General features: G+C 35.3%; 38 protein-coding genes and 1 pseudogene (1 of these 39 running past the window's edge). 23 read left to right on the forward strand and 16 right to left on the reverse strand.

Translation table 11 applies throughout. The annotated features are described in order from the left end of the window. The 3 genes from C6H17_RS01915 to C6H17_RS01925 form a co-directional block, all read right to left on the reverse strand. Window positions 1–547, reverse strand: partial view of a hypothetical protein gene (locus C6H17_RS01915; protein WP_005219283.1) — the 5' end (the start) only. The gene continues 740 nt to the left of window position 1, outside the view; the window shows 547 of its 1,287 coding nt (coding positions 1–547); the start codon lies at window positions 545–547; its stop codon lies off the left edge, out of view. Between the two features lie 9 nt (window positions 548–556). Then, on the reverse strand, window positions 557–1,612 hold the full coding sequence (pyrC, locus tag C6H17_RS01920; RefSeq protein WP_005219281.1) for a dihydroorotase: 1,056 nt from the start codon (window positions 1,610–1,612) through the stop codon (window positions 557–559). A gap of 383 nt (window positions 1,613–1,995) precedes the next feature. Then, window positions 1,996–2,562: a flagellar FLiS export co-chaperone gene (locus tag C6H17_RS01925; protein WP_005219280.1), complete on the reverse strand. Its 567-nt coding sequence runs from the start codon at window positions 2,560–2,562 to the stop codon at window positions 1,996–1,998. 353 nt (window positions 2,563–2,915) lie between these two features. Here C6H17_RS01925 and C6H17_RS01930 point away from each other — a divergent pair, with 353 nt between their 5' ends. Genes C6H17_RS01930 through C6H17_RS01945 form a run of 4 tightly spaced genes read left to right on the forward strand, consistent with a single transcriptional unit; the run spans window position 2,916 to window position 6,509 of the window. Continuing rightward, entirely contained in the window at window positions 2,916–3,827 is a 912-nt protein-coding gene (locus tag C6H17_RS01930) for a hypothetical protein (RefSeq protein ID WP_005219278.1), read from the forward strand. Between the two features lie 34 nt (window positions 3,828–3,861). Beyond that, window positions 3,862–5,106 carry a hypothetical protein gene (locus C6H17_RS01935; RefSeq protein ID WP_020995538.1) on the forward strand — a complete coding sequence of 415 codons (1,245 nt, stop codon included), beginning with the start codon at window positions 3,862–3,864 and terminating at the stop codon, window positions 5,104–5,106. A gap of 16 nt (window positions 5,107–5,122) precedes the next feature. Continuing rightward, on the forward strand, window positions 5,123–5,908 hold the full coding sequence (locus C6H17_RS01940; protein WP_004083922.1) for a threonine/serine ThrE exporter family protein: 786 nt from the start codon (window positions 5,123–5,125) through the stop codon (window positions 5,906–5,908). Further along, window positions 5,901–6,509, forward strand: coding sequence for a threonine/serine exporter family protein (locus tag C6H17_RS01945; RefSeq protein WP_005219275.1), 609 nt, complete (start codon window positions 5,901–5,903; stop codon window positions 6,507–6,509). The genes C6H17_RS01940 and C6H17_RS01945 overlap by 8 nt, the downstream gene beginning before the upstream one ends. 42 nt (window positions 6,510–6,551) lie before the next feature. On the opposite strand, the gene C6H17_RS01950 is transcribed toward C6H17_RS01945, so the two are convergent. The 5 genes from C6H17_RS01950 to recA form a co-directional block, all read right to left on the reverse strand. Further along, the gene (locus C6H17_RS01950; protein ID WP_005219272.1) at window positions 6,552–8,567 is read right to left on the reverse strand and encodes a pseudouridine synthase; all 2,016 of its coding nucleotides are present in this window, start codon (window positions 8,565–8,567) and stop codon (window positions 6,552–6,554) included. A 5-nt stretch (window positions 8,568–8,572) separates the two neighbouring features. Then, complete coding sequence (locus tag C6H17_RS01955) at window positions 8,573–10,324, reverse strand: single-stranded-DNA-specific exonuclease RecJ (RefSeq protein WP_005219270.1); 1,752 nt, start codon at window positions 10,322–10,324, stop codon at window positions 8,573–8,575. A gap of 8 nt (window positions 10,325–10,332) precedes the next feature. Beyond that, on the reverse strand, window positions 10,333–11,943 hold the full coding sequence (pyrG, locus tag C6H17_RS01960) for a glutamine hydrolyzing CTP synthase (protein WP_005219269.1): 1,611 nt from the start codon (window positions 11,941–11,943) through the stop codon (window positions 10,333–10,335). 190 nt (window positions 11,944–12,133) lie between these two features. After that, entirely contained in the window at window positions 12,134–12,613 is a 480-nt protein-coding gene (locus C6H17_RS01965; RefSeq protein ID WP_005219267.1) for a hypothetical protein, read from the reverse strand. 240 nt (window positions 12,614–12,853) lie between these two features. Beyond that, window positions 12,854–13,894: a recombinase RecA gene (recA, locus tag C6H17_RS01970; RefSeq protein ID WP_005219265.1), complete on the reverse strand. Its 1,041-nt coding sequence runs from the start codon at window positions 13,892–13,894 to the stop codon at window positions 12,854–12,856. Between the two features lie 346 nt (window positions 13,895–14,240). On the opposite strand from recA, the gene hisS reads away from it, so the two are divergent. The 5 genes from hisS (at window position 14,241) to C6H17_RS01995 (ending at window position 19,616) form a co-directional block, all read left to right on the forward strand. After that, a complete protein-coding gene (hisS, locus tag C6H17_RS01975; protein ID WP_040462836.1) occupies window positions 14,241–15,557 on the forward strand; it encodes a histidine--tRNA ligase in 1,317 nt (438 codons plus the stop codon). Between the two features lie 342 nt (window positions 15,558–15,899). Further along, on the forward strand, window positions 15,900–16,835 hold the full coding sequence (locus C6H17_RS01980; RefSeq protein ID WP_005219261.1) for a D-2-hydroxyacid dehydrogenase: 936 nt from the start codon (window positions 15,900–15,902) through the stop codon (window positions 16,833–16,835). 176 nt (window positions 16,836–17,011) lie between these two features. Then, window positions 17,012–18,157 carry a class I SAM-dependent methyltransferase gene (locus tag C6H17_RS01985; RefSeq protein ID WP_104731318.1) on the forward strand — a complete coding sequence of 382 codons (1,146 nt, stop codon included), beginning with the start codon at window positions 17,012–17,014 and terminating at the stop codon, window positions 18,155–18,157. A gap of 20 nt (window positions 18,158–18,177) precedes the next feature. After that, window positions 18,178–18,555 carry a hypothetical protein gene (locus C6H17_RS01990; protein WP_104731319.1) on the forward strand — a complete coding sequence of 126 codons (378 nt, stop codon included), beginning with the start codon at window positions 18,178–18,180 and terminating at the stop codon, window positions 18,553–18,555. Window positions 18,556–18,884: 329 nt separating this feature from the next. Next, on the forward strand, window positions 18,885–19,616 hold the full coding sequence (locus C6H17_RS01995; protein WP_005219256.1) for a (Fe-S)-binding protein: 732 nt from the start codon (window positions 18,885–18,887) through the stop codon (window positions 19,614–19,616). A gap of 427 nt (window positions 19,617–20,043) precedes the next feature. On the opposite strand, the gene pseH is transcribed toward C6H17_RS01995, so the two are convergent. From pseH to C6H17_RS02020, 5 genes are all read right to left on the reverse strand, one after another. Further along, window positions 20,044–21,663, reverse strand: a complete 1,620-nt coding sequence (pseH, locus tag C6H17_RS02000) for a UDP-4-amino-4,6-dideoxy-N-acetyl-beta-L-altrosamine N-acetyltransferase (RefSeq protein ID WP_020995537.1) — start codon at window positions 21,661–21,663, stop codon at window positions 20,044–20,046. Continuing rightward, entirely contained in the window at window positions 21,660–22,805 is a 1,146-nt protein-coding gene (locus tag C6H17_RS02005) for a cytidylyltransferase domain-containing protein (RefSeq protein WP_005219253.1), read from the reverse strand. The genes pseH and C6H17_RS02005 overlap by 4 nt, the downstream gene beginning before the upstream one ends. Before the next feature lie 133 nt (window positions 22,806–22,938). After that, window positions 22,939–23,721 carry a hypothetical protein gene (locus C6H17_RS02010; RefSeq protein WP_005219251.1) on the reverse strand — a complete coding sequence of 261 codons (783 nt, stop codon included), beginning with the start codon at window positions 23,719–23,721 and terminating at the stop codon, window positions 22,939–22,941. Between the two features lie 58 nt (window positions 23,722–23,779). Beyond that, a complete protein-coding gene (locus C6H17_RS02015; RefSeq protein WP_005219249.1) occupies window positions 23,780–25,156 on the reverse strand; it encodes an arsenic transporter in 1,377 nt (458 codons plus the stop codon). A gap of 287 nt (window positions 25,157–25,443) precedes the next feature. Next, entirely contained in the window at window positions 25,444–26,685 is a 1,242-nt protein-coding gene (locus tag C6H17_RS02020) for a hypothetical protein (RefSeq protein WP_020995536.1), read from the reverse strand. 93 nt (window positions 26,686–26,778) lie between these two features. Here C6H17_RS02020 and C6H17_RS02025 point away from each other — a divergent pair, with 93 nt between their 5' ends. Next, complete coding sequence (locus tag C6H17_RS02025; protein WP_223808331.1) at window positions 26,779–27,711, forward strand: UvrD-helicase domain-containing protein; 933 nt, start codon at window positions 26,779–26,781, stop codon at window positions 27,709–27,711. After that, a complete protein-coding gene (locus C6H17_RS02030; RefSeq protein WP_396279279.1) occupies window positions 27,677–29,266 on the forward strand; it encodes a transcriptional regulator in 1,590 nt (529 codons plus the stop codon). Before C6H17_RS02025 ends, C6H17_RS02030 begins: the two co-directional genes overlap by 35 nt. Window positions 29,267–29,526: 260 nt before the next feature. On the opposite strand, the gene C6H17_RS02035 is transcribed toward C6H17_RS02030, so the two are convergent. After that, a complete protein-coding gene (locus tag C6H17_RS02035; protein WP_020995534.1) occupies window positions 29,527–30,591 on the reverse strand; it encodes a glycosyltransferase family 2 protein in 1,065 nt (354 codons plus the stop codon). Between the two features lie 214 nt (window positions 30,592–30,805). On the opposite strand from C6H17_RS02035, the gene mraY reads away from it, so the two are divergent. After that, complete coding sequence (gene mraY / locus C6H17_RS02040) at window positions 30,806–31,864, forward strand: phospho-N-acetylmuramoyl-pentapeptide-transferase (protein WP_005219240.1); 1,059 nt, start codon at window positions 30,806–30,808, stop codon at window positions 31,862–31,864. A gap of 153 nt (window positions 31,865–32,017) precedes the next feature. On the opposite strand, the gene C6H17_RS02045 is transcribed toward mraY, so the two are convergent. Together C6H17_RS02045 and uvrB are read right to left on the reverse strand one after the other, a co-directional pair. Further along, window positions 32,018–33,088 (reverse strand): LptF/LptG family permease, encoded by a 1,071-nt coding sequence (locus C6H17_RS02045; protein ID WP_005219238.1) that lies wholly within the window; start codon window positions 33,086–33,088, stop codon window positions 32,018–32,020. Window positions 33,089–33,367: 279 nt separating this feature from the next. Beyond that, window positions 33,368–35,350 carry an excinuclease ABC subunit UvrB gene (gene uvrB, locus C6H17_RS02050; RefSeq protein ID WP_005219236.1) on the reverse strand — a complete coding sequence of 661 codons (1,983 nt, stop codon included), beginning with the start codon at window positions 35,348–35,350 and terminating at the stop codon, window positions 33,368–33,370. A gap of 57 nt (window positions 35,351–35,407) precedes the next feature. Between uvrB and C6H17_RS02055 the strand changes: the two genes are divergently transcribed. The 11 genes and pseudogenes from C6H17_RS02055 to C6H17_RS02110 all read left to right on the forward strand — a co-directional run bounded on the left by C6H17_RS02055 (window position 35,408) and on the right by C6H17_RS02110 (window position 45,520). After that, a complete protein-coding gene (locus C6H17_RS02055; protein ID WP_004083875.1) occupies window positions 35,408–35,746 on the forward strand; it encodes a hypothetical protein in 339 nt (112 codons plus the stop codon). Between the two features lie 297 nt (window positions 35,747–36,043). Further along, window positions 36,044–37,174, forward strand: a complete 1,131-nt coding sequence (gene queA / locus C6H17_RS02060; RefSeq protein ID WP_005219234.1) for a tRNA preQ1(34) S-adenosylmethionine ribosyltransferase-isomerase QueA — start codon at window positions 36,044–36,046, stop codon at window positions 37,172–37,174. Between the two features lie 53 nt (window positions 37,175–37,227). Next, window positions 37,228–37,827, forward strand: a complete 600-nt coding sequence (locus C6H17_RS02065; protein WP_020995533.1) for a hypothetical protein — start codon at window positions 37,228–37,230, stop codon at window positions 37,825–37,827. A 9-nt stretch (window positions 37,828–37,836) separates the two neighbouring features. Beyond that, window positions 37,837–38,310, forward strand: coding sequence for a lipopolysaccharide transport periplasmic protein LptA (gene lptA / locus C6H17_RS02070; protein WP_005219230.1), 474 nt, complete (start codon window positions 37,837–37,839; stop codon window positions 38,308–38,310). 21 nt (window positions 38,311–38,331) lie between these two features. Beyond that, complete coding sequence (locus C6H17_RS02075; protein ID WP_020995532.1) at window positions 38,332–39,918, forward strand: methyl-accepting chemotaxis protein; 1,587 nt, start codon at window positions 38,332–38,334, stop codon at window positions 39,916–39,918. 18 nt (window positions 39,919–39,936) lie between these two features. Further along, a pseudogene (locus tag C6H17_RS02080) lies at window positions 39,937–40,551 on the forward strand (trimeric intracellular cation channel family protein); the annotation flags it as partial. 316 nt (window positions 40,552–40,867) lie between these two features. Beyond that, window positions 40,868–41,314 (forward strand): hypothetical protein, encoded by a 447-nt coding sequence (locus C6H17_RS02085; RefSeq protein WP_005219223.1) that lies wholly within the window; start codon window positions 40,868–40,870, stop codon window positions 41,312–41,314. Between the two features lie 307 nt (window positions 41,315–41,621). Next, a complete protein-coding gene (gene typA / locus C6H17_RS02090) occupies window positions 41,622–43,424 on the forward strand; it encodes a translational GTPase TypA (RefSeq protein ID WP_005219221.1) in 1,803 nt (600 codons plus the stop codon). A gap of 208 nt (window positions 43,425–43,632) precedes the next feature. Continuing rightward, complete coding sequence (locus C6H17_RS12410) at window positions 43,633–44,868, forward strand: hypothetical protein (protein WP_005219219.1); 1,236 nt, start codon at window positions 43,633–43,635, stop codon at window positions 44,866–44,868. A gap of 14 nt (window positions 44,869–44,882) precedes the next feature. After that, window positions 44,883–45,020: a hypothetical protein gene (locus C6H17_RS12070; protein ID WP_020995531.1), complete on the forward strand. Its 138-nt coding sequence runs from the start codon at window positions 44,883–44,885 to the stop codon at window positions 45,018–45,020. Window positions 45,021–45,217: 197 nt separating this feature from the next. Beyond that, window positions 45,218–45,520, forward strand: a complete 303-nt coding sequence (locus C6H17_RS02110) for a hypothetical protein (protein ID WP_020995565.1) — start codon at window positions 45,218–45,220, stop codon at window positions 45,518–45,520. The last annotated feature ends 96 nt before the right edge of the window (window positions 45,521–45,616 follow it).

Below are 45,616 nucleotides of genomic sequence, written 5' to 3' on the forward strand. Positions count from 1 at the left end.
TATTAGATTCAATAGCTTTTGCAATATTTTCTAAGTTTGCTTGAAAGATATATGTCCTTGTGGTAAGTGGCTTTTGCAATAGGGTAGCATTAAGAAATAAATAAAGATTAGAATCAATATTTTGAATCAAGGCACTATGCAAGGAATGTATGTGTTGCTTTGTTTGTGTGTTAAGAGTTTTTGTGTCAAAGAGTAGTATTTCTTGGCTATGTGTTTTTGTGTTTGTGGCAATATTTTGCCATATTCCTTTTTGGGTTAGTATGCTGTATTTGCTTGGGTAAAAAATCATGCCATATAGATTTGTATTATTATCTTTATCCTTGCTTATGTAGCTAATGAGATATTTATCAGGGTTTATTTGTGTTATATCCATTGAGACTAGATTTATAGAATCTAGCTGCCATTGCTCTTTCTCATATACTTCATATCGTGTTGATTCAAAAGTAGGCAGAAAAAAATACATATCAACGCTGCGATTAAAGCTAAATAATCCAATACTTGCTACTATACATAACGCTATGTAAAAGAGATAATCAAGTATTTTCATATATTTAACCTATAGAATCTCTATCTTATCTACTTTGTAGTTAAGTGTAGAATCTCCCATAAATACAGAGATATTACCTAACTTAGATTCTATGCTTTCTCCAAATGTAAAAGGGCTTCTTTTAAGAGTGATTTGCTTGGTGAAAGGCAGCTTTATATCATATATCTTTTGTGCGTTAAGGCTTAGAAAATGTGAGAGATTCTCTAGCTTATTATGCTTTGCAAAAAGCGTACATAAGGCTTCAAGTAGAATTGGCGCACTAAAGATTCCAGCCGCTCCATCTAGCTTTGCTTGTATCGTATGTGGCGCACTATCAGATCCAAAGCTAATTTTAGAATCTCCACTCAATGCCGCCTCTAGTATCGCATCTCTATCTTTGGGTGTCTTTACCACAGGTTTGCAAAACATAAAAGGATTAAGCTTACCGCCTATAATATCATCAAGCGTTAAAAGCATGTGATGAAGTGTAATCGTGCCATAAAGATTGCTAAACTTATGGATACACTCAAGTGAATGCCTATCGCTTAAATGCTCGATGATTATCTTTAGTTGCGGAAAAGTCCTTGCTAACTCGCTAAAGATTTCTAAAAATTCCCTTTCTCTATCCATGCTAAAACCCGCACTCTCACCATGTATGCTTAGAATCATATCTAGATTCTGTGCTTCTTCAAGCAGGGCTAATAAATGCTTATTTAGCACTTCACTCACGCCATTTTCAGCATTTGTAGTAGCCCCCCTTGGATAAAGTTTTAGAATCTTAACTCCAGCTAAATGTGCTTCCTTTAGCATATCAAGCGTGAGATTATCATGGATATATAAGGCAATAATGGGGATAAAATGCTCTCCATTTAATCCACAATTTTGTGAATCTTTTTTAACTAATCGCATAATCTCTTGTCTGTAAGCAAGTATAGATTCCGCATCCATTAGTGGTGGATTTAGATTTGGCATAGCAAGCAACGTGCTAAAATGCCGCACACTATAAGGTAGCACTGCTTCTAGCATAGAATCTTGTCGTAAATGTATGTGCATATCCATTGGATTTTGCAAGATGATGGTATCCATGTTTAACCCCATGAAAATAATAAAAATCGAAGGCAATCGCACTGAATAAGCTGGAGCGAACTCTCTATTAGAATAAAGGCAAAATTATAACACAAGAATAGAGTATATGTTGTTTAGAAAATAGTAAATTATTGTCTTAGCTTATAGGCACGACCAGCCGCTTAGAATCTTAACTTTAAAGCATATAATTTCAATGTGAATAAGATTCTATAATATTCTAAGCCTTATTTTTTTATTTTTTTGGATCGAGTATATCAATGTGATTAATCCTACACAATTGCTTACATATAGCAATTGATTTATCTTATTGTTTTGGGAGTATCTTATGCGTAGATTCTAATAAACTTTTTGTGGTTTAATAGAATCTAGAAGTAAAGCGTAATCTAAAATCCGCTATTTCTTAACGCTTCGCCGATAGTTTTTCCACGCAGATTAGTCATAGAAACATCGCTTGTTGCTACATTTACTTCACTTAATGCACGGATTGCCTCCATACATGCCATAATCTCTTCTTTCTTAGCGTCTATGTATTGATGCAATGACTGAAAATCTTTAGCATTTAAAAGTGGCATGGGACTCGCCATCTCAAAAGATACGCTATGTGTCCCCATTGATGCACTAAGCTCTGTATCAAACAAATCTCTGTCGATAAAACGCGTGTTTGCTACCAAATCTCTAGCCTGTGAGAGAAGGATCTCACTCATATTCACATTTGCTGGATTTGTAGGATCTTCTTCTAGGCTAAACTCTATCTTTGAGACGATAGTTTGTAGTTTATTTAGTTTTGCACTTAACACTTGCAGACAGCCTACAAGCTCATTAGCAGCCTTTATTCCCTCACCAAAACGATGTGTTTGCATTTTGCTTTGTGGCACTGCATTCATCATAATATCTTCGATATTATCTAAACCACCTAAATGCTTCTTAAAAGTTTGCAACATCTTGTCCATAACGCATCCTTGTATTAAAATTTCCTTAAAACTAAGCAAATAGTATGCCAACCTTGTAAATTTCTAGAATCTAAAACAACTTAGCATGTTGGGCATGCAAAAACATTCAGCCTAAGATTCTAAAAATCTTTTGTTTAACACTCAAAATAAGAAAGTAATATAGAACTTAAATCCTTATATAATTCTTAATGTTAGTTAAAGATTCCATTAAACTCTGAAAGTCGCAACCACGATAGGACACATATCGGCAATTATTTATATCGAATGAAATATATTTATTAAAACAGCATATATTTTTATTAGAATCTTCTCTCAAAGTTGTGTGTAAAATTTATTAAAATTTGGATTGTGTTATGCAAGATGATATGGCGATTTTATATAAGCATGTGAAGGCATTAGATATGTTGTATAGACACGCAATGCTTGGCGATAGTTTTGTGGATTTAGCAAAACAAGATTCTAATACACACAAGCAAAAAATCACTCTTGCCACACAAGCAAATCAGCAATATAATAGCTATGAAGCAACTACTTCAAATCATATAAACACACAGCAAAACATGCAACAAATCGCACAAAAAGTTATACATTGCAATCTTTGCACTCTCTCTAAATCTGTAAAAGATTCTGAACGATTATGTGCTATTTTACCTACAAATAAAGCTTATCCCACCGATACGCTCTCTAACAATGCAAAAGAGACTACAAATAAAGATTCTATTGCCACTAAAACCATACAAAATCACACAAAAGCATTTCCAAATATTGCCTTTATCACAGATTCCTTGCACCTTAGGGAAGCTCCAAAAGATAGCTATGCTTTATTAGAGAATCTTGAGTTAAATAGAAGTAATGAAATGCTTTTTGACATTATAGAAAAAGTCTTTTTGCTCTATAAAGAAAGTGTATTTCTTTTTCCGCTTTTTAAATGTGCTGAGGTTGGCAATAATCAGCAAATAAGTATGCAAATCCGCACACAGCCCCTTGCCACACAAAGACGCATTTGTAGCAATTATCTCAAAGCTCAACTTGAAAATATGAGTTATGCGGTATTTTTTGGTGAGCATATATGCTTTGATTTCTTTGAGATTTCATTGCAAGAGGCAAGTGGTAAGCTACTTGAATATCATACAGCACAGGGCAAAAAAGTGCTTTGTGTATGTGTGCCAGATATTATGCAAATGCTTATGAATCCAAAGTTAAAAAAAGATGCCTTTATTAATTTTGTATTGCTAAGAAATGCAATTTATGCAATTTCATGCTAAAATATTGCTTCATTATTTGTATTTAAGGATAGGAATGTTACATAGCAAAATCATACAAAAAATAGCATTATGCCTTGTTATATTTGTAACGCATTTAGCAGTAGCAAAAGAGCATATCATGTCCCCCTTGCCAGTCCCTGAACAAGAAATTGTAGATATTGAGATAAAAAAATGTTCTAAATCATGTTTAAATAAACTCTATGAAAGTGAGCAATTCTTTAGTTTTGCTTCACATTATCGCTCCACAAAAGATAAATCTTTAAATGAGAGATACAAGGCTGTTGTAGAAGAGCTTGGCATTAATGCTTTTATTCCTTTATTTGATTCTAGTAATGGGCTTAAGGTTGCCTTAATGATTCCGCAAAAAAATGTCGGTAGATATTCTGTAACAAGTGCTGATGCAATCCTTGCTTATCTCATCGCACATGGCGATAACTTTTCCTTTAAAGTCTTTGATACACAAAATGAAGAGATAAAAAACCTTGTCGCGGGTTATAATAAAATACATGAAGAAGAGTTTGATCTTATAGTTGGCATTCTCACACCAAAAGGCTTAGAGAATCTACTGCAAAATGTAAATATCACAACCCCGCTTTTTATCCCTACCATTAATGAAAAACAAGCTATGAAGTTTGCACCGAATAAAAATGTATATTTTGGTGGTATTGACTATGAAAGTCAGGTAAATATGATGGTAACACTTGCTGAGCAAAAAAAGAATGCGATTATAAGCTTTAATGATGATGGCATGATTGGAAAAATGATTGGGGCAATCGTGCAATCGCGTGCTGGCAATGTAAGACAAGAAATAATAGATTCCAAAAAATCTACTAATTTTGCCCCTATCATCGCAAAATATCGTCAAGGTATTAGAAACTCTATGGTTATGCTAAATACCTCTGTGATAAAAAGCGGCTTAATTATCCCTCAAATGGGTAACGCAAAGGCTATGCCCTCTGTCTTTCTTTCCACACAGATTAATTATAACCCATCACTTCTTACTTTAATGCCAAAGGAAGATGCTAAAAAGCTTTTTGTCGTGAGTGCAATAAGCCCTATACATACGCGTTTATTGCTATTTAATGAGATTCTATCTGCTGACTTACAATATGACTGGGTAAATTATGCAACCGCTTTGTCTCTTGACATATTCTTAACACAAGGCAGTAAAGCAAATCAGCGTTTTTTCTCGGAAAGTTTGCAAGGCAATCAAGTGATATATCATAATAGATTCTATGGCGTTAAAGATTCCCATTTTATCCCTGTAAAGTTAAAATAAAGTGAGTAAATAGACTATGAATAAAAACAGCGAAGATATAGAAGAGTTAAGCATATTTTTAGCAAAATATGCTGCTGCATTATTATCAAGTGGTGCTTATACCTCGCGTGTGTCTCGTTGCACAGAGCGTATTGGTGAGAGTTATGGATATGATGTATCTATGATTATTTGGCTTAAATACATTAATCTTAGTATCGCACAAAAAGATAATTATGAATATCGCCGCACACAAGTCAGCTCAAACCCTCCTATGAATACAAATTTTAGAATCATATCAGAACTTAGCGCATTAAGCTGGCAGATACATGATAGTAAAATCACACTCAAAGAAGCGCGTATAAGATTTGAGCATATTATGCAAAATAAGCATAATGGCTTTTTTGCTACACTCTTTTTTGCAAGCCTTGCGAATGCGGCATTTTGCAAGTTATTTGAAGGTGATATTGGTGCATTGATATGCGTATTTATGGGGACATTTGCTGGATTTGCAAGCAAGCATATACTAACAAATTTACAGGTTGATATACGCGGAATCTATGTATTAGTATCTTTTATCTCTTCGTTTGTCGCCTATATTGGCGTGCATTTTGGGATTACAAAAACGCCCGGAATTGCCATTGGTTTAAGCATTGTATATCTAATACCCGGCATACAAATCATTAATGCCCTAGCAGATGTCTTGCATGAATACACTTTAATGGCATTAAGTCGCGGTGTGAATATGATTATTTTACTGACTTGTATTGCAGTTGGTGCGTATTTAACCTTGAGTATCGCCCATGTGAGTGTGTTTGATGTTTAATTTAGAGTTATATCCACAATTACAAGAATTTTTATATACTGATTTTTTTAATACAAACACTCTGCCACATATATTTTATAAAATGCTATTTGCTATGGTTGCTGGATTTGGCTTTGCCTATGCACTTCATCCGCCCAAAAAGGTATTTTTTGGAATCATTATTGTTGCTGGATTTGGCTATTTTATCCGCTCCATTCTTTTGCAAAGCCCTATTTTTAGCCTTGCTGGTGCTACTTTTTGTGCGGCAGTTTGCATGGGGTTTGTCGTTGTGTTGCTTGCAAAATATACAAAAGTCCCCGTAGAAGTTATTGTATTTCCCGCACTTTTGCCTATGTTTCCGGGTAGCTATGGATATAGAAGTATTTTATCACTTCTCACTTTTACGCAACATGCCGATAAGCCAGAACAGCTTACTTATTTACTCGCATTTTTTAATAATATTACGACAATGCTATCTGTCTCACTTTCCCTTGTTGCTGGTGTATTAGTGATATTTATTATTTTCCATGAGCAAAACTTTACAATGACAAGGGGGACTAAAAAGACTCCAATCTATCAGGTATTACGCGAATTGCGTAAGACTAGAAAGCAAAAGCCATAGTAATCTCTTGTTATACTCATATTGTATCTGTGTTTTTATTGCTTATTCACATATAAAGCACTCTTCCAAAAAGCTAAGACTAGAAGCATGTAGTAATAGCCTATCTGTGCTGCAATAATGAAGCCTTATATCTTTTAGAATCTTTTCTTGATGTGAGGGCAGGGCATAATAAAAAAGCAGAAATGTAAAGAAGAAAGATTCAAAATCTTTATTAAAATCTTGTGTTTTGCTATGTGGTTGAGAGAGTTTAGAATCTATCTCATTTGAGCGATAGTAGGGTTTAGGGTGCAAGCATTGCGATATAAATTCTATATCATCATGCAGGAAACATGAGAGAAAACTCGCCCGATTTGTTTTATTATATTTTTGAGAAAAAAAGCAAGAGATTAGAAACTTACTAAGTGATAGAGATAGAAACTTACAAAATGGTAGAACGAAATATTTAGATTCTGCAACTTGAATGTTTTTAGAATCTGTATTTAAATCTATTTTAGAATTTAATCTTTGTTTAGATTCCATATTAGATGTTTCGCTTTGCTCAACATGACAAGCTGTTTTAGCTTCTATAGTCTTACAAACTACACTAAAATTTAGCATTGCATTATAAAGCATTGTTTGTGCTATATTTTTATCTCGCCTTAAATAATGGATAGCATAAACATATTTTTGAATACTGCTAGAATGCTTTTTTGTGAGAGTTTCAAAGAGATAAGATTCTATATTTGCCCTCAACTTCTTGCTTTGTAAATCAAGGAATAAACTTGCGACAACAGGGCATAAGCCATAAAGGGTATCACCTAAGATTTTATGCTGCAAACTTGAAGTGTGAATGCGGAGCTGATGTGTTTTGCCACTTAAGGGAAAAAGTTTTACAAGTGTAAATTTTTCGTTTTGTTTAGATTCTAAGTTTTTAGATATTTCTTTTTTGCTTTGCTTAAAGTCAGTATGAAAAGCGGTTGTGGAATCTAGCTTTTTAGATACTTCGCCTAAAGACTCAGTATGACAAGTATGAGAATCTAAAATATTATTTTGTGCCCTAAACCCCGCACCCCACACATTAAGAAAAGATTCATAACATTGCAACAACTTCTTTTCATTAAAAAAATCGCTATATTGCAAGGTAAAATCATCACTTTTTCTAGCCATAGAATCTTGCTTAATTTTTTTATCATAATCACACTCTGTAAAAAGCATAAAATCTTGTATAAAACCCCTAGAAATATCAGCTAAATTTTCCTGCGGTGCAAGTGAAAAAAGTGCTTTATGTGAAAAAAACGGATTGCTAGACTTATAAAGATAGCTTGAAACTTCATTAAAGCTATGAAATACATGAAGTGGTGTGAGTATGGTAGTAGCCCTGCTTTGGTCTTGTTGTATGGAATCTTTTGTAATAACTTTTATTTCATCTTCTTTAATCGTTTTTACTTTTAAATTTTTTACACTACCTTTAATGCAAAGATTCCCAAAATCTTTTGGAAAAATAATCCCTGATTCTATAAGTAAAGATTCTTTAACTTCGCCATGCAAAATAGCCATATAGCTTTTTTCTACGCCTTTTTGTAAAAAGAGATTTTTTAGCATGACTTCACTTTGCTTATCGATAGAACACACTAAAAGCCCGCTTGTTTCATAATCAAGTCTATGGCAGGGATTAGCATGTTTGCCAAAATAATACCGCAAAGAGTCAAGTATGCTTTTAGAATCTGCTAGGTTTTTAGGGTGAGTGAGAAGTTTTGAAGGCTTATTAAACACACAAAAATAAGGGGGATTTTGTGAGATTTTTATCTCTAGGTTTGCTATATCTTGCTGTAAAATCGCATGATTTGGTGGCACACAAGCAAAGAATGGTATAAGATTAATATCATCTGGCATAAAGCTTAGAATCTCTACATATCCTTTTTCTAAAAAGTCTTTTTTATGAATGATTCTAGAATCTTGTTTTATGCGGTTTTTATCAAGTAGCTTTTGTGTGTCCTTTTTGCTATATCCATTTTGAAGTAAGAAATGTGTAGCTTTTATGCGTTCTGCTACTTGAAGTGAGATTGTCTTAAAGCCCACAGATTCTATTCCGTATAGACTCTATCAATTATAAGCATGATTTGCCTATTTTGCGTGGTATAAAAGCTTTGAGAATCAAGGGCTATTGTTGCACGAAAACATAATATAGAACCGATAGTAAAGTTATAATCCGCATATTTTTGATTAAAAAACATGCCTTTAATACTGCTATTTTCTGTCCGTTTAAAGTGAAATTCACGAAAGCCTTGCCCTGTTTTCTTACACTCAAGTATCTCCATTTCACAGAGAAATTTTGGCAGTGGATTCCCATTTCCAAAAGGCTCAAAACTTGTTATACATGAAAAAAGCTCATAATTAATTAAATGTGAGTTTAATATACCCAAAACATTCTCTTTTTTCTCTATATTATGAGAAATTGGCTTGAAAGACTTTATAAAAGATTCTAGATTATAGTCTTTTAGTTCCAGCCCCACAGCTCCCACATGTCCGCCATACCGCTGCATTAAATGCCCTATTTTTTGCATACTAGAGATGAGATCTACATCACCAGCACTTCTGCCACTGCCCTTACACACGCCATTTGTATTTGTTAAAACAAAGCAGGGCTTTTGAAACTCATCAGCCATTTTACCCGCTACAATCCCTAGCACACCTTCATGCCAGTCTTCACCCACCGCACATAGCATATTCTCATTTTGAGGTATTTGGCTAATGGATTGAAAGGCTTTATTAGTTACCTCATCTTGTAAAAGTTTTCTTTGTGTGTTTAGGTCTTTTAACTGCTTGAGATAGAATCTAGCATTTGATAATGAAGTTGAGCGCAGGAAAGATAGGGCGATTTTACCATCGCTAATCCTACCTGCTGCGTTTAAAAGCGGAATGATTCTAAAGCCTAACACTTGAGAGTCAATGCTACTTTTTAGATTCTCCATAAGGGCTTGAAAGGCATATCTCTTACTATTTGGAATGTGCTTTAAGGCATATTTACAAATCGTGTGATTTATCGCATTTAGCGGCATGACATCAGCGATTGTTGCGATACCTACAAGCAGTAGAAAAGATTCCATTCTTATAATTTTTAGATTCTTTTCATAGCAATTTAAAAGCTTTTTTGTTTGATTATTCTTAGTGTTAGAATCACTACAAAGATTTAGCATACTAATCTTTATCGCACAGCAAAAATACCACGCCACTAAACTCCCGCAAATCTCACTATAAGGGAAGTTACATATTGCTTGTTGCGGATTAATCATAAAGTTACAACAAGGAATCTTTTGATCTCTATTGCTATCTACTTCAAGTGTATGATGATCTGTGATTATTAAGCCTATATTATGCTCTCTGCATAGCTCTGCTGCTTGGAAGCTACTCACACCATTATCAACGGTTATAATCACTTTTACATCACTATGCTCTTTTAGAATCTCATGAAATAGTTTCACACTAAAGCCATAGCCATGTATAAAGCGATTAGGCATAGCAAAAGCTACATTATTGTATGAAAGCTGGTCAAAAAAATCAAGCATAATAGAAGTCGCACAAATCCCATCAGTATCATAATCCCCAACGATTACAATCTTTTCATTACGCAATATACTTTGACATACAAAAAGACTTGCTTCCATATTATTATGAAGTTCTTTTGGGTGCGGTATATCTTTTAATGTGTGAAAGCAAAAGTCTTTGAATCTTTGTTTTAAAATAGATTCTATCTCATTAATATGACTAAAGGTTTGTAAGCCTTTTTTGATCGCATTAAAGTCATGCTGCGTGTTTATAGCAGAATCACTAGGCATATTACACCTTATTTGTGATACTTTAGGGCTTGTTGCACGAATGCAAGGATAATGGCATTAGGATTCTGTAATCTTGAGGTAAATTCAGGGTGAAACTGCACGCCAACAAAAAAGTTATGCTTTGCAAGCTCTATTGTCTCAATAAGCCCATTACACTCACCACTAATGATTAAGCCATTCTCTTCAAATAAAGATCTATACTTTGGATTTGCCTCATATCTGTGTCTATGTCTCTCTCGCACAACTTTTAAGTTATTATAGGCAGAAGAAATCTTTGTATTTGGTTTTAGATAGCATTCATATTCGCCAAGTCGCATTGTGCCACCAAGCGGTGAGTTGTGCGTCCTTACCTGCTTATTACCCTCTGTGTCTAAAAAGTCTTCAATCATGTAGATAATAGGATTCTTGCATTCTTTATCAAACTCTGTGGAGTTAGAATCTTCTAGTTTTAATACATTCCTTGCAAACTCAATTAAGGCAAGCTGCATGCCAAGACAGATACCAAGAAAAGGTATATTCTTCTCCCTTGCGTATTTAATAGCAAATATTTTACCTTCAATACCCCTTTCACCAAAGCCACCGGGGACTAATATGCCATCTAGATTCTCTAATTTCGACTCTTCAATATGTTCAGAATCTAAAAACACAATTTCAACTTTTGTATCTAGATTTGCCCCCGCATGAGTTAGGGCTTCTAAGAGTGATTTATAAGATTCTTTAAGGGAGAGATATTTGCCTACAAAGCCTATTGTAATCTGCTTTGTAGGGGATAGAATCTTTTTTACAAGTAAATCCCACTCTCTCATATCTGGTGTAATCTGTAATTGTAAAATGCGTGATAATGGGGCTAATATCCCCTCACTCATAAAGTTTATAGGGCACTTATAAATACTTTGTGCATCTTCAGCACTAATCACACTATCAGTATCGACATCACATGCGAGAGCTATTTTTTGCTTTGTGTCTTTTGATAATGGGACTTCGGACCTTGCGATAATTATTTGCGGGCTAATGCCTATTCTACGCAATTCCTGCACGCTATGCTGCGTTGGCTTTGTCTTTAGCTCATCAGCAGCTTTAATGTAGGGCACAAGTGTAACATGTATGCTTAATACATTATGTGCGCCTTTTTCATGCTTTAGCTGCCTCATCGCTTCTAAATAAGGCATACCCTCAATATCGCCCACCGTGCCACCAAGCTCTACAATAAGCACATCAAAGCCAACACCAGCACGCTTTATACGACTTTTAATCTCATCTGTAATATGTGGCACAATCTGTATAGTTTTGCCTAGATACTCGCCCTTTCTCTCTTTCTCAATGACTGATAGATAGATTTGCCCTGTTGTAAAATTATTATTCCTTGAAAAGCTTGTATTTAAGAATCTTTCATAATGCCCTATATCTAAATCTGTCTCTGCTCCATCAAGGGTAACAAACACTTCACCATGCTCAAGCGGACTCATAGTCCCCGGATCTACATTAATGTAGGGATCAATCTTTAAAATGGATACAGAAAACCCAGCATGTTTCAGTAAAGTCCCAATAGATGATGATGATATGCCTTTCCCAAGAGAGCTTAAAACACCACCTGTAACAAAGATATATTTTGTATCCATATAACACCTTTTTATTTTTTTCGAGTCTATTTTTCAAATGCAATTATAAAATAAAAGTATGTAAAAAGTGCAATGCCCCATCATTTCTCTTAAGTTGTCGTTTTGGTTTTTTGTGTTTGTATGAGATTTAATATTTATTGTGATTATAGTCTTTGCTTAGTGTAGGCTTGTGAATATGTGTGATAAAAGATTATTTTATGCCTTTATATATGTGTATAGGGCTTTTGCGTAAGAAATAATCCGCATCTTCTATTCCCAAATACATAGTTTTTTGCCATTCTTCAAGGCTGCAATACTGCAACATTGAATCTTTCAAATCTTTAATAGCAGTTAAAATTTGTATTCTATCAAAAGTAAAGCTAAACTCTTTAGGCTCATAAATTTCCCACACAATTACAGAATCTAAAACGATAATTTTAGGTGTATTGACTATCCCCGCACACCCTTCATCGCCGCAACCACACACAAAAATTGGACATTTACAACTCTCTTGCAAGGAATACTCTAAACGAGAAATATTTAAATAATACTCATTGTTTTCAAAATGAAAATATTGATTATTAATGTAGGGTTGCAAAATAAGCTCATGCGTATATTCAGCAAGTAGTTCATCATCATAATCTTGCGGATCAATTTGTATGCGTTGAAATTTAAAGCTTATTGAATCCATTTATTTTCTTTCAAGTAGGATGATTGGGAAACATGTAATATCAACTTTGATATTTATAAAAACAATATTTTCTTTTGGAAGAGATTTATGTAAAGCTGGGTTTTGTTATACCTTATATGCACCATATATCTGCAAAAATACCCCCATTACTAGAGACATATAAGATAATAATGGGTTTGGAATATTTACTAATCCAGCAAACCCCAAATTCTAGAATCTTGCACCCAACTCACATAATCTCTACTCACTCCCCTCTAATTCATCTGGCAGGGGCATAATCTCATCACTTGTGCCAATTTGCTCCTTTATTTTCGCAGCAATTTCATTTGCTATATCAACATTTTCTTTTAAAAAGGCTTTTGCATTTTCTCTGCCCTGTCCGATCTTTTTATCACCATAAGAGAGCCACGCACCGCTTTTATCGATAATATCAAGCTTCACACCATAGTCAATAATCTCGCCCTCTTTGCTGATACCCTCGCCAAACATAATGTCAAATTCCGCTTCTCTAAATGGTGGAGCGACCTTATTTTTCACCACTTTTGCCTTCGCACGATTGCCGATAATACTATCGCTTTGCTTGAGTGTAGCCACTTTTCTTATATCCACACGCACACTCGCATAGAATTTCAACGCATTACCACCTGTTGTAGTCTCTGGACTACCATAGCCCATAACGCCGATTTTCATGCGAATCTGATTGATAAAAATCACGGTGGTATTCATCCTTGATAACACACCTGTAATCTTACGCAAAGCATGGCTCATAAGCCTTGCTTGTAAGCCCACATGCTGATCGCCCATATCGCCATCAATCTCTGCTTTCGGTGTCAAAGCTGCAACAGAATCTACAACAATCAAATCGACCCCGCCACTACACGCAATCGTCTCTAAAATGCTTAACGCCTGTTCGCCATTATCTGGCTGACTGACTAAAAGATTCTCGGTATCAACGCCAAGATTTTTTGCATAATACACATCAAGGGCATGTTCAGCATCAATAAACGCACATACACCGCCATTTCTTTGACACTCTGCGATAACCTGCAAGGATAATGTCGTTTTACCGCTTGATTCTGGTCCATAAATCTCAATGATTCTGCCCTTTGGGATACCACCAATTCCTAGTGCTAAATCAAGCCCTAACGAGCCTGTCGATATAGAATCTATCTTTTCTACCTGCTTGTCTCCAAGTCGTATAAGCACACCTTTGCCAAATGCCTTATCCACTTGCTTCATCGCATTTTCAAGTGCTTTTTGTTTATTTGGATCAATTGCCATTTTTACCCTTTATCTAGTAATTTTTATAAGATTCTAGCATGATAATGTAGATTTTAAAAACGAATGAATGTTTTATTGTAAAACTTGTTTATTCGCGTCTGCAGGTTTTTGGATGCAATTTCTATTTATTCATATAATCTTAAACATTTAGTCATTTTACTTTAATGCAGGTTATCGCAAAAGCATAAAGTCTCTTATGTCCATATCATCAGTTATTGAGAAATACACTTTTTATTGCTACAATGTAAGTTTATATATTTTTATAGTTAAAGCTATTGTAAGCATTTTGAGTGAAAATAAACTAATCATTTTAATTTTGCAAAATGGAGAATAAATGGATAATACACTGATACAACCACGCACATTAAGTGGATTTAAAGATAGACTGCCACAAGAGGCTTATGCAAAAGCAAGTATTGTGGAAAAAGTGAGTGAAGTGTTTTTAAGCTATGGTTTTATGCCTATTGAGACACCGCATTTAGAGTATGCTGACATTTTGGTGAAGCAAGGAAGCGAAGAGATACAAAAAGAATTGTATCGATTTAGAGACCATGGCGATAGAGATGTCGCCTTGCGATTTGATCAAACCGTGCCATTAGCGCGTTTTATCACGCAGCACAGACATGAATTAATCATGCCTTTTAAACGCTATGTGATAGGCAATGTATTCCGTGGGGAACGCGCACAAAAGGGGCGATATAGGGAATTTACACAATGTGATTTTGACTTTATTGGGAGTGATTCGCTAAGTTGTGATGCAGAGATTTTGCAGGTTATTTATAGTTCGCTTAATGCACTTGGTTTGCAGGAATTTACCATTTGGATTAATCATAGAGATATTTTGAATGGAATCTTTGCATATTTTGGCTTACATGATAATGTGGAATCTGGTTTGCGTATCATAGACAAACTTGATAAGATTGGACTTGATGAAGTGCAAAAAGAATTGCAAAAAGAGCTAAATATTACAGCAGAAAAAGCACAAGAGATTTGCAGACTTGTTATGATTAAGCAGACTTCACATTATAGTGATTTCTTTAAAGAGATTGCCTACCTTAAAGATTATAATGAGATATTGCGTAAAGGATTGCAAGATTTAGAATCTATGTTTAGCATTCTTGATGATTTGGAGCTTGATATATCGAGTTGTCGTATCAACTTTTCTATTGCAAGGGGGCTTGGCTATTATACAGGCATTGTGTATGAAACAACGCTAAATAGACTAAAAAGTATCGGGAGTGTTTGTAGTGGCGGTCGCTATGATAATTTGACGCAGAGTTTTAGTAAAGAGCGATTAAGTGGCGTTGGTGCGAGTATTGGTCTTGATAGGCTTATTGCGGCATTAATGGAGCTTGAGCTTTTAGAGTTGCGTGGGACTATGGTGAGAGTGCTACTGATTGTAACGAATGAGGCGTATTTTGCCTTCGCTCATAAGATCGCAGAGGCTTTAAGACATAGCAATGTAAAAGCTGAAGTCTATCCAGATGCAGTAAAGATTAAGAAGTCTCTCGGCTATGCAAACGCAAAAGGGCATGAATTCAGCATAATTATTGGTGACGAAGAGTTTCAAACAAAAACGCTTTCTGTCAAAAATATGACTTCAGGCATACAGATTGAGAAAGTAAGCTTTTTACACGCATTGCAAGTTGTAAGAAATTCTTAAATCGCATTGATGATAGAAACCAATTGTCATACTGAGTGCGTAAGCACGAAATATCTTTTTAGATTCTATGTTAGATATTTCGCCTAAAGGCTCAATCATGACAATTTGTTATAGAATCTAAGAGATATGCTAGAAATAATTCCTTTGTAATTCACTACAAATGTGTTACGAAGAGATAATTTTGACATAACTTTTATGTAGTTTTACACTATAGTTTTATGTAAAATAATGCTAGAATTGTAAGACTTTATCTATTTTAGTCTTTTATAGATTGATATAGCTATATCAAAAAAGCGTTCTGTAAAGACTTTTAGAATACAAAATCTCATAGAAAGGAAAAATATGCAGCTTGTTTTACTTGATAAAATGACACTTGGTGATTTTGATGAGACACTTTTCGCACAATTTGGCGAATTTAAATCATATCAAACTACAGATTCTACACAGGTTTTAGAACGCACAAAGGATGCAGATATTATCATCACAAATAAAGTTGTGCTAGATTCTAAGATCTTGTCTTCTTTACCAAAGTTAAAGCTTATCTGCGTGAGTGCAACAGGCACAAATAATGTTGATATAGAGTATGCTAAGACACACAATATAGCGGTAAAAAATGTAGCGGGTTACTCCACACATTCAGTCGCACAGCATACACTTATGTTGGCATTAAGTCTGCTTGGTCGTTTGCCTTATTATTCACAATATGTGCAACAAGGGCAGTGGTGCAAGAGTGAGATTTTCTGCCATCTCACTTATGATTTACAAGATCTTTATGGTAAGCAATGGGGTATTATTGGCTATGGTAGCATTGGTAAGCAGGTATGCCATCTCGCAAAAGCCTTTGGTGCGGAAGTTAGCTATCATTCCACAAGCGGAAATAATACGCAAAATGACATACCGCACAAAAGCCTAGATGAGATTCTAAAAACAAGTGATATTATATCCATTCACGCTCCGCTAAATAACACAACACAGAATCTAATCGCAAAAGAGCAACTACAAATGCTAAAAAAGGGAGCAATTCTACTTAATCTTGGTCGTGGTGGCATTGTCAATGAAAAGGATCTCGCACAATCTCTCCAAATACAAGACTTTCTATTTGGCACAGATGTGTTAGAAAAAGAGCCAATGATAGCTAATCACCCCTTGCTTGATTCTAAAATCGCACATAAAGTTATCATCACGCCGCATATCGCATGGGCGTATAAAGACACAAAAGATAGATTACTGCAAATGGTGGCAGAAAATATTAAGCAGTTTTTGAATGCGAATATGTAGTATTTGTCTGGTTTAGCCATAACATTATCAATGAGTTGTTATCATAACCTTACTTATGAATACAATGTGTTAGCAGTGCAACATGAGTTAAGCCAAAAATTGGGACTTACAATATCAATACACAAAGCTAGTTTTATGCTACAATATCGCACACAAAATACACCAAAGGACTATTGATGGCAAATTGGAATGATGGTTATTTGACAGACATTGAGTATCTTGATACTTATTTTTCGTATCTAAATCCACTTTTTATGAATCTAAATCTCACTTTTGCGGGTTTTGATGTCGGTCAGCACGACTGCATTAGTTTGCAAACAAGCAGTGATTCTAATGATAAGCAGAGCTATCTTGAAATGGGCTTTGGTAGGGGTGTGAGTTTATGCGTGCATGCTGCCACTACTGATATGAGTTTTGTTGGGACGGATTTTAATCCATCGCATACCCTATTTGCACGAAACTTAGCCAAAGTCGGCAACGCGGATATACAGCTTTATGATGATAGCTTTGAGCTATTGTATAAACGATTGCAAAAGCAAGAAGCAGAGTTTGACTACATTGTGTTACATGGTGTGTGGTCGTGGGTAAGTTATGAGAATCAAAAGGTGATTTTGCAGATTATCCGCGATCATTTGAAAGTTGGCGGTATTGTATATGTAAGTTACAATTGCTTTCCGGGCTGGGATGGCAAATGGTCTTCACGCAAGTTACTTACAATGTATCATGACTATATATCTGGTGCGAAAGTCGAACGAATCCGTAATGCGCTTGGATTTTTCAAAGACTTTTTAGAGACGAATCCGCTTTATCTGCAGAATAATCCAAGTGCAGCACGAGTCTCACAAATAATAGAAAATGAAAAGTTTGACTATTTAGCACATGAATTTTTTAATGATGGAGCAAATTGTTGCTACTTTGTTGATATGGTGCGTGATTTGGAATCATGTAAATTACAATTTGCATGTGGAGCATTACCTTTGTGGCATTATGAAGATTCTAGTTTAAATAAGCAAAATCAAGCCTTTTTAGATCAAATCGCAGAACCGACATTAAAAGAGCAGCTAAAAGATTACTATCTTAATAGACAATTTCGAAATGATATATTTGTAAAAGGGGCACAAAAGCTATCAGGGCAGCAAATATGCGATAAGTTTCTCAATACCCGCTTTACACTTACAAGCATACCCGATAGTGATGCAGAAGATCTTGATGCAATTAGGAAAGATATGATTGCATTTCTTGCAAAAGATTCTTATACACCAAAAAGCATGCGTGAGGCACAGCTACAGCTGGGGGGGGGGGGTTACATATACGAGAGTTAGCTAAACTTGTCGCAGATATGATGACAAGCGGCTATATACACCCAGTAACAAATAGAGACATTACAGATTCCATTGCAAAACGCTCAATAGATTTCAATCGACATATTTTCAGCAATCAGTGCAAAAAGCAATATGTGCGATATGCGGCTGCTCCACTTATTGGTGGCGGTGTATTGATTAATGAAGTATCGCAAGTGTTTTTATATGGATTAATGAGTGGTGTAGATGAAAAAGGTTTAGGTGCATTCGCATGGGATATTCTCAAGGCACAAGGTAGAAAACTCAATAAGGCTGGTGTAGATTTAGAAAGTGATAAAGAGAATATAAAAGAGCTTGATTCTGTATTACAGGATTTATTGCCAAAAATACCGCTTTATAAGAATTTGGGTATTATTTAGAAAATAGTGCTAATAATAGGCTGGGATTGGATGCTAGATTCTAGCTTTAGTGTGTTTTAGTCAAAGATTTTGTGCTTTCAAAATTATTTAATGCTGTAATATGGTTTAAATGTGTTTTACTTGGAATCTAATCTTAGATTTAGTGCTATCTGCTATCAATTTTTGTAGCTTATTGCAATCATAGCAAAACTAAAAACCACAAGTTACACAGCATGTAACCTTAATAAACATTTTTCATATCCATATTGTAAAAACAATATGATTCTCTATAAACTCACAAAATTAAGGTTAGAATCTAGCCATGTAAAGATAGTGTGAAAGGAATGTGTATGAAAAAAGTGTATTTTTTTGCGACTTGTTTGGGTGCGGCTGCTTATGCTGATACTTGTTTGCATGCGATACAGCTCTTGCAAAAAGAGGGTGTGGAAGTGATTTTTAAAAAAGACCAGACATGTTGCGGACAGCCAAGCTATAATAGTGGTTATTATGATGAGACAAAAGAGGTAGTATTACATAATTTAGAGCTTTTTAAGGGTGATTATCCCATTATAATCCCTAGTGGTTCATGTGCGGGTATGATGAGAGAGGATTATAAAGAGCTTTTTTGTGGCACAAAATATGAAGAAGAAGTCAAACAATTTAGTTCTAGAATCTATGAGTTAAGCGAATATTTAGATAAAGTGTTGCAGGTAAGATACTTTGATGTCGGTGCGCCGATAAAAATCACATGGCATTCAAACTGCCATGCCTTGCGTGTTGCAAAATGTATAGCAAGTGCTAAAAATCTCTTAAGAAGCCTTAGTAATGTGGAGCTTGTAGAGCTTGAGAGAGAAGAAGAGTGTTGTGGATTTGGTGGGACTTTTAGTGTGAAAGAACCAGAAATCAGCCATGCTATGGTAAGCGAAAAGATTGCTGATATACAGGCTAGAAATATTGATTGCCTAGTATCTGCTGATGCGGGTTGCCTTATGAATATCAGTGGGGCTATGGCAAAAATGGGCGTAGATATCCAATCTATGCATCTTTATGATTTCCTTGCAAAACGCGTGGGGATAGCATAATAAGGGTGTGGGGTTATTTAAGATAGATGGGAGTGTATGTCTAGAATTTAGTTTTTTTGATGATTGATGAATGTGAGTATGCAGTATTTATTCCTATCTTTATTTTAAATTGCCAAATAATCTGTATTCAGATATTCTATTGGGATCTAACTATATTCTTAAATAGGTTTAAATTTGTAGGGTTAGTTTTTTTGATGATTATGTGTCTCTTTTGTGGGTTCATGTGTTTATCGTGTTGTAGTGTGCTAAATAAAAAATATGATGAATATGCAATCTAGTGATTAGGGCTTTTGCTTGGATTTTTAAGTTTAGAATCTTTGCGTGTTGGGTTTCTAAAATTGTTATATTCCATACCTTATAATCCACTTAATATGCAAGTTATCTAAGAAATTAAACCTATATGAGCTTTCTAAGACACAAATCTCAATCACTCTAAATGTGGATTTTTCATGCCATATAGCAAGACATTGTGGAAAGTTTCAGTGTTGTTTTCATAGACTCTAAAGCCATTTGCTAAAGTGCCAAGATAGGAAAAACCTTCTTTTTCATAGAAGTTTAGTGCATGTGTATTTGTGGCAACGACTTCAAGGTAAAGCATGTAAAGATTATAATGGCAAAAAGCAATATGCTGTATCATCTGCATGAGTATATGCCCATATCGCTTTGTTTTATGTTTTGCTAAAAATGGATTTTTATAGATTCCAAGATAGGCGTTTTTGTGCTTGAGATTAATGCGTGAAAAGCTAATGACACCTATATCATGCGTAGTGTTTCCATCTATTGTTTGCAGAGATTCTGTATCTTTTACAAGGAAATATTTCGCATGTTCATCATAAGGCAAGGATTGCAAAAAGTTAATATGGGATTGTTCGCTAATTACGCTACTGCCATACATTCTCTCTCGCACAAAAGGGTGATTCCTATATGTGAGTATATTCATAGAATCTTTATGGCTTAAGTTGCAAAAATCAAATGCACTGCATCCATCAAGCTGAAAGTTTTTTGCTTTTATCTCTTGTTTAGCTTTTAGCGTGTGATTAAGTGCATTAAAGATTAACTCTGTAACAAAGTCTTTTGTATGTGTGCCAATCTCTGGCTTTAAGGTGCTAATAGAATCTAGACTTTCAAATATCGTGGATTGCAGGGGCAGTGTGATTGTGCGGATTAGATTCTGCTTTTCTAATGTGCTTATTTGTATGTCTTGATTTGTCGCTAGATTTATTGCAAAGACTTTTGGGCAGAGTTTCAAAGATTCAAATAAGATTCCACCGCCTGATACGATGCAATGCTTTGCTTGTGCTAAAAGTGTGGCAACTTCTGCCTGTGTGATGTTAGAATAGATTCTATAAGGATTCATAGAATCTATGTTGTCGCATAGATATTTGCTTTTAAGCAAACTGCCCTTATAATTGGGTCCAACAACCACTACAATGCTTTTTGCAAAGCTTAGTAACTGCGTAAAAATCTCACTACTTATATCCTTAGAATCTTCACCACCTAAACATACAAAAAATTCACTCTCTCTCTTGCTATTTGTAATATCTAGGCTATACAAAAATGGGTGCAATAACGCATACTTTAAGCCTGAAAATATATACCCTTTTATCTCACTATCTATTGTCTGTGTGTTATAGAATCCATTGAGATTAAGTAAAAAAAGCTTTGCCTTTGTGTTATTTCTCTCTCTCACAATGCGTTTTAAAAACTCAAAATGTCTGCCATCATCATCAAAGATTACAAGCACATTGCTAGATTCTAAAAAAGGGGTAAAATCACATATTTGATAGCTATCGATGATACAAATATCGCTATGAAGTAATGCCTTATTCTCTATCTCTTCCCATTGCAATGCAAGTGGATAGCATGCTGCTTCTTTGCCTTCAATCCTGCCTTGTGTTGCGATAAAATCCTTAAAAGTCGCATTCCCTCGCACAAAAAAATCGACATTATACCCCATACTAACAAACACTCTGGCAAGATTATAGCACCTTGCAACATGCCCTAAACCTAAGCCTTTTTCACTCTCTGTTAATATGCGTATTTTCATACCCCGCCCTTATTGATATGGCTAAAAAGGCTCTCTGCAATCGCTAAATCAAGCATGGTATCAATATCATGTGCGTGCTGCATAGTGATCCCCATGCTTTTATCTCCAAGTAAAGGAATCTCTTTTAGGAAACTTTCTGCCCTGCCTAAATAAAACTGCCCCGCATCGATAAAAGCCTGTGGCAAATCCTGCGAACGAGTGCCTATAAACTCTGGAAATAAGAAGTTTAAATGCCCAGACTCATCAAGGCAAAAGGAACGAAATGTCTTTGAGGCTTCAAGCATGGAGACTATATAGGCTGTGCTTGGATTCTTATCAAGCATAAAGCAAGATTCTAAAATAATCTCTTCTGTGGCAAACATCGCAGTGGCATAAAGGCATAGGACTTTTGAGTGTGGAAATATTTGTAATGTGGGTTTGTTTTGTGTTATGTTTTTATTGCTTTGTAATGTTGCGTTGTTGTTTTTTAAGATGCTTTTGTGGTTTTCAAAAAATGTTTTATTTTGTGATTTGTCGCTTATGTGTAGTGTATCTTTGGCATTTTTAGAATCGCTTGTATTTGCATTTTCTGTGTTTTGTGCGTGATTGTTAGATTTTAGTTTCTTATCAAATTCTATGTGGGCTGATGGGTTTAGAATAGAATTTTTAGAATCTAAAATCCTATCATGTTGAGCCTTTGAAAAAGGTGAAATATCTCTATTTGATATGCTAGATATTTCTCTACACTTAATATGACAATCACTAGAATCATCACTAGAATCTAAACTCTTATTATTTTGTGATTTATGTCTAAGTGTATTAGAATCAAATAAACTAGAGAAAAGCAACTTAGAATCTAATAATCCCTTATCAAAAGAATCAACCTTGATAAAAGGCAATAAAGCATGGATAATCACAGGTAAAGTCGGTGTCATATCATCTGCTAAGGCTTTATCTCTAAGCAATGGATATGCCCCTAAGTTTTTAGCAAACTCCAGCATAGAGTAGTCATCACTGCTTACAATCACATTATCACTAAGCTTTTTTGCTAACTCTATACTTATCTCAAGCATAGGTATGCCACAAAAGGGCTGCATATTTTTTCTAGGAATCCTTTTGCTACCACCACGAGCTGGGATAATCACACAATCAATTTGTTTCACACGTATATTCCTTAAATGTCATTAACATGTGATAAGCAAATCCCATTCACCCTATACGCAAAAGATTCACAAATAAGTCTCAATCGTTATACATATTACAGAATCTTGCAATATGTAAAGTCATATCACTGCATTAAAACCAAGGCATAGAATCAGTTGCAGTGCGTTTGCGGATATTTTTCATTTGATAGAATCCAATAATCCACAACACAACAGCCGCAACAATAACCAACCAACCGATAAAAATAACTGCTGTTATGCTTCCAATAATATTTGCATAGAAAGCCCAAAGCAAGAATTTCTGCTCGGTAACAAAAGCTAATTCTCTAAAAAATAAGAGATTATATACAAGTGCCGCAATACTACCAACAATAAGCAATATCACCGCTACAACAAGCCCAAATCCACCAGCCGAGCTATACCCAGCCATACCCCCAAGTAACGCAGTTCCACCAAAAATCATAGCCAAAATAAGTGCCACCACCACAATCGCGATAGAGAGAATAAAATTTTTAAACAAAGTTGGACTTTCACTTGTGCGTTTTGTCCCAAGCACAGCCAACACAAACAGCACAAACCCAGCAATTATCAAAACACCTCCAATCACCCAGCCTATAAATGGAATCAAAAAAATAAAGTTCCCACCAAAATAAAGCCCAATAGCAAGTAAAAACTTAAAGCGAATACTTTGTGTGTCATTTGCCATAAGCTGCCCTTGAATATTTGCCATATTAATACTGCCACCTGTGATGAAAATATTTTTTGCCACCTTTTCACTCGCTTCAAAATCCACCTCACAGCCCGTGAGATTTTCCACACTCCTACCCTCTAGATTTGACACATCACTTGCTTCAAAAGTGTAGCGATTGCCATCTTCACCGCTAATTAAACTCGGTGCTAAAACTTTACCTTTCATAGTTGCCCTTTTTCTTAAAATAAAGCTAGAATTGTAGTATTTTAAGATTAATTTAAACTTAAAATGATATTAAACTTGCATACACCACAAGCCCCAAAAGCCCCACACACAGCATAAAAGGCACAATAAGCATTGCCACTAACATATACCGCCAAAAGCTAATATAAATGCCATATCGCTTAAGACTAAAAAGCCAAAGCAGTGTAGCAAGTGAGCCAATGGGAGTAATCTTTGCCCCGACATTGCAGCCGAGCAGATGAGCGTAAATTAGCAACTCCCTAGAGCTAGAATCTAACCCCACAAAGTCGCCTAAAGCAAGATTCCCAAGCATTACCATAGGCAGATTATTAATAAGGCTTGAGCCAAGTGAGCTAATCGCACCAACGCTAAAGATTTGTGTGAGAGTGTGTGTAGAAAAACTATCGCTTAGGGAATCATCAAGGAAAAACGCAAAAATATCACGCATAAAAGAGCTTGTAGAATGCAGTCCAAACACCACGATAAAAAGCCCTAAAGAAAATACCACAATCCCAAAGGGCGAAGCCTTAAGACAGGGCAGAATCTCAATCTTTTTATACGCAAGAATAAGGCTAAGAGCCGCACATAAAAGCGTGAAAGAAGAAAGCGGGAGAGCAAAAGCATTTGCTATAAAAATCCCGCATAAAAGCAAGAAAAGCAGGGCAAAACAGATAATAATCACGCTTTGTTGTGGCATTGTGCTAGATTCTACACCGCTAGATTCCGCATTTGGAATCTTAACCCTTAAGATTCTAGGCAATCTCTTACGCACAAGGATAAAAAAGCAAAGACTAGCAATGATGATAAAAATTTGTGGCAGTGCCATAACCTTGCTAAAATCTAGGGCATTAAGGTTAAAAAAATGCAAGGCAATGATATTTGTGAGATTTGAAATCACAAAGGTGTTTGAAGCAAAATCACTTACAAAACTCACAATAAGCAGGAAAATCACAAGCGGTGTTAGAATCTGCGTTGAATTTTTAGAATCTAGCTTAGATTCCATATCTTTAGAATCTAGTTTGCCAAAAAGGGCGATGATGAGTGGTGTTAGGATTAAAATTGCACCATCATTGGCAAAAAATGCTCCCAAAAATCCCCCAAAAAGCACAATAAACACATAAAATTTAAGACTAGAAATGCCCCCGCACTCCCCCTTTTCACTTAAAAATCTTAGAATCTTATAGGCTAAAAAGTCAAAGAATAAGAGCTTTTCAAGCACAATGCAAAAGATGATGAGACCAACAAGTGTGAGTGTGCTATCCCATACCATATTCCACACAAATGCCACATCTCCAAAACCTACAACCCCAAATCCCAAGCAAAGCAACGCCCCAAGAGAGCTATACACCCACAAGGGCAACTTAAAAGGACGGATATAAATGCAAAGCAAAGTCAGTGTAAAAATGAGAAAACTCACGAAATTAGCCTTATGAATGAAATTTAGGAAACTAGAACTCTGTCAAATTTGGATAGGACAGAGGGTTTGGGGCGTAATTTTTAGAAACTAGAATCTTGCCGTATCTGCAAAATGTGAGCATAAGCCATAAACCTAAACTTGCAAAAATCTTTATGGATCGCGCGAACCATAATATGAAAAATCTCCTTTAGATTCCATATTAGATGTTTTTGCTACGCTCAACATGACAAGGATTAGAATCTAACCCTATTTACACTCACCCTAAAAGTGTAGATTTAAAACCCACACTAAATGGAGATTCTAAAATATCCGCGTATGATTGTATATTGATTTCCGCCATAGAAGTTAATCGCTGGGGTGTTGTTATATACGCCTGTGAGATTTAGTCCTACTTTGCCTTTCATGTAGGTTCTAAGCTGTCCATAGCGATCTCTTTGTCGCCATATGGGAAACTCACTCTCACCTTTTATCTCAAAGCTTGTTACACTTCCAGTAGGCAAAAAGCTACCACGCACACTAGCTTTTATCTCAAAGAGATTATCCCAATGAAAACCCACACTCCCATAAGTCGTAATAGCCCCCGCCCAAAACATACCAACGGTGTATTTAAATGGTGTGAGTTGCCCATAATAATCTATGAGTTCTGCTCCACTTGGTGTAACGCCTATAAGCCCTACCTTTGCTTCTACTAAATCAAGGTATTTTACTTTTTGTTCTAGCCATGCAATCCCCGCCATATCTTGATTTGTGCTACCAGCATGTGCGGCTAACTCAAATTTATGATTAACATTTGCAGGGAAGGTATGCGGATAGTATTTGTTGTAACCTGCTACATGTAGCTTTGTCTCCATTTTAATATCATGCGTAATGTAATAAGACATTGCCGCTTTCACACCAAAGGTAGTAAAAAATCCAGTAAAATAGAGATAAGGTTGTAAATGTATATGCTTTGGCAACTCAAAATCGGCACTTAATAAATATGTCCCAAAGCTGCTTAAATCTGTGCGAAATGGCGTTACATACTCATTTGTTACCATAGCACTACCATAAGATGCTAAAAACTCTAGTGTCGTGTAAGGAAGCGCACTATATCCTACTTGAAATCCTTGAGAATAGTAGGTATTCCATTCAGAGTTTGCCTTATATCTCCCTGCTATTGCGTGTAAGCCTAGCTTATTATCCAGATAATCCACATAGGCGGTATTAAAAAGAAATATTTGCTTTACATCATTATAGGTTTCACCATGTCCATGACTAAAATCAAGAATAGGTGCGGCAAGTAGCATACCTGCCGCAGCTTTCAATCCATTATATCTCGCAGTAGAATAGTAGCCTAGAAAAGTCGCATCAAGGAATGTAATCTCATCGCCAAATGCTTGTTGATAGAATATAGACGCCGAAAGCTCATGTGATGCCTTATTCCACAACGCATCGATTAAGCTTTGCGTGCTTGGCTCGTAAGGTTTGGGTGCTGCAGCATTAAGGATAAATGGGAATAAAGCACAGCTTATAAGACTACTTTTTTTCATTAGCATACCTACCTAATTAAAATCTAGCTTAATTAAAGATCTAGCTTAGTTAAAAGATAAAAGATTCTATGTTAAGCAAGGGTTTAGAATCTCGTGCAAAGCGATAAAAAGGATTCTAGCAAAAATCAATCCAAAGTCATTATAAATTTGAATTTTACTCGCATTTTTGATAAAATCATAATAAAAAGGTTTTTCATGCAGCAATCAAACACAAATCATATTTTCTTAAATGCTTCTGCTGGTAGTGGCAAGACTTTTGCCCTATGTGTGCGTTATATCGCCTTGCTTTTTCAAGGTGTGCCAGCAAATGAGATTCTCACACTCACATTTACAAAAAAGGCTGCAAATGAGATGAAAGAGCGTATCACACAGAATCTTTTTTTGCTTTATATCACTCAAGATTCTAAACTTAAAGAAGCAAAAGAGATTTATAAAGAAAATTATAAAAAGATTCTAAAACAAAGAGATGATATTATAGAATCTTTGCTTGGCTATAATCTTACAAAAGAGCATATAGAAGCACAAACCACAAAGGTTTATAAGCATTTCTTACAAGCTGATAAAAAGATAAGCACAATTGATTCTTTTTATACACAAATGTTGCGTAAATTTGCCTTTTTTATCGGTATAAGAAGAGATTTTGATATGCAAGAAAGTGGGCTAGATGATGAGATTTTTGAATGCTTTTTAGAAAAAATATATACAGATTCACATTTACATGAAACCCTGCTTTCTTTAACAAATGATTTAAATATTCATATTGATATGACTGCAAATTATGGCACGACACTCACGCTAAAGCAGCTTTTAGCAACTCTTTATGATAAATCCATTGAGTTTAGCACAAAACAAGATCTTATACACGCTATGCACCCACTATTTACACAGCAAAAAATACTTGAGTTTGCTAAGAGTTTTATGAGTGATGAGGTTTTAGAATCTCTTCTCTGTCATGTTGAGAAAAGCGAAACATCTTTGCAAAATGGGCAGGGTGTGGAGTTTGGGACGCAAAATAATGAAAAATGAGAAATTAGATTCTACAAAATCTGGCTGGATACAGGATATTGGGGTGCATAATAATGAGAATCTAGATTCTAAAAAATCCAAAACGCCTACTGCGGAAGTATCTTTAGATAATGTCAAGGGCTGTGTAGATTCTTGTGTAAGGAATTTATTAGACATAAATGACAAAGCACAAAAAGCAAGCTCTCATGAAAGTGCTAAAAAGGCAACGCAGAATCTAGATTCTATCAATCTAACACACAACACGCAAATAAATTCACACTCTCTAAGCATAAGGGCTATGCGTATATCTCGTGGATTTGCACCATTGCATATTACAAGCGATACGATTAACTCGGGCAACTTTAGTTCAAATGCAAACCATGCAAATATCCCTTGTCAAAGTAAATCTCACACAAACAATTCTAAAACAACAAATCTCAACCCAAAGATTTTCCACCTAAACACACTATCCGCTGCATTTGGTGCAATGCAAAAAAGCTCGATTGCCTTTGGATTTCACAATCATATTATAGTAAGTCCTTATATGGGCGATTTATTTACCCCCTATAATGTAGCAAATTTTAGAAAAACTTATGATTACTTCAGCACAAACTATGGCACACCACAAGCCCTAATCGCAGATATTCACAATCAATACATAAGCACACAAATCGCAAAAGAGATAGCAAAAGATTCTAAAATCCCGCTCTTTCAAGTCGCACATCATCACGCACATTTTAATGCCCTTTTACTTGAATCTAGCATGAAAGGAGGGGTTGGCGTTATCTTTGATGGGAGTGGAATGGGTGATGATGGCACACTTTGGGGCGGTGAGTTTTTATGTGGAGATTCTAAACAGGTAGAGAGAATCTTGCATTTTAAGCCCTTTAGAATACTTGGTGGTGAAAAGCACATTAAAGACTGCAAAAGGCTTGCTTATAGCTATGCCATCTGTAATGATATAGCCCCCCTTAAAGCTTTTATAGAATCTAGCTATGATGAGAATGAACGCAAGGCGTTACAAGCACTGCATGACACAGGTTTTAATAGTCCTTTGTGTAGCTCTGTTGGGAGATTGTTTGATATAGCGGGATTTATCTTGGGCTTAGAAAGGCTATCTTATGAGGCACAAAGTGGCGAACTCATCGCATCAAATACACTCAAACTCGCCTATGATATACTCACGCATAAAAACCAGACAATCAACTATAATACCCTTATGCAAACTTTCTCTAACATGCCCTATAATCCATATCCCTTTCATATCACACAAAATATGATCGATATGAGTGAGTGTATAGAAATGATGTTTAAAGATCAGCAAACAAGTAAAAATAGCGACATGATAGCTGCTAGATTCATAGATACACTTGCGTATTGTATTTTAGAATCTTTAAAGCGTATTGGCACAGATTATGCCTTTTTTGGTGGCGGTGTATTTGCAAATTACGCCCTTTGCATACGAGTAAAAAAGCTTTTGCATACGCATAATATAAAAGCCTTTTTCCCAAAACTTCCATGTAGCGATTATAGCATTAGCATAGGACAGCTTATGTATTTGCAACATTTTGTGTAGGGGTGTGTTGTGGAATCTTGCTTGGGTGAGAGATACTTTTAGTGGTTGTAGCTACTTATATAGCCTTTGCATTTTAAACTATCCAACGCTATATATAAACACCTCTTTAACTCTATATAACTTTTTGGCATAGCACTTTTAGATTAAATCGAAATAGAAGAAAATAAATGAGTAATTATGACTTATTCACGACTGATTTTTGCATTGAATTGTCTCCATTAATTTCAAATCTTTTTATATCTCAATTGAGAATCTTTTGACTATGAGTCTTTCCTGCCATGTCGTTTGATGTATATTGGACGCCTTTTTACTTGCTCATAAATCCTAGCGATATATTCACCAATGATTCCAAGAATGATAAGCTGCATGCCACCAATAAATACAATTAAAGCAACAAGCGAAGTCCAACCACGCACAACATTCCCAAAACACAAAGCACCAATAATAGCATACAAGCCGTAACCAAGACTAAATAAACTCATCACGAAACCAAGTATAAAAGCAATACGCAAAGGCATGGTGCTAAAGCTAATAAAGCCTTCAACACTATATTTAAAAAGCTTCCATAAACTCCAACCACTACTGCCTTGATGACGCGGAATATTCTCATATTCTAAGCCAATTTTTCTAAATCCCACCCATTCAAACATAGCCTTTGAGAATCTATGATATTCACTCATGGAAAGCAGGGCATTTACAACTTGCCTATCAAGCAGTCTGAAATCTCTCACACCAGATTCTAAATGCACTGATGAGATAAGATTATGCAATGTATAGAATCCTTCTGAAAGCCTTGATCTTATAAATCCTTCACCTGCACGATTAATGCGTCTAGCATAGATTATATCTGCTTCATTTTGCAACCATTTTTTAAACATTTGTGGCAATAAAAGCGGTGGGTCTTGTAAATCAGCGTCCATAATCACAACACAATCCCCACTACTCTCTTTAAGCCCTGCATACATAGCTGCTTCTTTGCCAAAATTGCGTGTAAAATCAATTACTTTTATTTCACAATTGTTTGGCGGCATAGTGAGATTATAGGGATTAGAATCTTGTGTTATAGACTGCTTAGATTCTATAATGTTTTCATTATGGACTGCCAAATCTTTGTCATTTGGGGAATAAGACTGCATAGCTTTTAAGGCAAGTAGCAATTCTATTGTATTATCCTTGCTACCATCATTTACAAAAATACACTCAAATGTGAGAGTAGTATTGCTGTGATCTTTAGAGATAGAATCCAAAATGCTAAAAATCTCTTTGCTAAAAGATTCTAAACTTTTTTGTTCGTTATAGCAAGGAACAACAAGCGAGAGTTTCATAATAAATCCTCAATGTGAATGAAATAGGGCGTATTATATCAAATTATTGTCAGTAATAACTTCGTATATTTATTGTTAATCAGATTGGCGACCCATTTACAATGTAAAAAATTTTAGAACAACAATTTGATCTTTTATAAAGAGAAAACACCGCAAACACGCAGTAATATAGTAGAATTCCATTTTAGCTTTTATCGACACATTAAGGAAGTTTATGTTTTATGAATTGCATGGAATCTTAAATATTACACTATTAAAATACATTACTTTTCGCTCTGGTTTAGCCTTTTTTATTGCCTTTTTGTTGAGTGTGTATTGTATGCCGCTTTTTATCGCATGGGCTAAGGCAAAAAAGGCTAGTCAGCCCATTTCATCATCTATAAAGGCACATGCAAATAAGAAAGACACGCCGACTATGGGTGGCTTGGTATTTGTATTTTCTGCGGTTATATCAAGTCTATTTTGTGCAAATCTTAGTAATTCTTATGTGCAAATCGGGCTTATTTGTCTCATTACTTTCATGCTTATTGGTGCAAGAGATGATTATATGAAGATTTCAGCAAAGAGTAATGCAGGTATGAGTTCAAGAGCAAAATTTTTGCTTTTAGCTTGTGTGGCTCTCATTTTAAGTGTATGGCTGTATATGTCTGGCTTAAGCACGGATTTTTACATTCCCTTACTTAAAAAGCCCTTAATTACTTTAGAATCTTATTTTATGATTGCTTTTTGGGTGATTGTATTTCTAGCGACTACAAATGCGGTGAATGTAACCGATGGACTCGATGGATTAGCGACTATTCCTAGCATTTGTGCGCTTGCGTCGTTGAGTGTATTTGTGTATGTCGGCGGCAATGTCGAGATGGCAAAATATCTGCTTTGGCCCCATATCATAGATTCTGGTGAAGTCGTGGTATTAAGTCTTGCAATGATAGGTGCACTCTTTGGCTTTTTGTGGTATAACTGCCATCCCGCACAAGTCTTTATGGGCGATAGTGGGAGTTTAGCTTTGGGTGGCTTTATCGCATATTGTGCCATTGTGTCAAAGAATGAGATTCTATTAATCCTTATGGGGTCTATCTTTGTGATTGAGACTATTTCTGTGATTTTGCAAATTGGCAGCTATAAATTGCGACAAAAAAGAATCTTTTTAATGGCACCAATCCATCATCATTTTGAAGCAAAAGGCTGGGCGGAAAATAAAATCATCGTGCGATTTTGGATTATTGCTATTTTGTCAAACTTGATCGCACTCATTACCTTAAAGATTAGATAGGCTGGAAACTTTTTGCTTTATCAGATTCCAAACAATATGGAGTTATGGCTACTTAAGAATAATGAAAACCATGCGCATTAAATCATGGAGTCCCCCCTAGCATACAATCTTTGGTATTTTTGCCAAAAAATATTTTTTTTGTAAATTACAAGATTATATCTCATCTAACTTGCGGTAATAAACAATACTAACAACCAATAATATTCCAAGTGGTACAAGCATACTGAATTCTGGTATAAAAACAGCATTAGCGTTTAATTTACCAAGTGAGAAAAACACACCCCATACCATCAAAGATAGCACGCTAAGGCTCACTCCAAGCATAGCAAGATTCCCATATCGTGCAAGTGGCGGGGCATAATATGCAATGATAACACAAAGCATACTGATAAAAAATGGCGTAACAGCAAGGGTATAAAGCACACCTCTTGTGCGTGCCGTATCTGCTCCTTCTTGCATGAGAATTTGTAATGAATAAAATGCGTCAGTAATGGATATGGCAGGTTTGTTTTTGTAAAATGTATCAAGCACTTTTGGTTTAAAGCCCTTTAGTGTAGTTGTGGAATCATGCCCTGTGGTTATCATGCCCTTATCGCCTAAGTCATAGCTAGTGGGCAATATTGAAACCTGCGGGTTTAAAAGCTTCCATTCATCATTATGAAAATAGCCTTCTTTTGCACGAGTTATACTTACAAGCTTCCTAGAATCTTTGTATTCTGTGTGATAGATTTGTATATTTTCAGCCTTTTGTAAGAGCGGATATACTTTCTCAAAAAACACATAATCAGTGTTATAGCGGATAAATAAATCTTTAGAAACATCAGCATTATTGCTACTACTCACGATATTATCTGCCCTTTCTTGCGCATATACAAAATCAGTCGCATTTAAGCCGATATAACCACACACAACAAGATTAATAATAAGAAAAGGGGGATAAAAAATCTTCCTGCGTGAGTATCCAAGTGATAGCAAGGCTACATACTGATTGCTTTTAATAAGGCTAATGTAGAATACAATAAGTCCAAGCAAAAGGGCTAAGGGCAAAACATAATTAAATGCATACATCGCATCAAATGCAAGAAACCATATCGCATTATTAGCAGATTGGGCTAGGGCATCAAAATATTGCAGACTATCCACACAGATAAAGAAAAACTCTAGTCCACATAAAATCACAAGCGTGGGCTTTAGATACCTTAGGGCAACAAACCAAAAAAACATATATTTCCTTGCTATTTTATTGAGATTCTATATAGATTATTTGTAAGCAAATATTGTAGCTTGTAATTTATAGTTTTTGGTATTTTGTTGTATGTTAAATTCTTTAGGGTCTGTTTTGAGGGTTGTGTTTAAATGAGATTAAATCTATTTTTGCACACCAAGCCTTGTATTTACCTATGTGGATTAGGATTCTAAAATCACCCTTATGATCATTCATTATAAAATATGTTTCCTTTCCAAATAAAAACATTCACTAGGACAAACACATAAAACAAATCATCACAAACTTCGTAATCTAGCGATTTCATCTCTTAGTTGTATTGCCGCTTCAAAGTCAAGTCGTTTGCTTGCTTCAAGCATTTTTATTTTTAAGTCTTTGATAAGATTTTCTTTTTCTTTTGCTGGGATTTTGTTTTTCTTACTCATTTTATCATAGACTTTTGTGCTATCTTCTAGTCTTAATTCCTCTTCTACATTGCGGCTTACTGAAGTTGGAATGATTCCATGTTTTTTATTAAATTCTTCTTGTTTTTTGCGTCTATAAGTCGTTGTATCCATAGCTTTACGCATGGATTTTGTGATTTTTTCTGCGTATAGAATCACCTTGCCATTTACATTTCTAGCAGCCCGCCCCATTGTTTGTATAAGGCTTGTTTCACTGCGCAAAAAGCCCTCTTTATCTGCGTCCATAATCGCTACAAGGCTAACCTCTGGTAAGTCAAGCCCTTCCCGCAATAAATTTATCCCTACTAATACATCAAATACGCCTAAACGCAGATTGCGGATTAAGTGATTTCTCTCTATCGCATCGATTTCACTATGTAAATATTCAATTTTTATGCCCTCTTTTGCGTAGTATTTTGCGAGTTCTTCGCTCATTTTTTTGGTTAAAGTTGTGATTAATACCCTCTCTTTTCGCTCAACACAAACTTTTATTTCTTCTAATAAATCTTTGACTTGGATTCTAGAATCTCTTACTTCAAACTCTGGGTCAAGCAGTCCTGTCGGGCGGATAAGCTGCTCACATACATTATCTTTGCTTAGTGATAGCTCTAGCTCTGCTGGTGTGGCAGATACAAATAAAAAGTTAGCCTTTTTGTTAATAAACTCATCAAATTGCAATGGGCGATTATCAAGCGCACTAGGCAGTCTAAAGCCATATTCTACCAATACTTCCTTACGGCTTCTATCCCCCGCATACATACCGCCAAATTGTGGCAGGCTTACATGGCTTTCATCAACTATTAATAGATAGGGTTTTTTTTTGTATTCAAAATAATCAAGTAGTGAAAAAGGTGTTTCACCCGGTTTCTTCCCTGTTAAATGTCTCGCATAGTTTTCAATACCTTTGCAAATGCCATTTTCTTTTATCATCTCAAGGTCAAATTCTGTGCGTGATTTTAGCCTTTCATACTCAAGCATTCGATTTTCACTTTCATAGAATTTCAATCGCTCTTGCAATTCCTGCTCTATCTCTACAATGGCATTTTTTAATCGATTTTCTCCAACAATAAATTGATTTGCCGCATAAAGCACATAAGAATCTAGCTCTTTTACCAAAGTGTTATCAAGTGATTCTAATACCGCAATTCTCTCAATCTCATCGCCAAAAAACTCAATGCGTATAAACTCCACTTCATTATAAGCCGGGAAGATATCCACCACCTCACCTTTAACGCGAAAAGAGCCACGCTCAAAGCTTGTTTCATTACGCGTATAGCCCATTTCTACAAGCTTTGTTAAAAGCCTTTTTTGCTGATAGGTTTTAGAGACTTCTAGCTTTTCTATCATGGTAAGGTATTCACTAGGATTTCCTAAACCATAGTTTGCTGATACACTGGCTATAACTATCACATCATCATAGGCAAGAAGTGAAGTCGTAGCCGATAAACGCAGCCTCTCTAACTCATCATTAATAGAACTATCTTTTTCTATAAATAGATCTCTACGCGGAATGTAGGCTTCTGGCTGATAGTAGTCAAAATGGCTGATAAAATATTCGACATGATTATGTGGAAAAAAGCTTTTAAACTCGCTATAAAGCTGAGCGCATAAGGTCTTATTATGACTCATGATAAGTGTTGGCATGTTGAGATTTTGTATAATATTTGCCATGCTAAAGGTCTTACCGCTGCCTGTAACGCCTATTAAAGTATTATATTTTTCATTATTATTAATCTGTTTGCATAGGAAATTTATAGCTTGTGGCTGGTCGCCTGCTGGTTTGTAGTTTGAGGTTAAATTAAATAGATTTGTTTTCATCATTACACCTTTTTTAGCTACAATTATACAGAAACTTTATTGCCTTAAGGAGAAGTCATGCAAAATCATCACAATAATTACAGCGAAAATACGCAGAATACAGAATCTAGCACAGCATCTAACACCACGCAGCAAAAAGAAGGCGTAGGCTTACTACCATTAGTCCATGAAGTAAAGCAGCTACTTGAAACAAAGCATAATAAAAAAATCGAAGATTTAGAATTTAAACTACTAGAAAAAGAAGAGAAAATCTCACAAATGGGCTTAGAGATTAGCACCTTGAAAGCTCAAGGCGAAGAAAAAGATATAGAGATTTATAGAATGCGAGAAGAGATTAATGAAAGCAAAAGGCTTTTAGAGCAATTTGTAACAACACTAAGCAGAACGCAAGAATAATAGCGGAATATCAAATATCTGTGAATCAATATAGCACAAATATAGAATCTACACAGAATGTAGCTAAAAATCCTGTTGTTAAACAAATAGAAAAGAGTTTAGATTCCAGCTATTTGAATAAGTTGTGAATTGTAGGATACGATTATTTACTAGGTTGAAATCTTATGCAAAAAGATAGGCAATAGGTTAAAATATTTTCAAGCAGGTTTTTAAGGCGATATCACCAAATTTAGGTAATAGCCAAGCTAACAATATAGAATCCAAAACACATTAAGAAAACTATATGGAATTAAACCCATGTCAAAAGATTTAGATTTATCAAGTTATGATTTTACATTACCAAATGATTTGATTGCAACAGAGCCTATCAAACCAAAAGAAAATGCTAAGCTCTTAATCTATCATAATGGTAAAATAACACATACAACATTTTATGAGTTATTTAACTATATCCCAAAAGATTATCTCATCGTGTTAAATGATACAAGGGTGATAAATGCAAGACTTTTTGCAAATAAACTCTCTTTGGAATCTCTTCATAAAACACAGATTCTAAATGACTCAATACTCCCAACAAAAAGAGAAATATTCTATCATAAACACCTTTCTAATAATCTTCATCTAGTCCAAATAAAAGGTAAGGCAAAATTACATGATATATTTACATTGCAATATAACAATACAAATGTATTTATACAAGTAGTAGATATAAAAGATGATGGATATAAAATAGTCTCTTTTTTTACCTTAAAAGACATCTCAGCATTAAAGCAAAACTTACTACAAAATCATGCAGAAAAACTATCACAAGAAAAAGTTTTATCCCTGTTGCAAACATGTGGCAATATCCCCTTACCACCTTATATGAAACGAGAAAGCACAGAAAAAGATTCTAAAGATTATCAAAGCATTTTTGCTAGAAATGAAGGTTCAGTAGCAGCACCCACTGCAAGTTTGCATTTTTCAGAATCTATGTTTAAATATTTAAAAGAAAACTATAATCATGCGTTTGTAACCCTGCATGTTGGGGCAGGCACTTTTAAACCTATAACTTGTGAAAATATATTAAATCATAAAATACACACAGAATCTTGCATAATCGCAAAAAAAGAAGCACAAAAGATTCTAGAATCTAAAAAGATTCTATGTGTTGGCACGACTGCTATGCGTAGTGTAGAATGGCTTATAAGAGAGAATGTAGCACAGATAGAAAGTGATATTATGGGTGAGAATGCGATATTTCTAAACCCATTTAATCCACCTAAAAAAGTAAAAGCTTTGCTTACAAATTTTCATTTACCAAAATCAAGTTTATTAATGCTTGTAAGTAGCATTATCGGTAGAAAAGAAACACTTAGAATCTATGAAGAAGCAATAGCAAATAAATACAGATTCTATTCCTATGGCGATGGTATGCTTATTATTTAATTGTGTATAATATTTGCTTATTAGAATTTTAAGATATTTACAAAGGTTAGAATATGGCTTTTATGCGGGGCAAAGAGCTTACAAAATGGCGTATTTTCATACTCAAGAAATATATAAAGTTTAAGATATTTTTACATAATATAGATTATATTCTTGTATTTTTTATTGCCCTTTTATTGTTTAGCTTTGCTTCCTTGCTACTTTTTAAACAAAAAGGCGTTCAATATGATTATGCAGAAGAGATTCCAAAGCTTGAGATGTTTGACTTTACCCTGCATCGCTTTAATGCAGAGCATGTCGATATGATTGTAAAAGCAAGTAGGGGTATGCAATATAAAGATAAGGAAGTATATATTGACTTTTTTGGCAGTCGCTTTAATGAGGATTTAAGCACAGAGACACTAGAGGGACAGGAAGTCTGGCATAAAGGTGATGAATACGACTTTGTAAATGGAATCAATTATACAAAAAGTCCAGATAGAAAGTTTTTTTCAGAAAAAGGTGTATATAATACGCTAACAGAAGTATTCATAGGAAAAGGGAAATTTTTCATAGAAGATACAGATATGACAACAAATGGGGAAAACATATTCTATGATAAAGAAACAGATATTATCAAAGCAAAAAACATTAAAACAACACTTATAAGATAAAGGATAGAAATGAAAAGATACTATATGATTCTATGTATTTTTGCGTTAAATCTTATGTATGCAGCAAAACCCGATGTGATTGACATTGTGGCACAGAACTTTCAAAGCGTTGGGAATGTAACGACTATTACAGGTAATGTAGATATTAAAAAAGGGAGTGATAGACTCTTTGCTGATAAAGTCATAGTCTATACGGATAAGGCAAGAAAGCCTTTAAAATATGAAGCCATAGGTAATGTAAGATTTAGCATTATCACAACAGATAAAAGAGAGCTAAAAGGTAAATCAAATAGACTTGTATATCAAGTAAAGCAAAATGAATACAGGCTGTATGATAATGCCTTTGTAGAAGAGATAGGTAAGCCAAATGTATTAAAAGGCGATGAGATAGTGCTATCTGGTAGTGGGGATTATGCCAATATTGTAGGCAAAAAGAAAGCCCCAGCAAGAGTTACCTTTACGCTTGATAAAGATGATGAATAAAATTAGTAAGTGGGAGATATTATGCTAAAGACTTTTCGCTCTAAAGTGCTTTTTACTCTTTTTATTTTTATTGTATGTGGTTTTGGTGGGCTTTATTTAACCATTGCAAATGGTTTTAATAAAATGGCAGCAAAAGAGGGGAAAGAAATCGCACAGATGATTGGAGATTCTGTATTTCAAACTATACGCATGGGTATGAATATCGGTGTGCGAGAAGTTATGGATGCAGGTATTGAAGAAGCAAGTAAGATTGAAGGGATAGAATCTATCTCAATATATCGGGCAAAAAGCATTGATGAAATATGGGGAGAAAGAGATTCTAAAAGCATTCCCGCTGATATAGAAAAGATATTTAGCACAAAGGAGCAATATCTTGATAGTGGCACACATAAGGGTAGCTTTACTCTTAAAAAGCCCCTTATTGCCAATGAAAGCTGCCTTGAGTGCCATGCAAATGTAAAACAAGGCGATGTGCTTGGCGTCTTAGATCTTAATATATCTTTAGGTAGTATGTATGACCAAATCGATGAAACACAGACCTACTTGCTTCTTACAATGGTTGGTGCTGGGATTTTTGCCCTTGTTGGATTATATGTCTTTTTTGAGAGAGAGTTGGTAAAACCGCTGAATAATCTAAGAGATATGGCAAAGGATCTAACAGAAGGTGGAAGCGGTGATTTGACAAAGCGAATCGCCATTAAAAGTCAAGATGAAGTGGGCATTACCTCAACCTATGTAAATCGCTTTATAGAAACGATACAAAATACTATATCACTCAGCAAAGGTGTGAGTGAAGAGAATACTACAACATGCCTTATGCTTTCAGAAATCGCTGAAACTTTGTCAAAAAATGCGGATAAGCAATTTGTGCTTGTAGATAAAGTCAATATCCTTACACATGAAGTAGGCAAACAGCTAGATATTGTGGAGCAAACCACAAGCCATACAATCCATGATATTGATGATACAGAAGCGACTTTAGTGGAATTCACTACAAAACTTCAAGATTCTATAAATCTCATTACAGAACTAGCGAGAAATCAAGAAAGCGTTGTAGCCCATGTCGATGACTTAACCACACATGCGAACCACATTAGAGAAGTTATATCTATCATTAATGATATTTCCGATCAAACAAATGTATTAGCATTGAATGCAGCAATAGAGGCAGCAAGGGCTGGAGAGCATGGCAGAAGCTTTGCTGTCGTAGCAGATGAGGTAAAGCAACTAGCAGAACGCACGAGAAAATCACTCGGTGAGATTAGCAGTAATGTAAATCTTGTAACACAAAGTATAAACGACATGCAGCATACAATCATTGCAGTAGCAGATTCTATGCGAACTATCACAGATACCACAGAGCCTTTAATCATACATGCAAACGATACAAAAGATAAGCTAAAAATCACAAAAGACAATTCATTGAAACTAAAAGAGATAAATAATGCCATCGTGCAAAGCACAAGCGATTTAAACACCATGATGAATGATATGATGTCGCATAGTGAAAGCACGCAAGCAGTAGGGCATAATATCCACGATGTCGTAAATGAAATGACACAAAAAGCACAATTGCTAGAAGATTCTATCTCAAAGTTTAAGACTTAAAAGTTAAGAGAATAACACATGATATTGCAAATACTCTATATTATAGCAATCGTTTCAGAATCTATCACAGGGGCATTAGCAGCTGGTAGGTATAAAATGGATCTCTTTGGCGTTTTGCTTATATCCTTAGTAACGGCTATTGGCGGTGGGACGATACGCGATATTTTACTCAATATGCACCCTATGACTTGGGTAAAACACCCTGAATATGTCATCATGCTATGCTTTTTTAGCATGCTTACAACTCGTATCCCATACTTTTTTGCTAACCTTAGTCGCCTTTTCTTATTGCTTGATGCAGTAGGCTTAATCGCCTTTAGCATTATCGGCGTAGATAAGGCAGCAGAGCATGGCTTTGGCTTTGTGATTTGTGTCATCGCTGGGGTTGTAACGGGCATTTCTGGTGGAATCTTACGCGATATTTTGTGTAATAAAATACCGCTCGTCTTTCAAAAAGAACTCTATGCAAGTGTATCTATTGTTGCATGTATTCTGTATTACTGCCTTTATTTTTATACGCCTATTCCTAATGATATTGCCGTTATTATTACGCTAATTTTTGGTTTTTCATTTCGTGTGATTGCTTTGCATTATGAGCTTAGCTTGCCAGTCTTTTCATTTGATGAGACAAAATTGCCACATGATAAGCAAAAAGACACAAGACAATCTTATAAAAAAGATTCTCTAGATTCTAAAGATTTTACAGAATCTAAGAATACAAAAGATTCTAAAAAAGAGTAGATAGAATTTCATTTAACTAGGCAAAGAAGCTAAAGTCTAGATTCTATAAAACTATTTTAAAATAACACTAAAATACAGAATCTATAATGAATCAATTATATTTATTCTACTTTTACGATAAATGTCCTAAAAAACTTGATTTTTGTTTTTTTTGTAGAATCACCAGAGATTCTATGTAAGAATCATATTTCAAATTGAAAGGCAGCAGATGAAATCTCTTGGACTGATTAAAAAGGCTTTAGTTGGTAGTATAGCTACATTATGTATAGCAAGTATTGCGTATGGTGAAGAGCTAAAAGTATGTGAGACCAAACAGGATAAAATGAGTGGGTGTATAGAGATGATTGAGGGTGAAGAATCCTATACAAACACTCCCTATAAAAACGGAAAGATACATGGCGTTGTTGAAGATTCCATGCTATATTGTGAGGGTGCATGGATGGGAGAGTCAAAGGTGCCTTATGTCAATGGTAAAAAAGAGGGTGAAGCACAGCTTTTTGTAAATACAAAACTAGTTGCTACGATAAAATACACTAATGACAAGTTTGTTTCAGGTAAATGCACAAACGGCAAGGCTTTATCGAAGAGTGGTCCATCTGATGCTATAAGCAGTCCCAATGCATGTTCTGGTGGTTATGTGTGCCCAGTAGAGTAAGTTCCATACGCTAATCACTCATTCTAACCCCCTCATTCGCTATAATTTAGATTCTAGATATCACACAGATTCTAAATATGGGAGTTAATGCATACTCTTTCATACAATAACGCAAAACCCCAAGTTTTTCTAGCATTAAACACAGCATTAACATGAAAATCTTTTTTAAAGATATACATACAATAAAATAAGTTTCCATACTCAAAGCACATTCTCACTTCACTTTAACAAATCTTAATATAACTATGTCATAATCAGTGATTTATTGTATTTTAGCTTTAATTTTAATTACACATAAGGATACACAATGCAAAATATACGAAATATCGCTGTGATAGCACACGTGGATCACGGCAAAACTACACTAGTAGATGGGCTTTTAAGTCAGTCTGGGACATTTGGCGAGAGAGAGCAAGTCGATGAACGCGTAATGGATTCTAACGATTTAGAGCGAGAAAGGGGCATTACAATTCTTTCAAAAAATACAGCCATAAACTACAAAGGCACAAAGATAAATATCATTGACACGCCCGGACACGCCGATTTTGGCGGGGAAGTAGAGCGTGTGCTAAAAATGGTGGATGGCGTTTTGTTGCTTGTAGATGCACAAGAAGGCGTTATGCCTCAAACGAAATTTGTCGTCAAAAAAGCCCTTAGCTTTGGAATCCGCCCCATTGTAGTGGTGAATAAGATTGATAAACCTGCCGCAGAGCCTGATCGCGTGGTAGATGAAGTGTTTGATTTATTTGTATCAATGGACGCCACAGATTCTCAGCTTGACTTTCCCGTGATTTATGCGGCTGCGCGTGATGGCTATGCGATCAAAGATTTAAATGATGAAAAGAAGAATCTAGAGCCATTGTTTGAAGCGATTTTAGAGTATGTGCCGCTGCCTAGCGGAAGTGCGGATAATCCACTGCAAATGCAGGTTTTCACACTTGATTATGATAACTATGTAGGCAAAATTGGCATTGCGCGGGTGTTTAATGGACGCGTGAAAAAGGGTGAAAATGTAATGCTTGCAAAAAGCGATGGCGAGAAAGAGACAGGGCGTATAAGCAAACTCATCGGCTTTATGGGACTAGCAAGGACAGAGATAGAATCTGCTGAAGCAGGGGATATTGTAGCCATTGCTGGATTTAACGCGGTTGATGTGGGAGATTCTATTGTATGTCCTAATAATCCTATGCCACTTGATCCTATGCACTTAGAAGAACCGACAATGAGCGTGTATTTTGCGGTAAATGATAGTCCTTTGGCGGGATTAGAGGGCAAACACGTAACAGCAAATAAAATCAAAGATAGACTATTAAAAGAAATGCAAACAAACATTGCTATGCGATGTGAAGAGATGGGGGAAGGGAAATTTAAGGTAAGCGGTAGAGGTGAGCTGCAAATTACCATTTTAGCGGAGAATCTAAGGCGTGAAGGCTTTGAGTTTAGTATCTCACGCCCCGAAGTGATTGTCAAAGAAGAAAATGGCGTGAAAACTGAGCCTTTTGAGCATTTAGTCATTGATACACCGCAGGATTTTAGCGGGGCGATTATTGAGAAGCTTGGCAAGAGAAAGGCAGAAATGAAAGCTATGAATCCTATGAGTGATGGCTACACAAGGCTAGAGTTTGAGATTCCAGCAAGGGGGCTTATAGGCTATCGTAGCGAGTTTTTGACAGATACAAAGGGTGAAGGTGTAATGAATCATAGCTTTTTAGAGTTTAGGGCATTTAGCGGTGGGGTAGAATCGCGTAAAAATGGTGCGTTAATCTCTATGGAAAATGGCGAGGCGACAGGATTCTCACTCTTTAATATACAGGAGCGGGGTGTGCTATTTGTAGCCCCGCAAACCAAAGTGTATATCGGTATGGTAATAGGTGAGCATAGCCGCGATAATGATTTAGATGTGAATCCCATTAAGGCAAAGCATTTGACAAATATGCGTGCAAGTGGGAGTGATGATGCCATTAAGCTTGTGCCACCGCGAGAACTGACTTTGGAGCGAGCATTAGAGTGGATAGAAGATGATGAGATTTTAGAGGTAACACCGCAAAATATTAGAATCCGTAAGAAGATTCTAGAGCCAAATATGCGTAAGCGGGCAAAGGCGAAGTAGGGCTTATGTCTAGTCTTGCTTTTGTATTGAGTTAATTTCAATAAAGGAGTGAGTGATGAATAAGTTTTTAGAATCCATACATTTTTTTTAATGCCGTAAAATAGGCAGTTTCACACACATAAATTAAGGCATTTTGCCACACATGTGTCCCACATTGCCACATTTTACCACATAAATTAACATGTTTTAACATGGAAAAGAGGTAAAAATGGTGTTTTCTCGGCAACACATACACAATATTGCTAAAAAGAATTTTATCATTGATTTTGAGTTGTTATCAATTCTCGGCATTACAAAAACTGAAGCAATCATCTTAGACCATATATCTTATTTCAATAAGGCGTATGGTGCTATATCATTAAATATCAGTCAGTTTGTAGAAATTTTACAAATAAGCAGACAACATTTTTATCGTTGTATAAAAAAGCTTGTCGATAAAAATCTAATATTTAAAGATAGCAAAGGCATAGAAGTAACAGAGCTTTATAAAGAAACAAAATTTACATGTTTTAAAAAAGCACACAACAATAAATCAAAACAAGCAGATAAATATGACAAAAATGCTAAAACAGATGACTTCAATAAGCATGAAAAAATGCTTGATAATCTGTCGCAAAATGTTACAAAAGTGTCTCATAATGTTACACTTCCTATACCATATAATACAAATAATAACTTTATGTGTGTATCAAACACACATAAAGGAAATATAAGAGATTGCATTCGCAATCATCAACAAATGCAACAAACAGAAAGGTTTGTTGATTTGTTGAATTGGTGTAGGACTAAGCAAGTAGAAAAAGGCATGAATGAAAATGTTTTGCAGGAAATAGAAATCAATCAACTACAAAACTTACTGCAAAATAAACAAGACACACAAATACAAACTGAAATACAAACAATACAACAATCACTCAAAGAAAAAATGAGTGCAAGTGAATTAGAAGCGTTAAGAAGCTTTAGTATTTCACTTGCAAGAACAGGTATGTTTCTAATTCCACAGAATCAAAAGACTTTTGTTTGCCATGTAGAAAAGCTAGTAGCACAAAAGAAAGATTTACAAAGCATGATAGCGTATAGCAAAGAGAATAATTGCTTGTGGATTTGCGATGATAATGATGATAGTGTAGGTATGCAATGCTTAGAAAGATTATGGAATTGTGTAGAAACAACTTTGCAAGAAAAAGAACAAGAAGTTATAGAACATGTATCAACAAAACACAGAAATTTGTTATTGCAATTTATGAATTACAGAAAAGAAAAAGGCAGGGCAATGAATGAGTTTAGTTTAAAGCGTTTATGCTTTGTATTTAATGAGTTAGAGCAAAAAGGAATAAGTGTCATAAATTGCGTAAATCAAAGCATTGAGCGTGGTTATAATTGGGTATTTAAGCCTACACATAGAAATAGATTTTTTAACAGAAAAGCTAAGAAAGTAGCTTAGAGAAAGGATAGAAAATGTTTGGTTTTAATCGTAATCGTGTGAAATATGAATATTGTGAGTTAATAAACTCTGATTTAGACAAACTTTATCAAAAGGAACATAACGGGCTTAAAATCCGCCTTATGTGTGTTTTTATGCCAAAGCAGTTTTAAAGGCGAGTTAGTAGAGTTTGGAACAATAGAAGCAAATAAAATTAGCTTTATATCAAACCACAAAAGCTTTAAAAAGCATAATGACATACAAGCCTTGCTAAAACATGTAAAAGAACAAGAGCCTATGACATGCTATTTTGAAAAGTGCATAAATGCTAAAAATTGCATATTGTTAGACAACAAGAAAGGGGAATAACATGCTACAACAACACATCAAAACACTAGAGAGAGCAAAGGGCGGAGTCTTGCGAGTTATTGACAGCTTACAAGAGCCTATAACAGAATTTTACGAAGTTACACTACTTCAACAAGAACAGGGGGTATTATATACGCTTGTTAGTGTAGGAAGCGTGGAAACAGCAACCAAGAATCTAACCGAAGCCGAGCAAACCGCTTTAATCTTAATGCGTGAAACAGGGCTAAAACATGCGATTATTAAGAACGCCAACGAGAAGCACCGAGTCGGACTCGACCATAAACAAGGGCTTGTTAAGTGGTAAGCCCACGCTAAAAAATCGGCGTAAATGAATTGTTTGTTATAGTTGCCTTGCTACGCAAGGCAGAGATTAAAAAGTGTTTTTTAATTATTATTAAAG

The organism is Helicobacter rappini (assembly GCF_900198625.1).
Lineage (GTDB): Bacteria > Campylobacterota > Campylobacteria > Campylobacterales > Helicobacteraceae > Helicobacter_A > Helicobacter_A rappini.

Bases quoted from the DNA above. Each gene is read 5' to 3' on its own strand.
- pyrC (WP_005219281.1), bottom strand. From the start codon at position 1,612: ATGGATACCATCATCTTGCAAAATCCAATGGATATGCACATACATTTA.
- C6H17_RS01925 (WP_005219280.1), bottom strand. From the start codon at position 2,562: ATGGACAAGATGTTGCAAACTTTTAAGAAGCATTTAGGTGGTTTAGAT.
- C6H17_RS01930 (WP_005219278.1), top strand. From the start codon at position 2,916: ATGCAAGATGATATGGCGATTTTATATAAGCATGTGAAGGCATTAGAT.
- C6H17_RS01935 (WP_020995538.1), top strand. From the start codon at position 3,862: ATGTTACATAGCAAAATCATACAAAAAATAGCATTATGCCTTGTTATA.
- C6H17_RS01940 (WP_004083922.1), top strand. From the start codon at position 5,123: ATGAATAAAAACAGCGAAGATATAGAAGAGTTAAGCATATTTTTAGCA.
- C6H17_RS01945 (WP_005219275.1), top strand. From the start codon at position 5,901: ATGTTTAATTTAGAGTTATATCCACAATTACAAGAATTTTTATATACT.
- C6H17_RS01955 (WP_005219270.1), bottom strand. From the start codon at position 10,324: ATGCCTAGTGATTCTGCTATAAACACGCAGCATGACTTTAATGCGATC.
- pyrG (WP_005219269.1), bottom strand. From the start codon at position 11,943: ATGGATACAAAATATATCTTTGTTACAGGTGGTGTTTTAAGCTCTCTT.
- C6H17_RS01965 (WP_005219267.1), bottom strand. From the start codon at position 12,613: ATGGATTCAATAAGCTTTAAATTTCAACGCATACAAATTGATCCGCAA.
- recA (WP_005219265.1), bottom strand. From the start codon at position 13,894: ATGGCAATTGATCCAAATAAACAAAAAGCACTTGAAAATGCGATGAAG.
- C6H17_RS01980 (WP_005219261.1), top strand. From the start codon at position 15,900: ATGCAGCTTGTTTTACTTGATAAAATGACACTTGGTGATTTTGATGAG.
- C6H17_RS01985 (WP_104731318.1), top strand. From the start codon at position 17,012: ATGGCAAATTGGAATGATGGTTATTTGACAGACATTGAGTATCTTGAT.
- C6H17_RS01990 (WP_104731319.1), top strand. From the start codon at position 18,178: ATGACAAGCGGCTATATACACCCAGTAACAAATAGAGACATTACAGAT.
- C6H17_RS01995 (WP_005219256.1), top strand. From the start codon at position 18,885: ATGAAAAAAGTGTATTTTTTTGCGACTTGTTTGGGTGCGGCTGCTTAT.
- pseH (WP_020995537.1), bottom strand. From the start codon at position 21,663: ATGAAAATACGCATATTAACAGAGAGTGAAAAAGGCTTAGGTTTAGGG.
- C6H17_RS02010 (WP_005219251.1), bottom strand. From the start codon at position 23,721: ATGAAAGGTAAAGTTTTAGCACCGAGTTTAATTAGCGGTGAAGATGGC.
- C6H17_RS02020 (WP_020995536.1), bottom strand. From the start codon at position 26,685: ATGAAAAAAAGTAGTCTTATAAGCTGTGCTTTATTCCCATTTATCCTT.
- C6H17_RS02035 (WP_020995534.1), bottom strand. From the start codon at position 30,591: ATGAAACTCTCGCTTGTTGTTCCTTGCTATAACGAACAAAAAAGTTTA.
- mraY (WP_005219240.1), top strand. From the start codon at position 30,806: ATGTTTTATGAATTGCATGGAATCTTAAATATTACACTATTAAAATAC.
- C6H17_RS02045 (WP_005219238.1), bottom strand. From the start codon at position 33,088: ATGTTTTTTTGGTTTGTTGCCCTAAGGTATCTAAAGCCCACGCTTGTG.
- uvrB (WP_005219236.1), bottom strand. From the start codon at position 35,350: ATGAAAACAAATCTATTTAATTTAACCTCAAACTACAAACCAGCAGGC.
- C6H17_RS02055 (WP_004083875.1), top strand. From the start codon at position 35,408: ATGCAAAATCATCACAATAATTACAGCGAAAATACGCAGAATACAGAA.
- queA (WP_005219234.1), top strand. From the start codon at position 36,044: ATGTCAAAAGATTTAGATTTATCAAGTTATGATTTTACATTACCAAAT.
- C6H17_RS02065 (WP_020995533.1), top strand. From the start codon at position 37,228: ATGGCTTTTATGCGGGGCAAAGAGCTTACAAAATGGCGTATTTTCATA.
- lptA (WP_005219230.1), top strand. From the start codon at position 37,837: ATGAAAAGATACTATATGATTCTATGTATTTTTGCGTTAAATCTTATG.
- C6H17_RS02075 (WP_020995532.1), top strand. From the start codon at position 38,332: ATGCTAAAGACTTTTCGCTCTAAAGTGCTTTTTACTCTTTTTATTTTT.
- C6H17_RS02085 (WP_005219223.1), top strand. From the start codon at position 40,868: ATGAAATCTCTTGGACTGATTAAAAAGGCTTTAGTTGGTAGTATAGCT.
- typA (WP_005219221.1), top strand. From the start codon at position 41,622: ATGCAAAATATACGAAATATCGCTGTGATAGCACACGTGGATCACGGC.
- C6H17_RS12410 (WP_005219219.1), top strand. From the start codon at position 43,633: ATGGTGTTTTCTCGGCAACACATACACAATATTGCTAAAAAGAATTTT.
- C6H17_RS12070 (WP_020995531.1), top strand. From the start codon at position 44,883: ATGTTTGGTTTTAATCGTAATCGTGTGAAATATGAATATTGTGAGTTA.
- C6H17_RS02110 (WP_020995565.1), top strand. From the start codon at position 45,218: ATGCTACAACAACACATCAAAACACTAGAGAGAGCAAAGGGCGGAGTC.